53 protein-coding genes are annotated in these 55,433 nt (G+C 67.3%); 38 read left to right on the top strand and 15 right to left on the bottom strand.

What is annotated here, in order from left to right:
* Window positions 1-240: 240 nt before the first annotated feature.
* From FFS62_RS19640 to FFS62_RS19610, 7 genes are all read left to right on the top strand, one after another.
* Entirely contained in the window at window positions 241-1,152 is a 912-nt protein-coding gene (locus FFS62_RS19640) for a glutamate/aspartate ABC transporter substrate-binding protein (protein ID WP_137974547.1), read from the top strand.
* Window positions 1,153-1,343: 191 nt separating this feature from the next.
* Window positions 1,344-2,090, top strand: a complete 747-nt coding sequence (locus tag FFS62_RS19635; protein WP_137974546.1) for an amino acid ABC transporter permease — start codon at window positions 1,344-1,346, stop codon at window positions 2,088-2,090.
* Entirely contained in the window at window positions 2,087-2,755 is a 669-nt protein-coding gene (locus tag FFS62_RS19630) for an amino acid ABC transporter permease (RefSeq protein WP_171016377.1), read from the top strand. Before FFS62_RS19635 ends, FFS62_RS19630 begins: the two co-directional genes overlap by 4 nt.
* Window positions 2,752-3,486: an amino acid ABC transporter ATP-binding protein gene (locus FFS62_RS19625; RefSeq protein ID WP_137974544.1), complete on the top strand. Its 735-nt coding sequence runs from the start codon at window positions 2,752-2,754 to the stop codon at window positions 3,484-3,486. Before FFS62_RS19630 ends, FFS62_RS19625 begins: the two co-directional genes overlap by 4 nt.
* 91 nt (window positions 3,487-3,577) lie before the next feature.
* A complete protein-coding gene (locus FFS62_RS19620) occupies window positions 3,578-5,446 on the top strand; it encodes an ATP-binding protein (protein WP_137974543.1) in 1,869 nt (622 codons plus the stop codon).
* Window positions 5,439-6,761 (top strand): sigma-54 dependent transcriptional regulator, encoded by a 1,323-nt coding sequence (locus tag FFS62_RS19615; protein WP_137974542.1) that lies wholly within the window; start codon window positions 5,439-5,441, stop codon window positions 6,759-6,761. The genes FFS62_RS19620 and FFS62_RS19615 overlap by 8 nt, the downstream gene beginning before the upstream one ends.
* Before the next feature lie 72 nt (window positions 6,762-6,833).
* Window positions 6,834-7,631: an ABC transporter substrate-binding protein gene (locus FFS62_RS19610; RefSeq protein WP_171016376.1), complete on the top strand. Its 798-nt coding sequence runs from the start codon at window positions 6,834-6,836 to the stop codon at window positions 7,629-7,631.
* Between the two features lie 4 nt (window positions 7,632-7,635).
* Here the strand turns inward: FFS62_RS19610 and FFS62_RS19605 are convergent, their stop codons facing one another.
* The gene (locus FFS62_RS19605; protein WP_137974540.1) at window positions 7,636-8,550 is read right to left on the bottom strand and encodes a LysR substrate-binding domain-containing protein; all 915 of its coding nucleotides are present in this window, start codon (window positions 8,548-8,550) and stop codon (window positions 7,636-7,638) included.
* Between the two features lie 182 nt (window positions 8,551-8,732).
* Here FFS62_RS19605 and FFS62_RS19600 point away from each other — a divergent pair, with 182 nt between their 5' ends.
* On the top strand, window positions 8,733-10,157 hold the full coding sequence (locus tag FFS62_RS19600) for an aspartate ammonia-lyase (protein WP_137974539.1): 1,425 nt from the start codon (window positions 8,733-8,735) through the stop codon (window positions 10,155-10,157).
* A 69-nt stretch (window positions 10,158-10,226) separates the two neighbouring features.
* On the opposite strand, the gene FFS62_RS19595 is transcribed toward FFS62_RS19600, so the two are convergent.
* Window positions 10,227-11,705, bottom strand: a complete 1,479-nt coding sequence (locus tag FFS62_RS19595) for a PLP-dependent aminotransferase family protein (RefSeq protein WP_137974538.1) — start codon at window positions 11,703-11,705, stop codon at window positions 10,227-10,229.
* A gap of 90 nt (window positions 11,706-11,795) precedes the next feature.
* Here FFS62_RS19595 and FFS62_RS19590 point away from each other — a divergent pair, with 90 nt between their 5' ends.
* The 3 genes from FFS62_RS19590 to FFS62_RS19580 are packed head-to-tail and all read left to right on the top strand — an operon-like array spanning window position 11,796 to window position 13,572.
* On the top strand, window positions 11,796-12,428 hold the full coding sequence (locus FFS62_RS19590) for an FMN-binding negative transcriptional regulator (protein ID WP_137974537.1): 633 nt from the start codon (window positions 11,796-11,798) through the stop codon (window positions 12,426-12,428).
* Between the two features lie 20 nt (window positions 12,429-12,448).
* Window positions 12,449-12,904: a GNAT family N-acetyltransferase gene (locus tag FFS62_RS19585; protein ID WP_137974536.1), complete on the top strand. Its 456-nt coding sequence runs from the start codon at window positions 12,449-12,451 to the stop codon at window positions 12,902-12,904.
* Window positions 12,901-13,572, top strand: a complete 672-nt coding sequence (locus tag FFS62_RS19580) for a GNAT family N-acetyltransferase (RefSeq protein WP_137974535.1) — start codon at window positions 12,901-12,903, stop codon at window positions 13,570-13,572. The genes FFS62_RS19585 and FFS62_RS19580 overlap by 4 nt, the downstream gene beginning before the upstream one ends.
* 141 nt (window positions 13,573-13,713) lie before the next feature.
* Here the strand turns inward: FFS62_RS19580 and FFS62_RS19575 are convergent, their stop codons facing one another.
* Together FFS62_RS19575 and FFS62_RS19570 are read right to left on the bottom strand one after the other, a co-directional pair.
* Window positions 13,714-14,274, bottom strand: a complete 561-nt coding sequence (locus tag FFS62_RS19575; protein ID WP_137974534.1) for a hypothetical protein — start codon at window positions 14,272-14,274, stop codon at window positions 13,714-13,716.
* A 75-nt stretch (window positions 14,275-14,349) separates the two neighbouring features.
* Window positions 14,350-15,168, bottom strand: coding sequence for a helix-turn-helix domain-containing protein (locus FFS62_RS19570; RefSeq protein ID WP_137974533.1), 819 nt, complete (start codon window positions 15,166-15,168; stop codon window positions 14,350-14,352).
* A 165-nt stretch (window positions 15,169-15,333) separates the two neighbouring features.
* Here FFS62_RS19570 and FFS62_RS19565 point away from each other — a divergent pair, with 165 nt between their 5' ends.
* Together FFS62_RS19565 and FFS62_RS19560 are read left to right on the top strand one after the other, a co-directional pair.
* Entirely contained in the window at window positions 15,334-16,782 is a 1,449-nt protein-coding gene (locus tag FFS62_RS19565; protein WP_137974532.1) for a sodium:alanine symporter family protein, read from the top strand.
* A 117-nt stretch (window positions 16,783-16,899) separates the two neighbouring features.
* Window positions 16,900-17,892: an asparaginase gene (locus FFS62_RS19560; protein WP_137974531.1), complete on the top strand. Its 993-nt coding sequence runs from the start codon at window positions 16,900-16,902 to the stop codon at window positions 17,890-17,892.
* Between the two features lie 21 nt (window positions 17,893-17,913).
* Here FFS62_RS19560 and glsB read toward each other — a convergent pair whose 3' ends face one another.
* On the bottom strand, window positions 17,914-18,834 hold the full coding sequence (glsB, locus tag FFS62_RS19555) for a glutaminase B (protein ID WP_137974530.1): 921 nt from the start codon (window positions 18,832-18,834) through the stop codon (window positions 17,914-17,916).
* A 204-nt stretch (window positions 18,835-19,038) separates the two neighbouring features.
* On the opposite strand from glsB, the gene FFS62_RS19550 reads away from it, so the two are divergent.
* Window positions 19,039-20,064 carry a histone deacetylase family protein gene (locus FFS62_RS19550; protein WP_137974529.1) on the top strand — a complete coding sequence of 342 codons (1,026 nt, stop codon included), beginning with the start codon at window positions 19,039-19,041 and terminating at the stop codon, window positions 20,062-20,064.
* A gap of 23 nt (window positions 20,065-20,087) precedes the next feature.
* Window positions 20,088-21,176 (top strand): polyamine ABC transporter substrate-binding protein, encoded by a 1,089-nt coding sequence (locus FFS62_RS19545; RefSeq protein ID WP_137974528.1) that lies wholly within the window; start codon window positions 20,088-20,090, stop codon window positions 21,174-21,176.
* 57 nt (window positions 21,177-21,233) lie between these two features.
* Here FFS62_RS19545 and FFS62_RS19540 read toward each other — a convergent pair whose 3' ends face one another.
* Both FFS62_RS19540 and FFS62_RS19535 read right to left on the bottom strand, forming a co-directional pair.
* Window positions 21,234-21,647: a hypothetical protein gene (locus FFS62_RS19540; RefSeq protein WP_137974527.1), complete on the bottom strand. Its 414-nt coding sequence runs from the start codon at window positions 21,645-21,647 to the stop codon at window positions 21,234-21,236.
* Window positions 21,648-21,710: 63 nt separating this feature from the next.
* Window positions 21,711-22,772 carry a hypothetical protein gene (locus tag FFS62_RS19535; RefSeq protein WP_137974526.1) on the bottom strand — a complete coding sequence of 354 codons (1,062 nt, stop codon included), beginning with the start codon at window positions 22,770-22,772 and terminating at the stop codon, window positions 21,711-21,713.
* Between the two features lie 239 nt (window positions 22,773-23,011).
* Between FFS62_RS19535 and FFS62_RS19530 the strand changes: the two genes are divergently transcribed.
* Window positions 23,012-23,548: a response regulator transcription factor gene (locus FFS62_RS19530; protein WP_137974525.1), complete on the top strand. Its 537-nt coding sequence runs from the start codon at window positions 23,012-23,014 to the stop codon at window positions 23,546-23,548.
* Between the two features lie 53 nt (window positions 23,549-23,601).
* Complete coding sequence (locus tag FFS62_RS19525) at window positions 23,602-23,940, top strand: hypothetical protein (protein WP_137974524.1); 339 nt, start codon at window positions 23,602-23,604, stop codon at window positions 23,938-23,940.
* A gap of 46 nt (window positions 23,941-23,986) precedes the next feature.
* Here the strand turns inward: FFS62_RS19525 and FFS62_RS19520 are convergent, their stop codons facing one another.
* Window positions 23,987-24,811: an HDOD domain-containing protein gene (locus FFS62_RS19520; protein WP_137974523.1), complete on the bottom strand. Its 825-nt coding sequence runs from the start codon at window positions 24,809-24,811 to the stop codon at window positions 23,987-23,989.
* Between the two features lie 93 nt (window positions 24,812-24,904).
* Complete coding sequence (locus tag FFS62_RS19515; RefSeq protein WP_137974522.1) at window positions 24,905-25,942, bottom strand: low specificity L-threonine aldolase; 1,038 nt, start codon at window positions 25,940-25,942, stop codon at window positions 24,905-24,907.
* 390 nt (window positions 25,943-26,332) lie between these two features.
* On the opposite strand from FFS62_RS19515, the gene FFS62_RS19510 reads away from it, so the two are divergent.
* Both FFS62_RS19510 and FFS62_RS19505 read left to right on the top strand, forming a co-directional pair.
* Complete coding sequence (locus FFS62_RS19510; protein WP_137974521.1) at window positions 26,333-26,548, top strand: DUF1127 domain-containing protein; 216 nt, start codon at window positions 26,333-26,335, stop codon at window positions 26,546-26,548.
* Window positions 26,549-26,697: 149 nt separating this feature from the next.
* Window positions 26,698-27,093, top strand: a complete 396-nt coding sequence (locus FFS62_RS19505; protein WP_137974520.1) for a hypothetical protein — start codon at window positions 26,698-26,700, stop codon at window positions 27,091-27,093.
* A gap of 58 nt (window positions 27,094-27,151) precedes the next feature.
* Here the strand turns inward: FFS62_RS19505 and oadA are convergent, their stop codons facing one another.
* Together oadA and FFS62_RS19495 are read right to left on the bottom strand one after the other, a co-directional pair.
* Window positions 27,152-28,975, bottom strand: coding sequence for a sodium-extruding oxaloacetate decarboxylase subunit alpha (gene oadA, locus FFS62_RS19500; protein WP_137974519.1), 1,824 nt, complete (start codon window positions 28,973-28,975; stop codon window positions 27,152-27,154).
* 10 nt (window positions 28,976-28,985) lie between these two features.
* Complete coding sequence (locus FFS62_RS19495) at window positions 28,986-30,401, bottom strand: acetyl-CoA carboxylase biotin carboxylase subunit (protein WP_137974518.1); 1,416 nt, start codon at window positions 30,399-30,401, stop codon at window positions 28,986-28,988.
* 190 nt (window positions 30,402-30,591) lie between these two features.
* Between FFS62_RS19495 and FFS62_RS19490 the strand changes: the two genes are divergently transcribed.
* From FFS62_RS19490 to FFS62_RS19460, 6 genes are all read left to right on the top strand, one after another.
* Window positions 30,592-31,533, top strand: a complete 942-nt coding sequence (locus FFS62_RS19490; RefSeq protein WP_171016375.1) for a LysR family transcriptional regulator — start codon at window positions 30,592-30,594, stop codon at window positions 31,531-31,533.
* 62 nt (window positions 31,534-31,595) lie between these two features.
* Window positions 31,596-32,267 (top strand): GntR family transcriptional regulator, encoded by a 672-nt coding sequence (locus FFS62_RS19485; RefSeq protein WP_137974516.1) that lies wholly within the window; start codon window positions 31,596-31,598, stop codon window positions 32,265-32,267.
* A gap of 100 nt (window positions 32,268-32,367) precedes the next feature.
* Entirely contained in the window at window positions 32,368-33,444 is a 1,077-nt protein-coding gene (locus FFS62_RS23475; protein ID WP_256662309.1) for a proline racemase family protein, read from the top strand.
* Window positions 33,441-34,550 carry an FAD-binding oxidoreductase gene (locus FFS62_RS19470; RefSeq protein WP_137974515.1) on the top strand — a complete coding sequence of 370 codons (1,110 nt, stop codon included), beginning with the start codon at window positions 33,441-33,443 and terminating at the stop codon, window positions 34,548-34,550. The genes FFS62_RS23475 and FFS62_RS19470 overlap by 4 nt, the downstream gene beginning before the upstream one ends.
* Window positions 34,543-34,779: a (2Fe-2S)-binding protein gene (locus tag FFS62_RS19465; protein WP_137974514.1), complete on the top strand. Its 237-nt coding sequence runs from the start codon at window positions 34,543-34,545 to the stop codon at window positions 34,777-34,779. Before FFS62_RS19470 ends, FFS62_RS19465 begins: the two co-directional genes overlap by 8 nt.
* Entirely contained in the window at window positions 34,776-36,032 is a 1,257-nt protein-coding gene (locus FFS62_RS19460) for an FAD/NAD(P)-binding oxidoreductase (protein ID WP_137974513.1), read from the top strand. Before FFS62_RS19465 ends, FFS62_RS19460 begins: the two co-directional genes overlap by 4 nt.
* Here FFS62_RS19460 and FFS62_RS19455 read toward each other — a convergent pair.
* Window positions 36,017-36,463 carry a hypothetical protein gene (locus tag FFS62_RS19455; protein WP_137974512.1) on the bottom strand — a complete coding sequence of 149 codons (447 nt, stop codon included), beginning with the start codon at window positions 36,461-36,463 and terminating at the stop codon, window positions 36,017-36,019. The genes FFS62_RS19460 and FFS62_RS19455 overlap by 16 nt on opposite strands.
* Window positions 36,464-36,737: 274 nt before the next feature.
* On the opposite strand from FFS62_RS19455, the gene FFS62_RS19450 reads away from it, so the two are divergent.
* The 10 genes from FFS62_RS19450 (at window position 36,738) to FFS62_RS19405 (ending at window position 48,525) form a co-directional block, all read left to right on the top strand.
* Complete coding sequence (locus tag FFS62_RS19450) at window positions 36,738-38,924, top strand: M14 family zinc carboxypeptidase (protein WP_218569302.1); 2,187 nt, start codon at window positions 36,738-36,740, stop codon at window positions 38,922-38,924.
* Between the two features lie 91 nt (window positions 38,925-39,015).
* Window positions 39,016-39,768 carry an AraC family transcriptional regulator gene (locus FFS62_RS19445; RefSeq protein WP_178084356.1) on the top strand — a complete coding sequence of 251 codons (753 nt, stop codon included), beginning with the start codon at window positions 39,016-39,018 and terminating at the stop codon, window positions 39,766-39,768.
* Window positions 39,769-40,067: 299 nt separating this feature from the next.
* The gene (locus tag FFS62_RS19440) at window positions 40,068-40,886 is read left to right on the top strand and encodes a transporter substrate-binding domain-containing protein (RefSeq protein ID WP_137974511.1); all 819 of its coding nucleotides are present in this window, start codon (window positions 40,068-40,070) and stop codon (window positions 40,884-40,886) included.
* Between the two features lie 19 nt (window positions 40,887-40,905).
* Complete coding sequence (locus FFS62_RS19435) at window positions 40,906-42,678, top strand: aconitase X (protein ID WP_371920163.1); 1,773 nt, start codon at window positions 40,906-40,908, stop codon at window positions 42,676-42,678.
* 3 nt (window positions 42,679-42,681) lie between these two features.
* The gene (locus FFS62_RS19430) at window positions 42,682-43,347 is read left to right on the top strand and encodes an amino acid ABC transporter permease (protein ID WP_137974509.1); all 666 of its coding nucleotides are present in this window, start codon (window positions 42,682-42,684) and stop codon (window positions 43,345-43,347) included.
* Between the two features lie 13 nt (window positions 43,348-43,360).
* Window positions 43,361-44,011, top strand: a complete 651-nt coding sequence (locus tag FFS62_RS19425) for an amino acid ABC transporter permease (protein WP_137974508.1) — start codon at window positions 43,361-43,363, stop codon at window positions 44,009-44,011.
* Window positions 44,004-44,726, top strand: coding sequence for an amino acid ABC transporter ATP-binding protein (locus FFS62_RS19420; protein ID WP_137974507.1), 723 nt, complete (start codon window positions 44,004-44,006; stop codon window positions 44,724-44,726). Before FFS62_RS19425 ends, FFS62_RS19420 begins: the two co-directional genes overlap by 8 nt.
* Before the next feature lie 9 nt (window positions 44,727-44,735).
* The gene (locus FFS62_RS19415; RefSeq protein WP_137974506.1) at window positions 44,736-45,773 is read left to right on the top strand and encodes a proline racemase family protein; all 1,038 of its coding nucleotides are present in this window, start codon (window positions 44,736-44,738) and stop codon (window positions 45,771-45,773) included.
* A gap of 144 nt (window positions 45,774-45,917) precedes the next feature.
* Complete coding sequence (locus FFS62_RS19410) at window positions 45,918-46,853, top strand: dihydrodipicolinate synthase family protein (protein ID WP_137974505.1); 936 nt, start codon at window positions 45,918-45,920, stop codon at window positions 46,851-46,853.
* Window positions 46,854-46,941: 88 nt separating this feature from the next.
* Entirely contained in the window at window positions 46,942-48,525 is a 1,584-nt protein-coding gene (locus FFS62_RS19405; protein WP_137974504.1) for an aldehyde dehydrogenase (NADP(+)), read from the top strand.
* 201 nt (window positions 48,526-48,726) lie between these two features.
* Here the strand turns inward: FFS62_RS19405 and FFS62_RS19400 are convergent, their stop codons facing one another.
* The 3 genes from FFS62_RS19400 to hexR all read right to left on the bottom strand — a co-directional run bounded on the left by FFS62_RS19400 (window position 48,727) and on the right by hexR (window position 50,996).
* Window positions 48,727-49,734 carry an Ldh family oxidoreductase gene (locus tag FFS62_RS19400; protein ID WP_137974503.1) on the bottom strand — a complete coding sequence of 336 codons (1,008 nt, stop codon included), beginning with the start codon at window positions 49,732-49,734 and terminating at the stop codon, window positions 48,727-48,729.
* Window positions 49,735-49,839: 105 nt separating this feature from the next.
* Window positions 49,840-50,040, bottom strand: a complete 201-nt coding sequence (locus tag FFS62_RS19395; protein ID WP_137974502.1) for a PA3496 family putative envelope integrity protein — start codon at window positions 50,038-50,040, stop codon at window positions 49,840-49,842.
* Window positions 50,041-50,129: 89 nt separating this feature from the next.
* A complete protein-coding gene (hexR, locus tag FFS62_RS19390) occupies window positions 50,130-50,996 on the bottom strand; it encodes a transcriptional regulator HexR (RefSeq protein WP_137974501.1) in 867 nt (288 codons plus the stop codon).
* Window positions 50,997-51,175: 179 nt separating this feature from the next.
* Here hexR and zwf point away from each other — a divergent pair, with 179 nt between their 5' ends.
* The 3 genes from zwf to FFS62_RS19375 form a co-directional block, all read left to right on the top strand.
* Window positions 51,176-52,603, top strand: a complete 1,428-nt coding sequence (zwf, locus tag FFS62_RS19385) for a glucose-6-phosphate dehydrogenase (RefSeq protein ID WP_218569304.1) — start codon at window positions 51,176-51,178, stop codon at window positions 52,601-52,603.
* A gap of 425 nt (window positions 52,604-53,028) precedes the next feature.
* The gene (locus FFS62_RS19380) at window positions 53,029-53,547 is read left to right on the top strand and encodes an Hcp family type VI secretion system effector (RefSeq protein WP_137974499.1); all 519 of its coding nucleotides are present in this window, start codon (window positions 53,029-53,031) and stop codon (window positions 53,545-53,547) included.
* 150 nt (window positions 53,548-53,697) lie between these two features.
* Window positions 53,698-55,433 (top strand): type VI secretion system tip protein VgrG (locus tag FFS62_RS19375; RefSeq protein ID WP_137974498.1); only part of this gene is annotated, 1,736 nt, incomplete at its 3' end.

The raw sequence follows: 55,433 nt of genomic DNA, 5'->3' as shown, positions 1-55,433 counted from the left end.
GCGCATTCGGTTTTCCGAACGCCGAGTCTGCCGCCATTCGCCAGGCCGAACGCCAGCGACCTTCCCGCACCTTTAAAAACCAATAATTAATCTTTTAATTTCAATTACTTATCATCGAATAAACCACCTGGCACAGTACCTGCTCTAGATCCTCGCAGGGACGGCTCGATCGTCCACTCCACAGGGGCCCGCATCGCCATGCAGCGACAGCCCCGGATAACAACAACAGCGAGGATCAGCATGAACAGCACTCTCTCCCGCGCCATCGGCGTCGCCCTGGCCGCCACCCTGTGCAGCGCACCGGCCCTGGCCGAAGAACTGACCGGCACCCTGAAGAAGATCAAGGACAGCGGCACCATCGTCCTCGGCCACCGCGACTCGTCCATCCCCTTCTCCTACTTCGGCAGCGACCCGCAGCAGCCCGAGGGTTACTCCCATGACCTGCAGCTGAAGGCGGTCGAGGCGATCAAGCAGAAGCTGGGCATGCCGGACCTCAAGGTGCGCTACAACCTGGTGACCTCGCAGACCCGCATCCCGCTGGTACAGAACGGCACCGTGGACCTGGAGTGCGGCTCCACCACCAACAACGTCGAGCGCCAGCAGCAGGTGGACTTCTCCGTCGGCATCTTCGAGGTGGGCACCCGCCTGCTGACCAAGACCACTTCCGGCATCGCAGACTTCCCCGACCTCAAGGGCAAGAACGTGGTGACCACCGCCGGCACCACCTCCGAGCGCCTGCTCAAGGCGATGAACGCCGAGAAGCAGATGGGCATGAACATTATCTCGGCCAAGGACCACGGCGAGTCCTTCCTGATGCTGGAATCCGGTCGCGCCGTGGCCTTCATGATGGACGACGCCCTGCTCGCCGGCGAAATGGCCAAGGCCAAGAAGCCGGCCGACTGGCACGTGGTCGGCACCCCGCAGTCCTACGAGATCTACGGCTGCATGGTGCGCAAGGGTGACCCGGCCTTCAAGGCGGTGGTCGACGAGGCCCTGGTTGCCACCTACAAGTCCGGCGAAGTCAGCGCCATCTATGACAAGTGGTTCCTCAACCCGGTCCCGCCCAAGGGTCTGAACCTGAACTTCCCGATGAGCGACGAGCTGAAGAAGCTGGTCGCCAACCCGACCGACAAGGCCGCCGAGCAACTCTAAGCGCGCCCGGCCGGGGCTCCCCTCTCCCACTCGCGGAGAGGGAGTGGAAGCCCCGGCCTGTCGGTACGGCACCGCTTCACGAGAGCGGCGCCGCCTCACCTCTGCAAATTAGGACAGGAGCACCGTCGCCAACCGCGACGGGGGACCGTGTCGGCCCCGGCTCCTGTCCGCCCTGATCGTGAGTAGTCAAGATGAATTACAACTGGGACTGGGGCGTGTTCTTCAAGTCCACCGGCATCGGCAGCGAGATCTACCTGGACTGGTTCGTCACCGGCCTGGGCTGGACCATCGCCATCGCCCTCACCGCCTGGCTGATCGCCCTGGCGCTGGGCGCCCTGCTCGGCGTGATGCGCACCGTGCCGAACCGCTGGATCAGCGGCTTCGCCACCTGCTACGTGGAAGTTTTCCGCAACGTACCGCTGCTGGTGCAGCTGTTCCTCTGGTACTTCCTGGTACCGGACCTGCTGCCCGAGCCGCTGGAGATGTGGTTCAAGCAGGACCTGTCGCCGGCCACCTCGGCCTTCCTCAGCGTCGTCGTGTGCCTCGGCCTGTTCACCGCCGCCCGCGTCTGCGAGCAGGTGCGCACCGGCATCCAGGCGCTGCCCAAGGGCCAGCTGGCCGCCGGCTACGCGCTGGGCTTCCGCCTGCCGCAGGTGTACGCCAACGTCCTGCTGCCACAGGCCTTCCGCATCATCATTCCGCCGCTGACCAGCGAGTTCCTCAATATCTTCAAGAACTCCTCGGTGGCCTCGCTGATCGGCCTGATGGAGCTGCTGGCGCAGACCAAGCAGACCGCCGAATTCAGCGCCAACCTGTTCGAGGCCTTCACCCTGGCCACGCTGATCTACTTCACCCTGAACATGAGCCTGATGCTGCTGATGCGCCTGATCGAGAAGAAGGTCGCGGTACCGGGCCTGATCTCCGCGGGAGGTAAATGATGGATTTCAGCGCTATCGTCCCGGCCCTGCCGGGCCTGTGGAACGGCATGCTGATGACCCTGCAGCTGATGGTGCTGGGCGTGATCGGCGGCGTGGTGCTGGGCACCCTGCTGGCCATCATGCGCCTGTCGCACAATCGCCTGCTGTCGGGCTTCGCCGCCACCTACGTCAACTACTTCCGCTCCATCCCGCTGCTGCTGGTGATCACCTGGTTCTACTTCGCGGTGCCGTTCCTGCTGCGCTGGATCACTGGCGAGGACACCCCGGTGGGCGCCTTCACCTCGTGTCTGGTGGCCTTCGTGATGTTCGAGGCGGCCTACTTCAGCGAGATCGTCCGCGCCGGCATCCAGGCCATTCCGAAAGGCCAGATGGGCGCCGCCTCGGCCCTGGGCATGACTCACGCGCAGTGCATGCGCCTGATCATCCTGCCCCAGGCCTTCCGCAAGATGACGCCGCTGCTGCTGCAGCAGAGCATCATCCTGTTCCAGGACACCTCGCTGGTCTACACCGTGGGCCTGATGGACTTCCTCAACGCCGCCCGCTCGCGCGGCGACATCCTCGGCCAGCCCCATGAGTTCCTGATCTTCGCCGGCCTCGTGTACTTCACCATCAGCTTCGCCGCCTCGCAGCTGGTCAAGCTCCTGCAGAAAAGGTTAGCCGTATGATTACCATCCAGAACGTCAACAAGTGGTACGGGGACTTCCAGGTGCTGACCGATTGCAGCACCGCGGTGAAGAAGGGCGAAGTGGTCGTGGTGTGCGGCCCGTCCGGCTCCGGCAAGTCGACCCTGATCAAGTGCGTCAACGCCCTGGAGCCCTTCCAGAAGGGCGACATCGTGGTCGACGGCACCTCCATCGCCGACAAGAAGACCAACCTGCCGCAGCTGCGCTCGCGGGTCGGCATGGTGTTCCAGCACTTCGAGCTGTTCCCGCACCTGACCATCGCCGAGAACCTGACCATCGCCCAGATCAAGGTGCTTGGCCGCAGCAAGGCCGAGGCCACCGAGAAGGGCCTCAAGCTGCTCGAGCGGGTCGGCCTCTCCGCCCATGCGCACAAGCATCCCGGCCAGCTCTCCGGCGGCCAGCAGCAACGCGTGGCCATCGCCCGTGCCCTGGCCATGGACCCGGTGGTGATGCTGTTCGACGAACCGACCTCGGCCCTCGACCCGGAGATGGTCAACGAGGTGCTCGACGTCATGGTGCAGCTGGCCAACGAGGGCATGACCATGATGTGCGTGACCCACGAGATGGGCTTCGCGCGCAAGGTCGCCGACCGGGTGATCTTCATGGACCGCGGGCAGATCGTCGAAGACTGCGCCAAGGAGGAATTCTTCGGCGACATCAACGCCCGCTCCGAGCGGGCCCAGCAGTTCCTCAACAAGATCCTCCAGCACTGATGGAGACTCCCCTCTCCCTCTGGGAGAGGGGCGGGGGTGAGGGAGTCCAGCGGCACCTCTCGCCCAACCTACCCAGCCCGGGCCTACTGTGATGCAATGCCTGTCCCCCAGCGTCCCGCCCGCCCTCGCCGTGAAGCCACACCTGCTCCGCCAACTGCTGCTGACTCTGCTGGGCATCGCCCTGGTACTCGGCTGCGGCTACGCCGGCTATCGGCTCAGCGAGGCGATCGGCATCCGTGAACTGGCCGCCGGTGGCGAGCGCCAGTTGGAGCTCAATGCCCGCGCGGTGGAGAGCGAGATCGGCAAGTACACCTACCTGCCCAGCCTGCTGGAGCTGGAGAGTGGCGTCAGCCGCCTGCTGCTGACCCCCGGCAGCTACCGCCGGCAGCGCCTCAACGATCACCTCGAAGGCCTCAACCAGCGCGCCGGCAGCCTCGCCGTGTACGTGCTCGACCTCGACGGCCGGGTGGTCGCCACCAGCAACTGGAACCAGCCGAGCAGTTTCCTCGGCGAAGACCTGTCGTTCCGCGACTACTACAAGCAGGCCGTGCGCGGCGAGCCGGGGCGCTTCTACGGCGTCGGCAGCACCACCGGCGAGCCCGGCTACTACCTGGCCCACGGCCTGCGCGCCAATGGCCGGGTGATCGGCGTGGCGGTGGTCAAGGTGCGCCTGGATGCCCTGGAAAAACGCTGGGCCGACGCCCGCGTCGAGGCCTACGTCAGCGACGAGAACGGCATCATCATCCTCTCCAGCGACCCGGCGCGCCGGCTCAAGGCCGTGCGGCCGCTGGACGATGCCGACCGCGAGCGCCTGGCGCGCAGCCTGCAATACCACTGGGCGACCCTGCAGGAGCTGCAACCGCTGGCCAGCCGCGAGCTCGGCGCCGGCCTGCAGGAAGTCCGTCTGGACGGCCCCGCCGGCCAGCCGCTGGACTACCTGCAGCAGACCCGCGCCCTCAACGACACCGCCTGGCACCTGACCCTGCTCACGCCGCTGGCCGAACAACGGCGCACGGCCGCCAGCCACGGCCTGCTCGCTGGCGTGGTCTGCGCCCTGCTGATCTTCGGCGGCCTGGCGCTGAACCAGCGGCGCAAGGTGATCGCCACCCGCCTGGCCGCCCGCGAGGCGCTGCAGCGCGCCAACGGCGAGCTGGAGCGCAAGATCGCCGAGCGCACCCTCGACCTCTCCGCCAGCAACCTGCTGCTGCAGGCCGAGGTGCGCGAGCGCCAGCAGACCGAGGCCAACCTGCGTCAGGCCCAGGACGGCCTGGTCCAGGCCGGCAAGCTGGCGGTGATCGGGCAGATGTCCACCAGCATTGCCCACGAGCTGAACCAGCCGCTGGCGGCCCTGCGTACCCTGTCGGCAAATGCCGCACGCTTCCTCGAACGCGGCGCGCTGGACACCGCCGGCAGCAACCTGCAGGCCATCGGCGAGCTGGTCGACCGCATGGGCCGCATCACCGGCAGCCTGCGCGCCTTCGCCCGGCGCGGTGGCGACCACGGCCAGGCCAGCCTGGAACAGGCGGTGGAGGCGGCGCTGTTCCTGCTGCACAGCCGCGTCGAGCAGGAACGCCCGACCCTGCACCGCGAGTTCGCCGAGGCGCGCCTGGCCATCGACCAGACCCGCCTGGAGCAGATCCTGGTCAACCTGCTGAGCAACGCCCTCGACGCCCTGCGCGAGCAGCCACGCCGCGAGCTGTGGCTGAGCGGCGCGCAATACGGCGCCAGCTACCGTCTGGAAGTGCGCGACAGCGGCGCCGGCATCCCGCCGGACGTGCGCGTGCACCTGTTCGAGCCGTTCTTCACTACCAAGCCGGGCGAGAAGGGCCTGGGCCTCGGCCTGACCCTGTCCGCCAGCCTGGCCGCGGCCGCCGGCGGCAGCCTGGTGGTGCGCCATCCTGAGGAAGGCGGCAGCGCCTTCATCCTCGATCTGCCCCTGCAGGAGCCCCGCGATGACTGAAGCGCTGACCGTACTGATAGTCGAGGACGACCCCCACGTGTTGCTCGGCTGCCAGCAGGCGCTGCAGCTGGAGGACATCGACAGCACCGGCGTCGGCAGCGCCGAGGAGGCCCTGGCGCGCATCGACGGCGACTTCGCCGGCATAGTCGTCAGCGACATCCGCCTGCCGGGCATCGACGGCCTGCAGCTGCTGGCCGAACTCAAGCGCCGCGACCCGAGCCTGCCGGTGGTGCTGATCACCGGCCACGGCGACATCGGCATGGCGGTGGGCGCCATGCGCGACGGCGCTTATGACTTCATCGAGAAACCCTTCTCCCCCGAGCGCCTGGTCGAGGTGGTACGCCGCGCCCTCGAGCAACGCGGCCTGGCCCGCGAGGTCAGCGCCCTGCGCCGCCAGCTGGCCGGACGCCAGGCCCTGGAGCAGCGCATCATCGGCCGCTCGCCGGCCATGCAGCAGCTGCGCGAACTGATCGCCAACGTCGCCGACACCGGCGCCAATGTGCTGATCGAGGGCGAGACCGGCACCGGCAAGGAACTGGTCGCCCGCTGCCTGCACGACTTCAGCCGGCGCCAGGGCAAGGAGTTCGTCGCGCTGAACTGCGGCGGCCTGCCGGAGAGCCTGTTCGAGAGCGAGATCTTCGGCCACGAGGCCAACGCCTTCACCGGCGCCGGCAAACGCCGCATCGGCAAGATCGAGCACGCCGACGGCGGCTCGCTGTTCCTCGACGAGATCGAGAGCATGCCGCTGGCCCTGCAGATCAAGCTGCTGCGCGTGCTGCAGGAACACAGCCTGGAGCGCCTCGGCTCGAACCAGCCGATCGCCGTGGACTGCCGGGTGATCGCCGCGACCAAGGCCGACCTGGCCGAGCTGGGCCAGCGCGGCGAGTTCCGCAGCGACCTGTACTACCGGCTCAACGTGGTGACCCTGGAGCTGCCGCCGCTGCGTGATCGCCGCGAGGACATCCTGCTGCTGTTCGAGCACTTCCTGCAGCTCGCCGCCCTGCGCTTCGACCGCGCCCTGCCGGAGCTGGACCGACGCACCGCCGCCACCCTGCAGGCCCACGACTGGCCCGGCAACGTGCGCGAGCTGCGCAACGTGGCGGAACGCTTCGCCCTCGGCCTGCCAGTATTCAAGAAGAGCGACGCCGCCCCGGACGGTAGCGGCCCCGGCTTCGCCGAGGCGGTGGAGGCCTTCGAGCGCAACCTGCTCGGCGCCGCCCTGGAACGCCACGCCGGCAACCTCAGCCAGGCCGCCCTGGACCTGGGCATGGCCAAGACCACCCTGTTCGACAAGGTGAAGAAGTACGGCCTGTGAGGCAGGGGCCAGCGCTGGCGCGTCGGCCATGGCATGCCACACTGCAGACTGACCCCACGCCCGAGCACCACCATGACCCCAAGGCTATTCCGCCGAGCCCTCTGCCTGATCCTCAGCACAGCGCTCTCGACGGGGTTGCCGGCCGCTACCGATACACCACCTGACAAGGTCTACAGCCTGGCCTTCTACCAGGCAGGCCTGCTGTATTCGCAGGGCCAGGGGCTCGACCGCGATGTGATCGATGAGCTGATGAAACGCGGCGGCTACCGCTTCGCCACCCTGGAGCAGCCGAGGGCGCGGATCTGGAAAGAGCTGCAGGAGGGCACCCTGTCCATGACGGTGTCCGCCATGCGCGTCGCGGAGCGCGACGCCTTCGCCTATTTCATCCCGTATCACGCGCAGAAGAACATGGCGCTGACCATGCGCGCCGACCTGCGAGGTCCGGCGGATCTGCTGGCCGACCCGCGCGCGCGCATCGCCGTGGTGCGCAGCTTCCGCCACGGACCGGTCTACGATGAGCTGATCGCCCAGCTGGCCGGGCAGGACCGGGTCATCAGGGTGCCGAGCATCCACAACCTGTTTCTCATGCTGGGCGCGGGCAACCGCATCGACACCGTGTTTTCCCTGCCGCTGTTCTACCGCAAGGAGCTGGTCGAGCTGGGGCTGGAGGATCGCGTGAGAATCATGGACTGGTCGCCGCAGACCGCTCCCATTCCCCATCACCTGGCCTTGAGCAAGGCGCACTTCTCCTATCAGGACTACCAGCGCATGGCCGCGATCATGCAGGGCATGCGCGACGATGGCACCTTGCGCAGACTGCTGTCTGCCTACCTGTCGGGTGATGAGCTGGAAAGCGCACTGCAGTTCTGACCCGCTAGCGGCTCGCCTCGCTGCCCACCCCCGCCTCCAGCTTGCGCCACAGCAGGCGCACCGTCGCCTTGCGCGACAGCACGCAGCGGTACAGACGGATCTCCAGCGGCACCTGCCACTGCTCGCCGCCGCACACCGCCAGCTCACCGCGGGCCAGCTCCATGGTCACCGACAGGCGCGGCACCCAGGCCACGCCGAGGCCCTGCAGGGCCATGGTCTTGAGGCTGTCGGCCATGGCCGTCTCGTACACCTTGGTCGAACGCAGCGCGCGCTGGCGCAACAACTGGTTCACCGAACGACCGAGGAAGGCGCCGGCGCTGTAGGCCAGCAGCGGCACGCTGAGGCCGGCATCGAGATCGAACAGCGGCGCGCCGTCTTCGCCCACCGCGCACACCGGCAGCATCGAGGTGGTGCCCAGGTGCAGCGAGGGGAAGATGTCCGGCGCCAGCTGCATGGCCGCATCCGGATCGTAGTAGGCGAGGATCAGGTCGCAGCTGCCCTCGCGCAGCGAGTGCACGGCCTCGCCGACGTTGGTCGCCACCAGCCGGGTGGACAGCGGCAGGCCCTCGCGGCGCAGGCGGCCGATCCATTCCGGGAAGAAGCCCAGGGTCAGCGAGTGCGCTGCGGCGATCTGCAGCACCTCGCCCTGCTGGCCCTCGACATGGTGCAGATGACGCACCACCTCGCCGAGCTGCTCGACCATGCTGCGGGCCGTGACCAGGAACAGCTGGCCGGACTCGGTCAGCTCCACCGGCGTGCGCGAGCGGTTGACCAGGGTCAGGCCCAGCGCGCCTTCCAGGCTGCGGATGCGTCGGCTGAAGGCCGGCTGGGTGACGAAGCGCTTCTCCGCCGCCTGGGAAAAGCTGCGGGTGGCGGCCAGGGCGACGAAGTCCTCCAGCCATTTGGTTTCCAGATTCATCGCTGATTGGCCGCCAATATTCGTTTGAAATTATGCACGCGCGACATTCAACCCGGGTCACGGCGACATTATGCCGTTTGTGCATACCATAGCCGCTAACAGCATTGGCCGACAAACGGCAGGAAGCCTAGATTATTGGGCATCGCGGCGCAAAGCCGTATTCCCCAGAGATAGAAGACATCATGTCCGCTGCTGCATCCACCCGCATCGAAAAAGACCTGCTCGGCAAGCTCGAAGTCCCCGCCGAGGCCTACTACGGCATCCAGACCCTGCGCGCCGTGCAGAATTTTCGACTGTCCGGTGTACCGCTGTCGCACTACCCGAAACTGGTGATCGCCCTGGCCATGGTCAAGCAGGCCGCCGCCGACGCCAACCGCGAGCTGGGCCACCTGTCCGCCGCCAAGCACACCGCGATCAGCACCGCCTGCGCCCGCATCATCCAGGGCGAGTTCCACGAGCAGTTCGTGGTCGACATGATCCAGGGCGGCGCCGGCACCTCGACCAATATGAACGCGAATGAAGTCATCGCGAACATTGCGCTCGAAGCCATGGGCTTTGAGAAAGGCCAGTACGAACACCTGCACCCGAACAACGACGTGAACATGGCGCAGTCGACCAACGACGCCTACCCGACCGCCATCCGCGTCGGCCTGCTGCTCGGCCACGACAGCCTGCTCAACGCCCTCGACAAGCTGATCCAGTCCCTGGCCGCCAAGGGCCTGGAGTTCGGCCACGTACTGAAGATGGGCCGCACCCAGCTGCAGGACGCCGTGCCCATGACCCTCGGCCAGGAATTCCGCGCCTTCGCCACCACCCTCGGCGAAGACCTGCAGCACCTGAAGATGCTCGCCCCGGCCCTGCTCACCGAAGTGAACCTGGGCGGCACCGCCATCGGCACCGGGATCAACGCCGACCCGGCCTACCAGCTGCTGGCCGTGCAGCGCCTGGCGATCATCAGCGGCCACCCGGTCAAGCCGGCCGCCGACCTGATCGAAGCCACCTCGGACATGGGCGCCTTCGTGCTGTTCTCCGGCATGCTCAAGCGCACCGCGGTCAAGCTGTCGAAGATCTGCAACGACCTGCGCCTGCTCTCCAGCGGCCCGCGCACCGGCATCAACGAGATCAACCTGCCGGCACGCCAGCCGGGCAGTTCGATCATGCCGGGCAAGGTCAATCCGGTGATCCCGGAAGCGGTCAACCAGGTGGCCTTCGAAGTGATCGGCAACGACCTGGCGCTGACCATGGCGGCCGAGGGCGGCCAGCTGCAGCTGAACGTGATGGAGCCGCTGATCGCCTACAAGATCCTCGACTCGATCCGCCTGCTGACCCGCGCCATGGATATGTTGCGCGAGCTGTGCATCGACGGCATCAGCGCTAACGAGCAGCGCTGCCGCGAACTGATGGAGAACTCCATCGGCCTGGTCACTGCCCTCAACCCCTACATCGGCTACGAGAACGCCACCCGCATCGCCAAGGTGGCGCTGGAAAGCGGCCGCGGCGTGCTGGAACTGGTTCGCGAGGAGAAGCTGCTGGACGACGCCACCCTGGCCGACATCCTCCGCCCGGAAAACATGATCGCCCCGCGCCTGGTGCCACTGCAGGGCTGACCTGCTTCATCGACCGAGGGGCAGCCCCACGCCCCTTGCCCTCCAGGGATGGCTTCGGCCATCCCTTTTTTATTCTGCCGCCGGCAGCCCCCAGGCCACGCGCAGGGCGCGGATCGCCTCGGCGATCTGGGCCTCGGGCACCGCGGCGAAGCCCAGCACCAGCCCGGCACGGGCATCCTCCGGCTCGCGGCTGTGTGGCAGCCAGTAGTCGCTGAGGCCTTTCATCTCCACCCCGGCGGCACTGGCGGCGGCCAGCAGCTCGCGCTCGCGGGCGCTGCTGGCGACTCGCACGCACAGGTGCAGGCCGGCCTCCACCTTCGGCAACGCCGCACAGCCGGGAATCGCGGTGGGCCAGTCGCGCTGCAGCGCCTCCAGGCGTGCCCGCGCCGCCTGGCGCATGCGCCGTACATGGCGCTGGAAGTGCCCGGCGGCGATGAACTCGGCCATCACCGCCTGGGTGCCGATCTCCGAGTGGCGCATGTCCACCGCGCGGCGGCGGGCGAAGGCCTGGGCCAGCGTCGGCGGCAACACCAGGTAGCCGAGACGCAGGGCCGGGAAGGCGATCTTGCAGAAGGTGCCGACGTACAGCACCCGCCCCTGCCGATCCAGCGCCGCCAACGGCGCTAACGGCACACCGCTGTAGCGGTACTCGCCGTCGTAGTCGTCCTCGATGATCCAGCCGCCCTGACGCTCGGCCCACTCCAGCAACTCCAGGCGCCGCGCCAGCGACAGGGTGACGCCGGTGGGGTACTGGTGCGAGGGCGTGACATACACCAGCCGGCAATCCTCGATGGCGGCCAGCGCGGCGGTATGCAGGCCATCGTCATCCACCGGCACGCCGCACAGCTCGGCACCGGCCACGGCAAAGGCATGGCCGGCGGCGCGATAGCCGGGGTTCTCGATGGCCACCCGCTCCCCGGGCTGCACCAGCAGCTGGGCGCACAGGCTGATGGCCTGCTGCGCGCCACAGGTGATGACGATCTGCGCCGGGTCGCAGTTGAGCCCGCGGCTGCTGCGCAGGTAGGCGGCCACCAGCTCGCGCAGAGTTGCATCGCCGGCCGGGTCGCCATAGCCCAGGCGCGCCGCCGAGGGCTTGCGCCAGAAGCGCGCCTGCAGGCGCGCCCAGATCTCGAAGGGGAACAGGTCGAAGGCCGGTACGCCGATGCGAAAGGCTTTCGGGGCACCGCTCAGCGGCGCTGGCAAATGGTGCTCCTGCAGGCGCTGCAGCGCCGCGCTGGGCGCCGGCCCGCTACCCAAGGGCTGCGCTACCGGGCGCTCGCCGGCCAGGTCGGCCACGTAGGTGCCGTCGCCCACGCGCCCCGCCACATAGCCCTCGGCATACAGCTGGTCGAAGGCGCGGGTCACGGTATTGCGCGACACCCCGAGCAAGGCCGCCAGATCGCGGCTGGCCGGTAGCCGGGTACTTCCGCCCAGGCGCCCATCGAGGATGCGCTCGCGCAACGCCTGGTACAGCTGGCGCGCCAGACCCTGGTCGGGGTCGAGGTGGATGCCGGAGAGATCGACCGGTAGCGGCGGCGTGGCGGGCATGGATTGGCTCCATCGAACTGACGGGAAATGGCTCTTACAACAGACCAATATCCTGCCTAGCATGGAGCCATTCCGCCAGGAGCCGCCACCATGTACATGCCCGCCTCTTTCCGCCAGGACGACCTCGCCGCGCTGCATGCGCAGATGCAGGCCAGCCCCTTCGCTCTGCTCGCCAGCGTCGGAGTCGAAGGCGTACAGGCCAGCCATCTGCCGTTGCTGCTGGAGCCTGGCGAGGGCGAGTTCGGCACCCTCTACGGCCACTTCGCCAAGGCCAACCCGCACTGGCGCGAGCTGCAGGGCGGCACCGAGGCGCTGGCCGTGTTCTCCGGCCCGGATGCCTACATCAGCCCCAGCTGGTACGCGGCGAAGGCCGAGCACGGCAAGGTGGTGCCGACCTGGAACTACATCGCCGTGCACGCCCGCGGCCCGATCGAGCTGATCGAGGATCCCGAGCGCCTGCTGCAGATCGTCAGCCGCCTCAGCGACCAGCACGAGAATGGCCGCGCCCGACCCTGGGCGGTCGGCGATGCGCCGCGGGACTACATCGACACCATGCTGCGCGCCATCGTCGGCTTCGCCCTGCCGATCCGCCGCCTGGACGGCAAATGGAAGCTCGGCCAGAACCGCTCGACCGTGGACCAGGCCGGCGTGCGCGACGGCCTGGCCGCCTCGACCGAACCGCGCGAGCAGGCCCTGGCCACGCGCATGACCATCAGCAACTGAACACGACAGAAGGGAACTCCATGTCCAACTCGCCGCTTGCCATCCGCCCGCTCAGCGCCGCCGACCACGCCGTGTGGCTGCCGCTGTGGCAGGGCTACCAGCGCTTCTACAACGCCACGATTGCCGACGAGACCAGCGCCCTCACCTGGCAGCGCTTCCTCGACCCGGCCGAACCGATGCACGCAGCCCTGGCCTGGCGCGATGGCGAGGCCGTGGGCCTGGTGCACTACATCTATCACCGCAGCTGCTGGACCACGGGTGACTACTGCTACCTGCAGGACCTCTATGTGGCCGAGCACATCCGCTGCGGTGGCATCGGCCGCGCGCTGATCGAACATGTCTACGCCGAGGCGGCTGCCGCCGGCGCCAGTCGCGTGCACTGGCTGACCCAGGAAACCAACTATCAGGGGCGCATGCTCTACGACCGTATCGCCGACCGCTCCGGCTTTATCCAGTACCGGAAGATCTTGCCATGAGCACCGACCTGAGCCAGTGGCAGCCCCGCCCCTTCCGGCCCCATGACCTGCTGCAGGGCCGCTTCATCCGTCTGGAGCCACTGGATGCCGCGCGCCATGGCGACGCTCTCTGGCAGGAACTGCAGGGCCCGGACCCGGCACTGTGGGACTACCTGCCCTACGGCCCCTTCACCGAGCGCTCCACCTTCGACGCCTGGCTGGCCGGCAATGCCGATAGCCGCGACCCGCAGTTCTATGCCGTGGTCGAGCAGGCCGGCGGCCGCGCCCTGGGCCTGCTCGCCTACCTGCGCATCACGCCCAAGGACGGCTGCATCGAGGTTGGCCATGTCGCTTTCGGCGGCGCCATGCAGCGCACGCCGGGCGCCACCGAGGCGGTGTTCCTGCTGGCGCAGCATGCCTTCGACACCCTCGGTTACCGCCGCTTCGAGTGGAAGTGCAACGCCAGGAACGCCCGCTCCCGGCGCGCCGCCGAACGCTTCGGCTTCAGCTACGAGGGGCTGTTCCGCCAGCATATGGTGGTCAAGGGCCAGAGCCGCGATACCACCTGGTACTCGCTGATCGACAGCGAATGGCCGCAGTGCCGCGCGGCCTTCCAGCGCTGGCTGGCGGCGGACAACTTCGACGGTGAGGGTCAGCAGATACGCCGGCTGGAGGAGCTGCGTGGATGAGGCTCAGTACACCTGGCACTGACCCTCGCTGAGGGTCTCCAGCAGGCGCTGGCGATAGCGACTCTCGCCGTCGAACTCGGCCACCGGCGGTCGATCGGTGAAAGGCTCGCGGAATTCCAGGCCGACCAGCAGCTTGTAGACCTAGTAGCGCTTGCGTACCTGACGGTGACCGGGACAAGCCTCGGAATAGGCCCGCTCGACCGCCGACTCTTGCTCACAGCTGTCGTCGTCCTCGTGCTTCTCGTAGCGCTCCGTGCCTTCGCGGTAGGTCTTCCTGCCGCAATCCAGGCGGCGCACCGTCTGGCTGCAGTAGCCGGGTGCGGTGCATTGCTCGGACTCGTCGCGCTCGGCGGTTTCCGTGCGGACCTCCTGCCAGCGCGCCTGGATGTCGTAGGCCAGGCCGCTGTCCTGGCTGTCGATGAAAAAGGAATTGCCGGCATAGTCACCGGAAGACACCCAGGCCTTGAAGTCGGATCGCCCATCATGCAGGCGCAGACGCCCCAGCAGCCAGGGATCGGGATTGAATTCCAGGCGCATATGGCCCTGTCTGAGCGCCACATCCTCGGCCAATTGCAGCGGCTGGCTGTCCTGGGTGAACAGGTAGCCCTGGCCAGACAGACTGCTGCAGCCGAGGGCCAGCAGACACAGCGACACAACCACAAGACGGCGCAGCAGCGCCCTCAAACCGCAGATTGCGAACACGCTCGATCACTCCTTGATGGGCAGTTGCCGCCCTGGCATCCGTTCGACCTTGCCGCTGCGCTTTGATTCGCCGTCCTACTCGATCTCGAACAACCCATTCTTCAGCGGCGCCACGGCCAGGCGCTGGCGTACGTCGTCGTCGATGCGCGGGTCGTCCGGGCGGTACAGGCGCACCTGGCGATAGGCGCTGATGCGGTTGATCTCGCTGCCCAGGTATTCCCACACCACGCGGGTACAGGCCGGGTTGCGTCGGTCGCCGCTGGAGACGCCGGTCTTCAGGCCGTTGAGGCGGGTGATGCGGCTCTTGTAGCTGGGGATGAGGATGGTCTGGCTCATCTCGTTGACGGTCAGCGACTCGTAGTCCATCAGGAACAGCCGGTCCTGCAGCTGGAAGGCGGCGCCCAGGTAGCGGCAGCGCACCCAGTCCTCGGCTTGCACATCGGCGCTGGCGGAACGCTCCTGGCGCTCCTGGCGCTCGAACAGGAAGTCGCCGTCCTCCTCCCGCAGGTGCACCAGCGACAGCAGCACCATGCCCGGCACCGACATGCAATTGGAGTATTCGAAGTAGTAGCCGCAGTAACGCGACAGGTTGGCGGTCTGCTCGCGCAGCGGCTTGAGCAGCTCGATCAGCGCATCCGCGCGCTTGGCGGCCACCTGGCCCGGCTTGCGCGCGCCGAGCAGGCGGCTGAACTGCTCCGGCGGCAGCAGCAGCTCGTAGTCCTCGACGCCGAAGAAGTCGCAGATGCGCTTGAGGTTGTACGGCGTCGGGCGGCTCTGGCCGCTGAGGTACTTGTTGAACTGGGCGCGATTGATCGCCAGCTTGCGGCAAACCTCGGCGATCGAACGGTAATGGCTGCAGAGCAGCTTGAGGTTGTCGCCGAGCGCGTCCGACATAAAGACTTTCCTGGTGATGCTAGCGGCGCGATTCTAGCATCAACTCGCGTCAGATAGCCGCGACCCGCGAAATTGCCCGCGCCCCCGAGCACGCCGACCATGCGCCTCCACGGCTTTCGCTGTGCCGCTTCTTCCACTCGAACAATAAGAATCGAGGTCCTCGCCATGCTGGAAATGCTCAACGATTTCCTGTCCGGAAAACTGCTGATCGTGCTGATCGTCGGTTTGGGCAGCTACTTCACCATCCGCTCGCGCTTCGTGCAGTTCCGCCATTTCGGCCACATGTTCAGCGTGTTCAAGGACTCGATCCGCGGCAGCGCCGGCCAGCTGAGTTCCTTCCAGGCCCTGATGCTGAGCCTCGCCGGCCGCGTCGGTGCCGGTAACATCGCCGGTGTCGGCGTTGCCGTGACCCTCGGCGGCCCGGGCGCGGTGTTCTGGATGTGGGTGACCGCCCTGGTCGGCATGTCCAGCAGCTTCTTCGAGTGCACCCTGGCCCAGGCCTACAAGCGCGCCGACGGCGACGGCCTGTACCGCGGCGGCCCGGCCTACTACATCCAGCACGGCCTGAAACTGCGCTGGATGGCGCTGACCTTCGCCGTCCTGCTGCTGGTCACCTACGGCTTCGCATTCAACGGCCTGCAGTCGTTCACCGTGACTCACTCGCTGCAGAACGCCTTCGGCTTCCCGGTGCACTATACCGGCCTGGCCCTGGCCGTGCTGCTGGGCCTGGTGTTCCTCGGCGGGATCAAGCGCATCGCCGCCGTGTCCGACCTGCTGGTACCGGTCAAGACCCTGGCCTACATCGCCGTGACCCTGTACGTGATCGCCAGTCAGATCGAGCTGGTACCGGACATGCTGGTGACCATCGTGAAGAGCGCCTTCGGCCTCGAGCCGGCCTTCGCCGGCCTGCTCGGCAGCGCCATCGTGATGGGCGTGAAGCGCGGCGTGTTCGCCAACGAAGCCGGCCTGGGCAGCGCACCGAACGTGGCCGCCGTGGCCGCCGTGAAGCACCCGGTGGCCCAGGGCGTGGTCCAGGCGTTCAGCGTGTTCCTCGACACCTTCGTCATCTGCACCTGCACCGCCCTGCTGATCCTGCTGTCCGGCTTCTACACCCCGGGCTTCGAGGGCGACGGCATCATCCTCACGCAGAACTCGCTGGCCGCCGTGGTCGGTGACTGGGGCCGGATCTTCGTCAGCGTCGCCCTGTCGCTCTTCGTCTTCACCTGCATCCTCTACAACTACTACCTCGGCGAGAACGCCCTGCAGTTCCTCGTCGGCCGTGGCCGCGGCCCGCTGATGATCTACCGCGGCCTGGTGCTGGCGCTGATCTTCTGGGGCTCGATGCAGAACCTGGGCACCGTGTTCGCCTTCGCCGACATCACCATGACCCTGCTGGCACTGGTCAACCTGGCCGCCCTGGCCATGCTGATCAAGGTCGGCCTGCGCCTGATGCGCGACTACGACCGCCAGCGCGCCGCCGGCGTGGAGACTCCGGTGTTCGATCCGAAGGAGTTCGGCGACCTGGACCTCGACCCCGTCGCCTGGCCGGCCAACCCGCAGCCCGCCGCTACCGGCGAGCACGTCGCCATGGCCCACAGCCTGCATCAGCGCTGAGTCATCCGCTGCAATAAAAAGGGGGCACACAGCCCCCTTTTTCTTGGTCCTACCTCTGCCCGTTCGCCGTTACACTCGGGCGAAAACACGCGCCCGCCACCTGATCGGATCGACCGCATGAATCCTTCGCAGAACCTGCTGGTGCTCTACACCGGCGGCACCATCGGCATGCAGATGAGCGAAGCCGGGCTGGCCCCGGCTTCCGGCTTCGAGGACCGCCTCAAGGCCGAACAGGCCCTGCATCCGGAGCGCCCGGCACCGGCCTGGCGCTTCCGCGAACTGAGCCCGCCGATCGACAGCGCCAACATGCGCCAGGCCAACTGGCTGGCCATGCGCGACGCCATCGTCCAGGCCGTGGATGAGGAAGGCTGCGATGCCGTGTTGCTGCTGCATGGCACCGATACCCTGGCCTACAGCGCCGCGGCGCTGAGCTTCCTGCTGCTGGGCATCGAGGTGCCGGTACTGCTGACCGGCTCGATGCTGCCGGTGGGCAGCCCGGGCAGCGATGCCTGGCCCAACCTGTTCGGCGCCCTGGCGGCGCTGAGCGAGGGCTGCCTGCCCGGCGTGCACCTGTTCTTCGACGGCCAGCTGCTGCATGGCGCCCGCGCCAGCAAGCTGAAGAGCGAGGCCTTCGATGCCTTCGCCAACATGCATCGCCCACGCCACGCCGCGCGCCTCGACGAGCTGCCCGCGGCGCTGCACTACCGCCAGCCGCGCCGCCCGGTGACCCTGGCCGTGCAGCCGCTGTTCCCCGGCCTGAGCGCCGCTCAGCTGCGCGCCGTGCTGGCCGATGACGTGCAAGGCGTGCTGCTGGAATGCTACGGCAGCGGCACCGGGCCGTCGGACGATGCCGAGTTCCTCGCCGTGCTACGCGAGGCGCATCAGCGCGGCGTGGTGCTGGCCGCCATCAGCCAGTGCCCGCAGGGCCATGTCGACTTCGAGGTCTACGCCGCCGGCAGCGCCCTGGCCGAGGCAGGCCTGGTGAGCGGCACCGGCATGACCCGCGAGGCCGCCCTGGCCAAGCTGTTCAGCCTGCTCGGCGCCGGCCTGTCCCAGGCCGAGGTGGAGCGCCTGTTCGTGTTCGACCTGTGCGGCGAGTGCGCCGACTGAGCCACCCCTCCGCGCCGCGGCTCAACCCAGCGGCGCGAACACCGACCAGCCGATGCGCTCGCTGAGCGATTCCAGGGCCGCCATGCCGGCCAGGGAGTTGCCGGCGGCGTTCAGCTCCGGCGACCACACGCAGACACTGAAGCGCCCCGGCACCACCGCGACTATGCCGCCGCCGACGCCGCTCTTGCCCGGCAGGCCGACGCGGTAGGCGAAGTTGCCGGCCTCGTCGTACAGGCCGCTGGTGGCCATGATGGCGTTGACCTGCTGGGTCTGGCGTGGCGTGAGGATCGCCTCGCCGCTGCGCGGGCAGAAGCCCTGATTGGCCAGGAAGCCGAAGGCGCGCGCCAGGTCGACGCAGCTCATGGCCAGGGCGCAATGGTGGAAGTAGCTGCGCAGCACCGTCTCCACCTCGTTGTGGAAGTTGCCGAAGGCCTGCATCAGGTAGGCCGCGGCGGCGTTGCGCGCGCGGTGCTGGTATTCCGACTCGGCGACCTTGGCGTCCGACACCAGCAACGGGTTGCCGGACAGGCGCCGGGCCAGGTCGCGCATGGACAGCGCCGGGGCGGCGAAGCGCGACTGGTTGATGTCGCAGATCACCAGGGCGCCGGCATTGATGAACGGGTTGCGCGGGCGGCCGCGCTCGAACTCCAGCTGCACCAGCGAGTTGAACGGCTGGCCGGACGGCTCGTGGCCCAGGCGCTGCCAGATGTCCTCGCCGGAATGCTGGATCGCCTGCACCAGGCTGAACACCTTGGAAATGCTCTGGATCGAGAACGGCTCGGCGGCGTCGCCGGCGGTGTGCAGGCTGCCGTCCACGCCCAGCACGGCGATGCCCAGGCGGTTGGCCGGCACCTCGGCCAGGGCCGGGATGTAGTCGGCCACCTTGCCCTGGCCCAGCAGCGGGCGGACCTGGTCCAGAATCTCGTTCAACAGCGCCTGCATGCTCGACCTCTCCATGTACGGGTGCCGAAATAGACGCCCGCGGCAGGCTCGCCATCACAGCGGCGGCCGAGCGCAATGGCCCGGCGGCGGCGATGCCGGCCGGCCACAATGGCCGGAATTATCCCTTTGTTGGCCGGCGTTATCGTTCTCCCGGCTCGCTCGCGGCGCCAACAATGCGCGCAGCCCATCGAGGAGAACAACAAGATGCTGACCTTCTACAGCGACGACCACCGCCTGCACCACGCCCAGGGCGAGATGGTCGGCGGTGAATTCAAACCCTGCTTCGAGATGCCGGCGCGCGCCGACCATGTGCTGGCCCGGGTGCGCGAGCGCAACCTCGGCGAGGTGCTGCCGCCGCGCGACTTCGGCCTGGCGCCGATCGCCCGCATCCATACCGGCGACTACCTGGACTTCCTGCAGAAGGCCTGGGCCGGCTGGGCCGCCCAGGGCAACACGGCGGACTTCCTGCCTGGCGTGTTCCCAGCGCGGCATATGCGCGCCAAGCGGCCCAACGATCTCTACGGCCAGTATGGCTTCCACAGCTTCGACTGCTTCGCACCGATCACCGCCGGCACCTGGCAGGCCGTGTACAGCTCCGCGCAGATCGCCCTGAGCGGCCAGGCCGAGATCGCCGCCGGCGCCCACAGCGCCTTCGCCCTGTGCCGCCCGCCGGGCCACCATGCCAGCGCCGACGTGATGGGCGGCTACTGCTACCTGAACAACGTGGCCATCGCCGCCCAGGCCTGCCTCGACCAGGGCGCCGCGCGGGTGGCCATCCTCGACGTCGACTACCACCACGGCAACGGCACCCAGTCGATCTTCTACGACCGCGACGACGTGTTCGTCGCCAACATCCACGGCAGCCCGAGCTTCGAGTACCCGCACTTCCTCGGCTATGCCGACGAGACCGGCGCCGGCCGCGGCGAGGGCTGCAACCTCAACCTGCCGCTGGCCGCCGGCAGCGCCTGGGATGTGTGGGGCGCGGCCCTGGAAACCGCCTGCCAGCGCATCGCCGAATACGCGCCGGATGTGCTGCTGGTGTCGCTTGGCGTCGACACCTACCAGAACGACCCGATCTCCAGTTTCAAGCTGGACAGCCCGGACTACCTGCGCATGGGTGAACGCATCGCCGCGCTGGGCAGGCCCACGCTGTTCGTCATGGAAGGCGGCTATGCGGTCGCCGAAATCGGCATCAACGCCGTCAACGTGCTCGAAGGTTTCCAGGGCTGAGCCCTGCACAGGAGAACAACAAGATGAAGAAACTGCTCGCCGCCGCCCTCTGCGGCCTGACCCTGGCCGGCACCGCCCAGGCCGCCGACCGCGAACTCAAGGTCTACAACTGGTTCGACTACATCACCCCGGAGACCCTGACCCAGTTCAAGCAGAACAGCGGCATCAAGCTGACCTACGACATCTTCGACACCAACGAAGCGCTGGAAGCCAAGCTGCTCACCGGCAACTCCGGCTATGACCTGGTGGTGCCGTCCAACGTGTTCCTGGCCAAGCAGGTCGAGGCCGGCGTGTTCCAGAAGCTCGACCGCAGCAAGCTGCCCAACTGGCAGCACCTCGACCCGCAGCTGATGAAGCTGATCGAGGCGAACGACCCGGGCAACCAGTACGCCGTGCCCTACATGTACGGCACCGTGCTGATCGGCTTCAACCCGGACAAGGTCAAGGCCGCCCTCGGCGCCGACGCCCCGGTGGACAGCTGGGACCTGATCTTCAAGGAAGAGAACATCGCCAAGCTGCAACAGTGCGGCGTGGCCCTGCTCGATTCGCCGTCGGAAATCCTGCCGCTGGCCCTGCACTACCTGGGCCTGCCGCCGAACAGCAAGGAGCCGGCCGACTACGCCAAGGCCGAGCAGCTGCTGAGCAAGATCCGCCCGCACGTGCGCTACTTCCACAGCTCCAAGTACATGAGCGACATCGCCAACGGCGAGATCTGCGTGGCCGTGGGCTACTCGGGCAGCTTCTCGCAGGCCGCCAACAACGCCAAGCAGGCGAAGAACGGCGTGACCGTGGACATGCGCCTGCCGAAAGAAGGCGCGCCGATCTGGTTCGACATGATGGCGATTCCGAAGGACGCGAAGAACATCGACGAGGCCCACGCCTTCATCAACTACCTGCTGCAGCCGCAGGTAATTGCGCCGATCTCCGACTTCGTCGGTTACCCCAACCCGAACAAGGACGCCACCGCGCTGGTCGCCGAGTCGATCCGCAACAACCCCAACCTCTACCCGACCGCCGAGGCCATGCAGAAGCTCTACACCCTCGAGCCGCTACCGCGTGCCGCCGAGCGCGCACGCACCCGCGCCTGGAGCAAGATCAAGACCGGTAGCTGAGCCGCCCGCATAGAAAAAGACCGGCCGCCTGGCCGGTCTTTTCTTTGGCGCGGGAGCTCAGTGCCAGATGCCTTTGATCTGGCCCAGCGTCAGGCCATTGATCAGGCAGTGATTGGGATTGCCCGGCTGCGCATTCTTCACCACCTTGCCGCCAAGATTGATCACGGTGGTGGTACTGCTGCTCATGTAGCCACCCCAGGTACGGGTGGTGTCCGTGAGGACTAGGGCCGCGGCGGTCTGGTTGCCCTTGCTGGCACACAGCACGGACACCCCTTCCAGAAGATTGTCGTTGACCGTCTCGTTCTTGTAATTGTCCTTCTCGTTGGGACTGGCGCCGTGGGCATCGCCACGTACGATCAGCACGCCCTTGGCGACATCCTCCGCATGCGCCGAAGACACGCTGCCGGCGCACAGCGCGGCGAACAGGATGGCGGCGGCCAGGTACTTGTGGGTCTCGATAAATGCATTCATGGGTTCATCCTCCATTGCTTGGTGTGCACGGAAGCGCCCGACCGCGGGCCTTCCGCGCCCGGCTCACAGCGCGATATCGCGCGCGTGGGTCTGCCCCGGCCAGACGCCGGTCATCTCGATCTCGCGCTGGCCGGTCAGCCACTGGCCCAGCGGGCTCGGCCACTTGAAGCTGTACTTGTCGCTGTTGATCACGCCCTTGAAGCTGACGTCGGCGACGATGTTGGTGGCGCTCAGCGGGATGTTGGCGACGGTCTTGGACAGGCCACCGCTCAGCGAGAAGGACTCGTTCTTCTTGCCCTGCGGGGTGTCGTAGCTGAGGTTGATATTGGTGATGTAGGTGCAGCCCGGCTTGTTGTTGAACAGGATCTGCAGCGAGCCCAGGCGGTTGATCCAGTTGGGGATCAGCAGGGTGCCGTCGTACGAGGCGAAGGTGTACGCGATCGGGATCGCGCCGCCGGCTTCCTTGTTCGGCGTGGACGGCCACAGGTGCTGGTCGACCTGCTTGCTCTCCTTGGTGGAGCTGTACGAGCCCTTGGCATTGGCGCCGGCCACCATGTCCTGCACCGCGCTGGCTTCACCGGTGATGGAGAAGGACGAGCTGTTGTCCTGGGAGCCGAGGTTGAGGCCGCTGTTGGCGTAGATGACGCTGGTGACCACGCCGAAGCCCTGGGCGATGTTGCCGGCGCTGCCCATGCTCACCGAGGCGGCCTGCTGGGCCAGCCAGCTCAGGGTGTCGGCCTTGGACAGGGCGGTGAGATCGCTGATGAAGCTCTCGTTGGCGATGCCGAACTCCGAGGCGATGGAACCGACGGTGGCGAAGTCCCAAGTGATCTCGGTGCCGACGCTACCCTTGGTGCCCGATTCCGGATCGGTGCCCGAGCCGTCCAGCTGGACCGCGGCCTGGCTGCGCTTGACGTTGCTCGAGGCCAGCTTCCACTGGTTGGGAATGCCGCGCTCGCTGATGGCCAGGCCGGGGGTGGACTCCTGCACCAGGGTGAAGTCGCCGGTATCCGGCGAGACGATGCCAACGGCGCCGACCTTGATCTTCGGATCGAGGGTCCAGTTGCCCCAGTAGGCCGCGCGCCCGGCGCGGATCAGATCGGTAAACGTACGGTTCCAATTCATGACTGTGTCCTTGCAGTGATTTATATGGAGGCGCCGCTATAACTCGCGGCGCGTACGTCGAACTGCGCAACTCAAGTTCCATTTGGCGGCCATGAGTCAATCGACGCTCCCATGCTGTCGATGCACCGGTTAATCAGGTATTGGGCAAATTCGGTATCACGTGGGAAGTACTTCCGTATCGGATATTCGCCGCCCGAAAACTAAGGTCGATCCCTCTCCTTCTCTGACAGGACAGGGATGTGCTGACGACTCGCGAAATACAGGCACTAGAGCTGATCGCCAGGGGCGCGACCGACCGCGACATCGCCGCGGCGCTGGCAATATCGCTGAGTACCGCGCATAAACACCGGGAGAACTTGCAGCGCAAACTCGGCCTGCATAAGTCGGCGCAGCTGGTTATTTATTACTTCGAACGATTCGGCGAACTTACTGCCAGGCGAAACTTGCCCCCGGTATTAAGCGAGCGCGAACTGGAGATCATTCATTTATTCGCCGAAGGACTCAGCGATAAACAGGTGGCCCGGGAACTGGGCATCAGCGACCTGACCGTGCGCAAACATCGCGGCAATATGCAAAGCAAGTTACGGGCGAGCAATGTCTGCGCCTTGTTGTTCGCCGCCCTGGCCGCCGGCGAACTGGCGCTGCCCCTGGTGCGACCACCACAGCGGCGGCCTATCGAGTTACCGCCGCACCTGCTGCGCTGGCTACTGCCTGCAGCCCATCGGCAAGCGCCGCGCGGGTTGGACAAGCCAGCCGGCGGCTTCTTAGCTCACTGATCAGGAGAACGCAGGCGCCCCATCGAACGCCTATCCCTGCCAGGAGCACCCTCATGAACAAACTGCTGATCACCACTGCCCTGCTCGCCGCCACCGGTGCGGCCAACGCCGCCAGCCTGCCGAAGTTCGACGTCACCTGCCCCGGCGAACTCAACGTGCGCGCCGAGGCCGGCGGCCCGGTGCATATCAACGACAAGCCGGCCACCCTGAGCAAGTTCAGCGAGCAGTACTACGAGGCCAGGGGCGAAGGCGTGACCATCGCCATCAGCCTCAAGGCCGACGGCTCGTCCGCGGTGTCCTCCACCGGCAAGGAAGGCGCCACGGGCGCCTGCCAGGAGGCTGCGGAAGAGGACAAGGTCGAGGAAGCGGAAACCGCGGAACAGGAAGGGTAAACGCTCGACATGGCCGCCAGTGCCAGCGCACCGGCGGCCAGGCGCGTCAGTCGAGCAGCTGGCTGAAGCCCTTGTCGGCCTCCAGTACCTCGGGCAGCTTGTCGAACAGCGCGTCCAGGTCGATGCCTTCGCACAGCGGGCTGTCCAGCTCCTCGCGGGTCTTGCCCAGATCACCGTTATGCAGGCGCAGCGCCTCGGCGATCAGCACGGCCTGAGCCACCAGCCGCGGCAGCGGCATGTCCGCCGGCGCCTGGTGCGGGCGGGTCTGCAGGGCGATGGCCTGCTGGATTACCTCCGGCAGCTGCCAGCGCCGCGCCAACTCGGCGCCCACCTCGGGGAAACCGAAGCCCAGCTGCAGGGTCTCCAGCGCCACGCGCCCAGCGGCGTCGGTCTTGCCGCTGCGGTTGAGCCGGGCGGCCAGTTCCGGCGCGCCGGTCTGGATCAGCAGCTCGCCGATGTTGTGCATCATGCCGCAGGTGAAGGCCGTCTCCATCGCCACGCCACGGGTCTTGGCCAGCAGCCGGCAAATGCTCGCCACCTGGAAGCTGTGCAGCCAGAAGGCCTTGAGGTCGAAACCGGAGTCGGTCTTGAAGGCGCCGGTCACCGCCGAGGCCAGCACCAGCGTGCGCAGGGTGTTGAAGCCCAGGCGCGAGGCGGCGTCCTCGACGCTGTGCGCCTCGCGGGCGCCACGAAAGCGTGCCGAATTGGCCAGGCGCAGCACCTTGGCGGCGATCACCGGATCGAGGTTGATGTTGCGCGCAACGGCGTCGAGGTTGGTGTTGGGGTTGTCGAACTGCTGGATCAGGTCCTGGGCGACCTTGGGGATGCTGGGCAGGCTATGTAGCTGCTCGAAGAGGTTGTTGATGTCCATGAGGGTGGTTCTCCGGCGAAGCGGAAAGTTGGGGCAGTGGGACTGAAAACCTTAGTCAGCCCCACCTCGCCATACCCTGCCTTTCGTCGGTGTTCAGGCCATGGCCCGACGAATGTCCGCCGCCAGCTCGCGCACCCGCGCCTCTTCGGTATCCCAGGAACACATGAATCGCGCGCCGCCGGCGCCGATAAAGGTGTAGAAGCGCCAGCCCCAGCCGGTCAGGCGCTGGATAGCCGGCTCGGAGAGCTGCAGGAACACGCCGTTGGCCTCCACCGGGAACATCAGGCTGACGCCGGGCACGTCGGCCACCAGCTCGGCCAGCAGGCGCGCGCAGCGGTTGGCGTGGTTGGCGTAGCGCAGCCAGGCGTCGTCCTGCAGCAGGCCGACCCAGGGCGCCGAGAGGAAGCGCATCTTCGAGGCCAGCTGGCCGGCCTGCTTGCAGCGGTAGTCGAAGTCTTCGGCCAGAGCCTTGTTGAAGAACAGGATGGCCTCGCCCACCGCCATGCCGTTCTTGGTGCCGCCGAAGCACAGCACGTCGACGCCGGCCTTCCAGGTCAGCTCGGCCGGGCTGCAGCCGAGCGAGGCACAGGCGTTGGAGAAACGCGCGCCGTCCATGTGCAGGTTGAGCTTGAGTTCCTTGCACACCTGGCTGATCGCCCGCACTTCCTCGGGGCGGTAGACGGTGCCGACCTCGGTGGCCTGGGTCAGGGTCACCACGCGCGGTTTCGGGTAGTGGATGTCCTGGCGCTTGAGCGCCACCTCGCGGATCGAGGCCGGAGTCAGCTTGCCCTGCTCGGTGCGCGCGGTGAGCAGTTTGGAGCCGTTGGAGAAGAACTCCGGGGCGCCGCACTCGTCGGTCTCGACGTGGGCGGTCTCCGAGCAGATCACGCTGTGGTAGCTCTGGCACAGCGATGACAGGGCCAGGGAGTTGGCCGCCGTGCCGTTGAAGGCGAAGAACACCTCGCAGTCGGTCTCGAACAGCTGGCGGAACTGGTCGGAGGCGCGAGCCGTCCATTCGTCCTCGCCGTAGGCGCGCTGGTGCCCGCGATTGGCCTCGGCCATGGCGGCCCAGGCTTCCGGGCAGATGCCGGAATAGTTGTCGCTGGCGAATTGCTGGGTCTGGTCGGTCATGAAGATTTCCTTGTGGGATCACCGATTATTCTAGGTCGCGCGACGGCGCCAGAAGCGGAGGATGAGGCCGGAAAAACGGGCTTCGTGGGCTTGTCTTCCGGCAATAACAGATTGGTCGGCTACCGGGATTCTAAAATAACTGTACCTGTAGAAAGGTGCCGTTCTGAAAGACGTTGTCAGGGATTAATCACGCGAATCTTGTTTCTCCGCGATCTTCCACGGATGACCAGTACAGTTGCTGTCACAGGAGCAGAACAGTTACCAAGCCGCCTAACTAATAGCCCTGCAATTTAGCCCAGCTGTGCCTACAAAATCGACTGTGCAGTCAGGAAAATGTGCTTCCAGTAGGACACCATCTAACCCCGCTCGACAGCGGAAGGAAGCACCACCATGGAACGCACACTCAGTTCCGACCTCATGTTCCAACAACAATCCCCGGCCAGCGGCGGTCACCTGCCCCTGCGCGTACTGGGCACCCTGCTGCTGTGGCAGCGTCGCATCACCAGCCGTCGCGAGCTGGCCCGCCTGGACGAGCGCCTGCTCACCGACGCCGGCATCAGCACCTACGACCGCGCGGTTGAAGTGAGCAAGCCGTTCTGGCGCTGAGTCGTACCAGCACGCCGTATCGAAGGGAAGCCGAGCGCTTCCCTTTTTTGTGCCCGTCGTTCTGACATCGCCAAGCCGCAGGCAAGCCGATATAGTGCGCGCCGCCGCGGTAGCGGCAATCTGCCATCCAGAAGTACAAGGAAGTAGAGATGTCTCCACTCAAGTCCGCCGCCCTGCTCGCGGCCGCTCTCGCCATGGCCGGCTGCTCTGCGAAAGCCTGGTTCAAACTGCCGCAAAACAGCACCCTGGTCATCAACGAGCGCCAGATCGAGAACAACTACGGCCTGGTGAAGACCCGCCCGTTCTCCTGGGGCGCCGCAGGTGGCGTGCCGTATCGCCTGCAGGACGAGCAGGCCAACACCCTCCAGAACGGCAAGCTGCGCACGCGCTTCCGGGTGGCCTCGATCTTCTGGCCGCCGGTCGCCATCGCCTACTGGCCGATGGGCTTCCGCTACCGCTGCTACGACCTGACCGGCGCCGAACCCCAGGCCTGCACCAAGCAGGACCTGATCACCCTGCGCCGCGCCTACCGCATGCACAACTGAGCACCCCATAAAAAAGGGGAGCACATGGCTCCCCCAGTGGGACTTACTCGTTACGCCGTCAGGCGATTTCCACCAGCACTTCGCCCGGGTTGACCCGGTCGCCCTTGGCCACGTGGATGGCCTTGACGGTACCGGCGATCGGCGCCTGCACTTCGGTTTCCATCTTCATCGCTTCGGTGATCAGCACAGCCTGGCCGGCCTTGACCTGATCGCCCTCTTTCACCAGCACGTCGACGATGTTGCCCGGCATGGTGGTGGACACGTCGCCCGGGGCACTGGCGCTCTTGCGCTTGCTGCCGGAGCCACCGGCGACGAAGTCGTTGAGCGGCTCGAACACCACTTCTTCCGGCATGCCGTCGATGGACAGGTAGAAGTGGCGCTTGCCGTCACCCTTGACGCCCACGCCGGTGATGTCCACGCGGTAGCTCTCGCCATGCACATCGACCACGAACTCGGTCGGCACGCCGCCACCACCGACAGGCGCCACGCCGCCAGCCTCGGGAATCGGCAGCAGCACTTCCGGAGTCAGGGTGCCGGCGGCGCGCTCCTCGAGGAACTTGCGGCCGATGTCGGGGAACATGGCGTAGGTCAGCACGTCCTCTTCGGACTTGGCCAGGGTGCCGATTTCTTCGCGCAGCTTGGCCATCTCCGGCTTGAGCAGGTCGGCCGGGCGTACGTCGATCACTTCCTCGCTGCCGATGGCCTGCTTGCGCAGCGCCTCGTTGACCTTGCCCGGCGCTTTGCCGTAGCGGCCCTGCAGGTACAGCTTCACCTCGTTGGTGATGGTCTTGTAGCGCTCGCCGGCCAGCACGTTGAACACCGCCTGGGTGCCGACGATCTGCGAGGTCGGCGTCACCAGCGGCGGGAAGCCGAGGTCTTCGCGCACCCGCGGGATCTCGGCGAACACTTCGTTGATGCGGTTGAGCGCGCCCTGCTCCTTCAGCTGGTTGGCCAGGTTGGACATCATGCCGCCCGGCACCTGGTTGACCTGCACGCGAGTGTCGACGGCGGTGAATTCGCTCTCGAACTGGTGGTACTTCTTGCGCACGGCGTGGAAGTACATGCCGATCTCCTGGATCAGCGCCAGGTCCAGGCCGGTGTCGTACTCGCTGCCGCGCAGGGCGGCGACCATCGACTCGGTGCCCGGGTGGCTAGTACCCCAGGCGAAGCTGGAGATGGCGGTGTCGATATGGTCGGCGCCGGCCTCGATGGCCTTGAGCTGGCACATCGAGCCCATGCCAGCGGTGTCGTGGCTGTGCACGAACACCGGCAGGTCGACCTCGGCCTTCAGCGCCTTGACCAGCTCGGCGGTGGCGAACGGGGTGAGCAGGCCGGCCATGTCCTTGATCGCGATGGAGTCGATGCCCATGGCCTGCATGGCCTTGGCCTGGGTGACGTAGGCCTCGACCGTGTGCACCGGGCTGGTGGTGTAGCTCAGGGTGCCCTGGGCGTGCTTGCCGGCGGCCTTCACCGCCTCGATGGAGACGCGCAGGTTACGTACGTCGTTCATCGCGTCGAAGATGCGGAACACATCGATGCCGTTGACCGCGGCCTTGGCCACGAAGGCACGCACCACGTCGTCGCTGTAGTGGCGATAGCCGAGCAGGTTCTGCCCGCGCAGGAGCATCTGCAGGCGGGTGTTGGGCAGCGCGGCCTTGAACTTGCGCAGGCGCTCCCAGGGGTCTTCCTTGAGGAAGCGCACGCAGGCGTCGAAGGTGGCGCCGCCCCATACTTCCAGGGACCAGTAGCCGACCTTGTCCAGCTTGTCGCAGATCGGCAGCATGTCTTCGGTGCGCATGCGCGTGGCGATCAGCGACTGGTGGGCATCGCGCAGGATGGTATCGGTGACGGTGATTCTTTTCTGGTTAAGAGGCTTGGTCATGTTCTGATCCCTACAGGCCGGCGTGGGCGGCAATGGCGGTGGCGATGGCGATGGCCAGGTGCGACGGGTTGCGCTTGATCGAGTACTGGGTCAGCTCCGGATGGGCCTCGACGAAGCTGGTGTTGAACTGGCCGCTGCGGAACTCGGGGTTGCGCAGGATTTCCTGGTAGTAGGCCGCGGTGGTGCGCACGCCCTGCACTCGCATGTCGTCCAGAGCGCGCAGGCCGCGGTCCATCGCCTCTTCCCAGGTCAGCGCCCAAACGATCAGCTTCAGGCACATGGAGTCGTAGTAGGGCGGAATGGTGTAGCCGGTGTAGATCGCCGTGTCGGTGCGCACGCCGGGGCCGCCGGGGGCGTAGTAGCGGGTGATCTTGCCGAACGAGGGCAGGAAGTTGTTCTTCGGGTCCTCGGCGTTGATACGGAACTGCAGGGCGAAGCCGCGGTACTGGATGTCTTCCTGCTTGACCGACAGCTCCAGTCCCGAGGCGATGCGGATCTGCTCGCGGACGATGTCGATGCCGGTGATTTCCTCGGTGATGGTGTGCTCCACCTGCACCCGGGTGTTCATCTCCATGAAGTACACCTCGCCCTCGGCGAGCAGGAACTCCACGGTGCCGGCGTTCTCGTAGCCCACCGCCTGGGCGGCGCGCACCGCCAGGTCGCCGATATAGGCGCGCTGCTCGGGAGTGAGCTGCGGGCTGGGGGCGATCTCGATCAGCTTCTGGTTGCGGCGCTGGATCGAGCAGTCGCGCTCGAACAGGTGCACGGTGTTGCCGAAGCTGTCGGCGAGGATCTGCGCCTCGATGTGCTTCGGATTGACGATGCATTTTTCCAGGAACACTTCGGCGCGGCCGAAGGCCTTGGTGGCCTCGGAGATCACTCGCGGGTAGGCCTGCTCCAGCTCCTCGCGGCTGTTGCAGCGACGGATGCCACGGCCGCCACCACCGTTGGTGGCCTTGAGCATCACCGGATAGCCGATGCGGTCGCCCTCGCGCAGGGCTTCGTGGATATCGGCCACGTTGCCCTCGGTGCCCGGGGTACAGGGCACGCCGGCGGCGATCATGCTGCGCCGTGCCTCGGTCTTGTCGCCCATGCGGCGAATGACCTCGGCGCTGGGGCCGATAAACTTGATCCCGCGCTCGGCGCAGATATCCGCCAGCTCGGCGTTCTCCGAGAGGAAGCCATAGCCGGGATGGAGGGCGTCGCAGCCGGTTTCCACGGCCAGGTTCACCAGCTTGCGCGGGTTGAGGTAGCCGGCCAGCGGGTCGTCGCCGATGCTGTGCGCCTCGTCGGCGCGCTTGACGTGCAGCGCCTGGCGGTCCGCCTCGGAATACACGGCCACCGAGCGGATGCCCATCTCGGCGCAAGCACGCACGATGCGGACGGCGATCTCGCCACGGTTGGCGATGAGGATCTTCTTGATCACGAGCCTGGTTCCTCGATCACGTGAACAAACGACCGTTGCAAGGCGGTCGACGGGTGACCGCACAGCCCGCGGCGGTCTTGCTTCATAAGCTAGCTCTGCCGATGAATTACCCAAAATCAATAATTGTTGGGATGACCATTAGCAAAGACTTATAGTTTGATCAAAGAAGGCCTTCCGCGAGCTCTTATAAATGCGCAAGTCATTGATGCGAATGACTTTTCGCCAGCTGCAGATTTTTCGCGCAGTGTGCGAAAGCCGTTCCTACAGCCGCGCCGCCGAGGAAATGGCGCTGACCCAGCCGGCCGTCAGCCTGCAGATTCGCCAGCTGGAAGAGCTGCTCGGCCAGCCGCTGTTCGATTACATCGCCAAGAAGCTCTACCTGACGCCCGCCGCCGAGGCGCTGCTGCGCGCCAGCGAAGATGTGTTCGGCCGCCTGGAGGCGCTGGACATGCAGCTCTCCGACCTGCAGGGCTCGCTGCAGGGCCAGCTCAACCTGGCCGTGGAATCCAGCGCCAAGTACCTGGTGCCGCACCTGTTCGCCGCCTTCCGCGAGCAGCATCCGGAGGTCAGCCTGCAACTGGCGGTGGTCAACCACGCCCAGGCGGTGCGCCGCCTCTCGGTGAGCCGCGACGACCTGCTGATCATGTCGCAGCCACCCGGCGACCAGGCGCTGGATTTCTTCCCCTTCCTCAACAATCCGATAGTCGCGGTGGCACCGCCGAGCCATCCGCTGTGCTCCCTGGAAAAGCTGCGCCTGGGCGACCTCACCGCCTTTCCGCTACTGGTCCGCGAGATCGGCTCGGGCACCCGCCGCGCCTGCGAGGAGTACTGTCACCAGAAGCGTGCCCACTTCGCCCAGACCCTCGAAGTGGGCTCCAGCGAGACCCAGGCGGAAGCGGTGATCGCCGGCCTCGGCCTGGCCCTGTTGCCACGCCACGCCGTGCGCCTGGAACTGGCCCAGGGTTTGCTGCGTGAACTGCCGGTGGAAGAGTTGCCGTTGCAACGCAGCTGGTGCGTGGTGCACGTGCGCGGCAAACGCCTGTCGCCGGTGGCCCAGGCGTTCCGCGACTTCATCCGCAACGAGCGCGCGCAGATCGCGGCGCTGGAGCAGCGCTTCAGCCAAGCAGGCTGAACTGGCAAGCCAGGGATTTCGTATATGATATTCGCATCAACCAGCCGACTCGGTGACGTGCCGTGCCCCTACCTCGCTTCAATGCCCCCAACCTGGGAATAGCGCCCGCCGCATCCGAGGTCATCGCCAAGCACCTGCGCGACGCGATCATCTCCGGGCATTTCGCCGAGGACGAGCCAATCCGCCAGGACGACATCGCCCAGCTGTTCAATGTCAGCAAGATCCCCGTGCGCGAGGCGCTCAAGCGCCTGGAGGCCGAGGGCCTGGTGCTATTCCAGCGCAACAAGGGCGCGGTGGTCACGCGCATCTCCGAGCCGGAGATGGCGCAGATGTTCGAGGTACGTGTGCTGCTGGAGATGCGCGCGATCCGCCTGGCGGTGCCGAACATGAGCGAGGCCACCTTCGCCGCCGCCGAGCGCATCTGCGAGGCCTTCCTCGGCGAGGAAGACGTCGGCCGCTGGGCCGAACTCAACTGGCAGCTGCACGCCTGCCTCTACGAGCCGGCGCAACGGCCGTTCCTGGTCAACCTGATCCGCTCGATCCACGACAAGCTGGAGCGCTACCTGCGCATGCAGATGAGCCTGTCCGAGGGCAAGGACCGCGCCGACCACGAGCACCGCGAAATCATCGCCGCGTGCCGCGCCGGCGACGCCGAGACCGCCGCCCGGCTGATCGAGGAACACATCAACGGCGTGTGCCAGACGCTCTACGAGCACCTGCCCAATCGCGTCTGAGGCTGTGCCGATTTCGTCATAGCACCGGCTGAAATGGCTCAAGCCGCCGACCTCGTTCCGGCGGCACCCTTGCCGAAACCATTCAGCGGCAGGGGCCTTCATGCAACGTATCCGTGTACTCGACTCGCACACCGGCGGCGAACCAACTCGCCTGGTTCTCGAAGGCTTCCCCGATCTAGGACGCGGCAGCATGGCCGAGCGCCGCCAGCTGTTGGCCGAGCGCTTCGACCAGTGGCGCGCCGCCAGCGTGCTGGAGCCGCGCGGCAGCGACGTGCTGGTCGGCGCCCTGCTGTGCGAACCGGTCGACCCGACTGCCTGTGCCGGAGTGATCTTCTTCAACAACACCGGCTACCTCGGCATGTGCGGCCACGGCACCATCGGCCTGGTAGTCTCCCTGGCCCACCTGGGCCGCATCGGCCCGGGCGTGCACAAGATCGAGACGCCGGTCGGCACCGTCGAGGCGACCCTGCACGACGACCGCTCGGTGAGCGTGCGCAACGTACCGGCCTACCGCTACCGCAAGGCGGTAACCCTGGATGTACCGGGCCATGGCCAGGTGACCGGCGATGTCGCCTGGGGCGGCAACTGGTTCTTCCTGATCAGCGATCACCGCCTGCGCGTGGCCGGCGACAATCTGGACGCCCTCACCGCCTATTCGGTGGCCGTGCAGCAGGCCCTGGAAGACCAGGGCATCCGTGGCGAAGACGGAGGCCTGATCGACCATATCGAGCTGTTCGCCGACCCTGAGCTGCCGGAAGGCTCGCAGCCAAGCGTCGCGAGCGAAGAGGGGGCTAGGCAAGAGCAGGCGAAGAAGCGCAGTTTACAAGCCGTAAATGAGCATTCTGAGCCTGCTCTTAACGACGCCCCATCGAGCGCAGCAGCTTGGCTGCGAGCCGACAGCCGCAACTTCGTGCTCTGCCCTGGCAAGGCCTACGACCGCTCGCCCTGCGGCACCGGCACCAGCGCCAAGCTGGCCTGCCTGGCCGCCGACGGCAAGCTGCAGCCAGGCCAGCTGTGGCGCCAGGCCAGCGTGATCGGCAGCCAGTTCGAGGGCAGCTACGAGAACGCCGACGGCGGCCGCATCATCCCCACCATTCGCGGCCGCGCGCATATCAGCGCCGAGGCCACCCTGCTGATCGAGGCGGACGATCCGTTCGCCTGGGGCATTCGCCTGTGAGCGACGGCGCCGACGTCATCGTCATCGGCGCCGGCATAGTCGGCGCCGCCTGCGCCCGTGAGCTGGCCAAGCGCGGCCAGCGCGTGCTGGTGCTGGATGCCGGCCTGCGCGCCGCCACCGCCGCCGGCATGGGCCACCTGATCGTGCTCGACGACAATCCGGCCGAGTTGGCGCTCAGCCAATACTCGGTGCAGCGCTGGCGCGACTGGGCCCATCACCTGCCGGACGACTGCGCCTACCGGCAGAACGGCACCCTGTGGCTGGCCGCCAATGCCGAGGAGATGGCGGTGGCCGAGGCCAAGTACCAAGTGCTGCGCGAGCACGGCCTGGACTGCCAGTTGCTCGGCGCAGGCGCTCTGCGCGATGCCGAACCGGAACTGCGCGACGGCCTGCACGGCGGCCTGCGGGTGATCGGCGACGGCATTCTCTACGCGCCCAACGCGGCGCGCTGGCTGCTCGAGCATCCGCTGATCGAACAGCGCCAGGCCCGGGTGATCGAGATCGACGGCGCCCGCGTGCGCCTAGAGAACGGCAGCTGGCTCGGCGCCCAGGCGGCGATCCTGGCGGGAGGCACCCATGGCACCGAGCTGTGCCCGGAGCTGCCGATCGAGCCGAAGAAGGGCCACCTGCTGATCACCGACCGCTACCCCGGGCGCATCAGCCATACCCTGGTGGAGCTCGGCTACGTGACCAGCGCGCACAACGCCAGCGGCCCGTCGACCGCCGCCAATATCCAGCCGCGACCGACCGGCCAGCTGTTTATCGGCGCCTCGCGCCAGTTCAACACCACCGACCCCGAAGTCGAGCCATGGATGCTGGCGAAGATGCTGCAGCGCGCCGTCGACTACATGCCGGGCCTGGCCCGGCTCAACGGTATCCGCGCCTGGACCGGCTTCCGCGCCGCCAGCCCGGACGGTCTGCCGCTGCTCGGCGAGCATCCACAGCGCCCCGGCCTGTGGCTGGCGGTCGGTCACGAGGGCCTGGGCGTCACCACAGCGCCGGGCAGCGCCGACCTGCTGGTCGCCCAGTTGCTCGGCGAGACCGCGCCACTGCCGCTGGAACCCTATCTGCCGCAGCGCTTCCCCGGAGTACGCGCGCATGCCTGAACTGATTCTCGACGGCCGCCCGCTGCAGGTGGCCCCCGGTACCACGGTGGCGGCCGCGCTGATGCTCGGCGGTGACGGCACCAGCCGCACCTCGGTCAGCGGCCAACGCCGCGCGCCGGTATGCGGCATGGGCATCTGCCAGGAATGCCGGGTGACCATCGACGGCCAGCGCCGCCTGGCCTGCCAGACCCTGTGCCGCGACGGCATGCGGGTGGAGAGCCGGCCATGAAGGTGGACATCCTGATCATCGGCGCCGGCCCCGCTGGCATGGCTGCGGCCCTGGCCGCCGCACCGAGCGGTGCGCGCATCGTCATGCTCGATGACAACCCCGCCGCCGGCGGGCAGATCTGGCGCGACGGCCCGCAGGCGCACCTGCCGCCGCTGGCCCGCAAGCATCGGCAGCGCCTGGAGGCGCAAGCCAATATCGAATTGCTGCCGGCCACCCGCGTGGTCGCCCTGGCCGGGCCCAAGGCGCTGCTGGTGGAAGACCCCGAGCAGGGCCGGGTGATCGAGTACGACAGGCTGATCCTCTGCACCGGCGCCCGCGAGCTGCTGCTGCCCTTCCCCGGCTGGACCCTGCCCGGCGTCACCGGCGCCGGCGGCCTGCAGGCGCTGATCAAAGGCGGCATGCCGGTGGCCGGCGAGCGCATCGTCATCGCCGGCAGCGGCCCACTGCTGCTGGCCAGCGCCGCCACGGCGCAGGATAACGGCGCCCAGGTGCTGCATATCGCCGAGCAGGCGCCGTGGCGCGCGGTGGCCGGCTTTGCCGCCCAGCTGCCGCGTTGGCCGCATAAGCTGCTGCAGTCGTTCGGCCTGTTCCATCGCGGCTACCGGGCGAACAGTCACGTGGTCGAAGCGCTGGGCGAGGGCCGCCTGGAAGCGGTGCGCCTGAGCATCGGAGGACAGATCAAGGAAGTCACCTGCGAGCGCCTGGCCTGCGGCTTCGGCCTGATCCCCAATCTTCAACTCGGCCAGGCCCTGGGCTGCCGTATCGACAACGGCGCCATCGCCATCGATGCCTGGCAGGCCACCAGCCTGGCCGATCACTATGCCGCCGGCGAGAGCACCGGCTTCGGCGGCAGCGAGAAGGCGCTGGTGGAAGGCGCCATCGCAGGCCATGCGGCGGTGGGCGAGCGCGACGCGGCGCAGCGCCTGTGGTCGCAGCGCCGGCGCTGGAATGGGTTCGCTACTGCGTTGAACGCCGGCTTCGCCCTGGGCGACCAGGTCAAGCACCTGGCCAGGCCGGACACCCTGATCTGCCGCTGTGAGGACGTGCCGCTAGCGGCCGTGGCCGATCACCAGGGCTGGAGCCAGGCCAAGATGGCCAGCCGCTGCGGCATGGGCGCCTGCCAGGGCCGGGTCTGCGGCGGCGCTGCCCAGGCACTGTTCGGCTGGCAGCCGCCGGCGCCGCGCCCGCCGTTCAGCCCGGCGCGCATCGACACCCTGCTGCAGCTGGGTGCGGACGCTCACTCCCAGGCGTAGAGCCAGCCGACGGCGCTGACCCGCTCGCCGCTGAAGGCCACCAGCAGCTGGTCGTGGTTGCCGCGCCACTGGTAGCTCCACATCTTCTCGCCCGGCTCGCCGCGCCACTCGGTGCGGCGCAGCCAGTCGGCGTACTCGGCACCGTCGGCCGCCACCTGCACATCGGGCTCGCCCATCAATGCGCGCACCCCGGCCTCGTCCGGCTTCTCCGCCAGCAGGCGTTCGGCCAGGCCCTGCAGCAGCTGGTGCTTGCGCCCCTGCCAGGCATCCAGGTCCTTGTTCCAGGCCGCGCCATCGAAATGTCCGCGCTGCTGGCGCAGCTGCGCCCATTCCTTGGCCTCGGAATTCTCCCCGGTCGGCGCCGGCCCGGCGCTGCAACCCAGGCCTGCGAGCAACGGCAGGGCCACAAACAGTGCACTGAATTGCCTCATGAAATCGCTCCTTTAGTGGCCATTTGCCGCGAAACTGCGCGCATCACGCGGCCATCATCCGACAAATTGACAGACCCGCAAGTGACTTCTAGGTTTCTTTGCACTCTTGCTGCCAGACCGGCCACCTCCCGACGCCTCGCCAGGAAAGGATCCCAGCCCGTGCAGTCGGCATCCAGAGCGTTCGCCGTATCCGCTGCGGTCCACAAGACCGACATCGGAGCCGTGCCCGCTTTATCGAGCGGGCGCCCTTACTACATGGACAGGAACAGCAAGAATGATAAAGCGGAACCTCACGCTCGCCATCGGCGCGGGCATCGCCACCCTCTGCATGCTGCAAAACGCTCAGGCCAACAACGAGGCCCAGGTCCAGGAAGACTTCCTCCTGCTGGAACAGGAGAAGGCCGCCAACCAGGTGTACAAGGCGTTCTTCCCCAACCTGGATATCGCCCGCAAGGCCGCCATCAGCTTCCACGGCCAGTTGCTCGAATCGCACTATGAGCAGGGCTACCTGATCATGGAGCTGACCGCCGAAGAACAGGAGAAGCTGGCCGTGTTCGGCTTCACCTTCCAGGTGGCCGACGACTTCATCGCCAAGCGCAACCAGATCCTCGGCAATATCCAGCAACGCCTGCAGCAGCGCAGCCTGAGCACCAGCGCGGCGGCCAGCGACGCGGGCATCGCCAGCGTGCCCGGCTACGCTTGCTACGAGACGGTGGAAGAGACCTACGCGGCCGCCGCCGGCATGGCCAGCACGCACCCGCAACTGGCCCAGTGGCTGACCGTCGGCCAGTCCTGGGAGAAGACCCAGGGTCTGGGTGGCTACGACATCGGCGTGCTCAAGCTGACCAACCAGAACAAGCCCGGCGACAAGCCCAAGCTGCTGATCAACAGCGCCATCCACGCCCGCGAGTACACCACCGCGCCGCTGGTGCTGGCCTTCGCCCGCTGGCTGGTGGACGGCTACGGGGTGGACCCGGACGCCACCTGGATCCTCGATCACCACGAAGTGCATCTGCTGCTGCAGACCAACCCGGACGGGCGCAAGAAGGCCGAGACCGGGCTGTCCTGGCGCAAGAACACCAACCAGAACTATTGCGGGCCGAACAGCAACAGCCGTGGCGCCGACCTCAACCGCAACTTCACCTTCGGCTGGAACAGCACCAACGGCCAGGGCTCCAGTGGCGACCAGTGCAACGACACCTACCGCGGCCCCAGCGCCGGCTCCGAGCCGGAAGTGCAGGCCCTGGAGGCCTATGCGCGCAGCATCTGGCCGGATCGCCGCGGGCCCAACCGCGGCGACGCGGCGCCGAGCAGCACCAGCGGCATCCACCTGGACATCCACAGCTACAGCGAGCTGGTGCTCTGGCCCTGGGGCGACACCAGCCAGGCCGCGCCCAACGGCACGGCGCTGCAGACTCTGGGCCGCAAGTTCGCCTTCTTCAACGGTTACACCCCGCAGCAGTCGGTCGGCCTGTATCCCACCGACGGCACCAGCGACGGCATCAGCTATGGCGAGCTGGGCGTGGCCGCCTTTACCTTCGAGCTGGGCACCCAGTTCTTCCAGAGCTGCGCCGTGTACCAGAACACGGTGAAGCCGAAGAACCTGCCGGCGCTGATCTACGCCGCCAAGGTGGTGCGTACGCCGTACGTCACCCCGGCCGGGCCGGACGTGGCCAGCGTCGTCCTCAGCGGTGGCGCCGCCAGCACGGGAGTACCGGCCGGCACGCCGGTGACCCTGTCGGCCAGCGCCAGCGACCTGCGCTTCAGTACGGCCAACGGCACCGAGGCGACGCAGAACATCGCGGCCGCCGAGTACTACATCGACAAGGCGCCCTGGGAATCCGGCGCCACGCCGGTCGTCCTGCAGCCGCTGGACGGCGCCTTCAACGCCAAGACCGAGAACCTGACCGGCACCCTGGACACCACCGGCCTGGCCACCGGCAAGCACCTGGTCTACGTGCGCGCCCGTGACGCCGGCGGCAGCTGGGGTGCGGTCAGTTCCAGCTTCCTGGTGATCGGCGAAGGTACGCCGCAGCCGTCCTACTGCAGCGCCGCCAGTGGCAACTCCGCTTCCGAGTGGATCGGCCAGGTCCAGGTCGGCACCTTCAGCCGCAGCTCCGGTGCCAGCACCTACAGCGACTTCACCGCCCAGGTGATCGACCTGCAGCGTGGCGCCAACAGCCTGCGCCTGACCCCGCAATTCTCCGGCCGCGCCTACGCCGAGTACTGGAAGGCCTGGGTCGACCTGAACAAGGACGGCGATTTCCTCGACGCCGGCGAAGAAGTGTACAGCTCCGGCCGTGCCCTCAGCACGGTGGCCACCGGCAACCTGACCATCCCGGCCAACGCCCCGGCCGGCAAAACGCGCCTGCGCATCGCCATGCGCTACAACGCGGCACCCGTGCCCTGCGGCACCTTCAACTACGGCGAAGTGGAGGACTACAGCGTGCGTCTGCCGTAACGCATCAGCGGCCCGCCTGCGGGCGGGCCGCTTGTCCCCACCGCACTGCGCTGCGCAGAATGGGCGCCTTCCAGGCCAGTGCCCGATCCCCATGCTCGACCTGCTGCCGCAACCCGCCCCCGCCGATCTACCCACCCTGCTCGTCAGCCTCGGCGCCGTCGCCCCGCTGCTCGACGCCATGCCCGGCGTGGTGTTCTTCATCAAGGATCCGCAGGCGCGCTACGTGCTGGTCAACCAGACCCTGGCCACCCGCTGCGGCTTCGCCAGCAAGGACGAACTGCTCGGGCGCACCGCCGAGGAAGTCTTTCCCTCGCGCTTCGGCCTGCTGTACACCGCCCAGGACCTGCAGGTGCTGGATACCGGCAACGGCCTCGAAGACCAGCTGGAGCTGCACCTCTACCCCGGCCGCCAGCCCGGCTGGTGCCTGACCCACAAGCTGGCCCTGCGCAACGCCGAGGGCCGCATCATTGGCATGGCCGGCATCTCCTGCGACCTGCCGGCGGCCCAGGCCGCGCATCCGGCCTACCAGAAGCTGGCGGCGGTGGACGAACACATCCGCCGCCACTACGCCCAGCCCCTCAGCCTGGCCGAGCTGACCACCATCGCCGGGCTCTCGGTGGCGCAGCTGGAGCGCCACTGCAAGCGCATCTTCCAGCTCACCCCGCGACAGATGATCCACAAGGCGCGCCTGGGTGCGGCCTCGCAGCTGCTGCTCGGCGAGCTGCCTATCACCGAGATCGCCCTGCGCTGCGGCTACACCGACCACAGTGCCTTCAGCCGCCAGTTCAAGGCCCTCACAGGCCTCTCCCCCAGCCAGTACCGCGACTCCCATCGCAACCCCTGATACCCGTTTCCCACCCCTCCGGTAGCAATAGGTGCAACCCAGTCGCTACCCAGCGTGTTCCGTTTGGGGGCATGCCTGGGTGCCCATGCTTCCTTATGTAACACCGAGCGGTCACGAAAACGCCCGACTAGTCTTTCCGCCACCGCTGCGTTGGTCCGCCCGGGCCGATGCGGCGCGGGCTGAGCGGTTTTCGCGTCTGCCACGGGCGATCCGGCACAGCCCTTGCTAATCAAATATCGTATACGAAATTCAAGATACCCAGATCCAACTGCCAATCCTTCAGACACACGAGGCTGCACATGAACCGTAAGACTCTCGCTCTTGCCCTCAGCACCGTACTGACCTCCTCCCTGGCCGTGACCGCCCAGGCCGACAAGCTCGACGACATCATCGAGTCCGGCAAACTGCGCTGCGCCGTGACCCTGGACTTCCCGCCCATGGGCTTCCGCGACGCCGACAACAACCCGGCCGGCTTCGACGTGGACTACTGCGCCGACCTGGCCAAGGTCCTCGGCGTGGAACCGGAAGTGGTCGAAACGCCGTTCCCCGACCGCATCCCGGCGCTTGTCTCCGGCCGCGCCGACATCATCGTCGCCTCCACCTCCGACACCCTGGAGCGCGCCAAGACCGTGGGCATGACCATCCCCTACTTCGCCTTCCAGATGGTCGTGCTGACCCGCGAAGACGCCGGGGTGAACAGCTACGCCGACCTCAAGGGCAAGAAGCTGGGCAACACCAGCGGCACCTACGAGGCCATCGCCCTGGAGAAAGACCAGAAGGCCTGGGGTGAAGGCAGCTTCCGCGCCTACCAGTCGCAGAACGACACCATCCTCGCCGTGGCCCAGGGCCATATCGACGCCACCGTGGTGACCAACACCGTGGCCGCCGCCACCCTCAAGTCCGGCAAATACAAGGGCCTCAAGGTCGCCGGCGACGCACCCTATGTCGTCGACTACGTGTCCCTGGCCGCCAAGCGCAGCGAGTACGGCTTGCTCAACTACCTCAACCTGTTCGTCAACCAGCAGGTGCGTAACGGCCGCTACGACGAGCTGTGGAAGAAGTGGGTCGGCGACGAGATCAAGCCGGCCAACCTGACCGTGCCTGGCGTGTACTACTGATCGCGCGCGCCCGGGAGAGATGACGATGTCCGCAGTCCGCATCGACGGCCGCAGTCTGGTGCACGGCAGGGGCCAGGGGCCTCTGCTGTATGCCGACCTGGGCCTGAGCTTCTGGGGCGGCGTCGACCCGTTCAGCGGCGAGGTGATCGACCGACACCATCCGCTGAGCGGGCAATCCCTGGCCGGGCGCGTGCTGGCCATTCCCAGCGGACGCGGCTCCTGCACCGGCAGCAGCGTCCTGCTGGAACTGATCCTCAACGGTCCGGCACCGGCAGCCCTGGTGCTGGCCGAGCCCGACGAGATTCTCAGCCTCGGCGCCCTGGTCGCCGAGCATGTCTTCGACGTCCAGCTGCCGGTGCTGTGCATCGGCCACGCGGCCTTCGCCGAGCTGGCAGCTCACCCCGGCGCCATCGCCCGCATCGACGGCGAGCGCCTGCAGCTGTTCGGCAGCGCGCCGGCTGATGACTGGCGTGCCGAGCCTATTGCCCATGACGATGCGCAGCCAAGCAGCATCGCCCTGAGCGAACGCGACCAGGCCATTCTTGCCGGCGAACACGGCAAGGCAGCCCAGGTGGCGATGCAGCTGGTGCTACGCATGGCCGAACTGCAGGGCGCCCGCGAACTGCTCGACGTGACCCAGGCGCACATCGACGGCTGCATCTACACCGGCCCGGCCTGCCTGCGCTTCGCCCAGCAGCTGCTGGACTGGGACGCCAGGGTCTGCGTGCCGACCACGCTCAACTCGATCTCGGTGGACCAGCGCCAGTGGCGCGCCCTCGGCATCGACCCGGCGTTCGGCGAGCCGGCCAGCGCCCTCGGCGACGTGTACATGGCCATGGGCGCGGCGCTCAGCTACACCTGCGCGCCCTACCTGCTGGACAGCGCGCCCAAGGCCGGCGAGCAGATCGTCTGGGCCGAGTCCAATGCCGTGGTCTACGCCAACAGCGTGCTCGGAGCCCGTACCCTCAAGTACCCGGACTACCTGGACATCTGCATCGCCCTCACCGGGCGCGCGCCGCGTAGCGGCAGCCACCTGGACGAGGGCCGCCACGCCAGCCTGCTGATCGAGGTGGAAACGCCGCAGCAGCCGGACGACAGCTTCTGGCCGCTGCTCGGCTACCACGTCGGCCTGCTGGCCGGCAGCGACATCCCGCTGCTCTGCGGGCTGGAGCGCAGCGCCGCCGACAGCGACGCGCTCAAGGCCTTCGGTGCCGCCTTCGCTACCACTTCGGCGGCGCCCATGTTCCATATCGCCGGCATCACCCCGGAGGCCCCGGACGTGGCCAGCGCCCTCGGCGGCAAGGCTCCGGCCAAGCACCTGCGGGTCACCATCGCCGAGCTGCTGGACAGCTGGTGGGAACTCAACAGCGCCGAGTCGCCCCGCGTCGAGCTGGTGGCCCTGGGCAACCCGCACTTCTCCAGCAGCGAGCTGGCCGCCCTGGCCGACCTCTGTGCCGGTCGTAGCAAGCACCCGGACACCGCCCTGGTGGTGACCTGCGGCCGCGCCGTGCACGAGCGGGCGGTGCAGGCCGGGCATGTGGCTACGCTGGAAAGATTCGGTGCGCGCCTGGTGACCGACACCTGCTGGTGCATGCTCGGCGAGCCGGTCGTGCCGCCGGGTAGCCGCACCCTGATGACCAACTCGGGCAAGTACGCCCACTACGCCCCCGGCCTGGTCAGCCGGCAGGTGCACTTCGGCAACCTCGCCGCCTGCGTCGAGGCCGCCTGCACCGGGCACAACCAAGGACAGCTCCCGGCCTGGCTGGGCCATCACCCACAAGGAAATCGCTGATCGATGTTCGATTACACCTTCCACTGGCGCTCGGCGTTCAAGGCCTTGCCGGACATGCTGGCAGGCGCCTGGGTCACCCTGGAGACGGCAGCCCTGTCGATGCTCCTCGGCACCCTGATCGCCCTGCTGCTGACGGTCATGCGGCAGATGCAGCACCCGGTGCCCCGGCATTTCGCCAACACCTGGGTGTCCATCGCCCGCAACACTCCGTCGCTGTTCCAGATCTACATCCTCTACTTCGGCCTCGGCAGCTTCGGCCTGCACGTCAGCTCGTGGGTCGCCCTGCTCGCCGGGATCACCTTCAACAACGCCGGCTACCTGGCGGAGAACTTCCGCGGCGGTCTCAAGGCGGTGCCCGACACGCAGATGCGTGCGGCGCGCTCGCTGGGCATGAGCGCCTTCCAGGCCTACCGGATGATCATCATTCCGCAGCTGCTGCGCATCGTCTTCTACCCACTGTCCAACCAGATGGTCTGGGCCGTGCTGATGACGTCGCTGGGCGTGATAGTCGGGTTGAACAACGACCTGACCGGCGTGACCCAGGACTTCAACGTGAAGACCTTCCGCACCTTCGAGTACTTCGCCCTGGCGGCGGTGCTCTATTACCTGATCGCCAAGACCATCGTGCTCGTCGCACGCCTGATGGCCTGGCGCCTGTTCCGCTACTGAGGAAGGACTGAGCATGTTCGAAACCAGTCTCACCTCCAACGACCTGCTGTTCCTGCTCAAGGGCGCCTGGGTCACCCTGGAACTGACCGTCGGCGCCATGCTGATCGGCACCCTCGCCGGCGTGCTGTTCGGCCTGCTGCGCGCCACCCTACCCCGCGCCACCCTGCCGCTGGCCTGGGTGCTGGACGTGTTCCGCAGCGTGCCGCTGCTGATCCAGTTCGTCCTGTTCAACGCACTGAAGAGCATCGCCGGCCTCGACATCAGCGCCTTCGCCGTCGGCTGCATCGTGCTCGGCGTGTATGCCGCCTCGTTCTGCACCGAGATCGTCCGCAGCGGCGTGCTCGCCGTGCCGGCCAACCTGCGCCGCGCCTCGCGCTCGCTGGGCATGAGCTACTGGCAGGACCTGCGCCACATCGTGCTGCCGATCGCCACCCGCGTGGCCTTTCCCGGCTGGCTCAACCTGGTGCTGTCGGTGATGAAGGACACCGCCCTGGTCATGTGGATCGGCATCGTCGAGTTGCTGCGCGCCTCGCAGACCATCGTTACGCGAATTCAGGAGCCGCTGCTGGTGCTGTGCATCGCCGGCCTCATCTACTACGTCATGAGCCTGGTGGTGGCCCGTCTGGGCGCCCGGCTGGAAAAAAGGTGGCAGGAAAATGATTGAGATCGACAACGTCTACAAATCCTTCGCCGACCTCGAGGTCATCAAGGGCGTCAGCCTGACGGTGAACAAGGGCGAGGTGGTGTCGATCATCGGCGGCTCCGGCTCCGGCAAGTCGACCCTGCTGATGTGCATCAACGGCCTGGAGCCGATCCAGAAGGGCAGCATCCGCGTCGACGGCACCGAGGTGCACGCCCCGGGCACCGACCTGAACAAACTGCGGCAGAAGATCGGCATCGTGTTCCAGCAGTGGAACGCCTTCCCGCACCTGACCGTGCTGGAGAACGTGATGCTGGCGCCGCGCAAGGTGCTCGGCAAGAGCAAGGAAGAGGCCGAGGCCCTGGCGGTGAAACAACTGACCCACGTCGGCCTGGGCGACAAGCTCAAGGTGTTCCCCAGCAAGCTCTCCGGCGGCCAGCAGCAGCGCATGGCGATTGCCCGCGCCCTGGCCATGAGCCCGGACTACATGCTGTTCGACGAGGCCACCAGCGCCCTCGACCCGCAGCTGGTGGGCGAGGTGCTGGACACCATGCGCCTGCTCGCCGAGGAGGGCATGACCATGATCCTGGTCACCCACGAGATTCGCTTCGCCCGCGACGTGTCCGACCGCGTGGCGTTCTTCCGCAACGGTCTGGTGCACGAGATCGGCTCGCCCGACCAGGTCATCGGCAACCCGCAGAAGCCGGAGACCGCGGACTTCCTGAAGTCGGTCCTGTAGGGGGAAGCAATGCGTTCGAGCAAGGTCATCCATGTGGTCAGCTGCCACGCCGAGGGCGAGGTCGGTGACGTCATCGTCGGCGGCGTCGCGCCGCCACCGGGCGCCACCCTCTGGGAACAGTCGCGCTGGATCGCCCGCGACGAGGAGCTGCGCAACTTCGTGCTGAACGAGCCGCGCGGCGGCGTGTTCCGCCACGTCAACCTGCTGGTGCCGGCCAAGGACCCGCGGGCGCAGATGGCCTGGATCATCATGGAGCCGGCCGACACGCCGCCCATGTCCGGCTCCAACTCACTGTGCGTGTCCACCGTGCTGCTCGACAGCGGCATCCTGCCGATGACCGAGCCGGAGACCCGCCTGGTACTGGAAGCGCCGGGTGGCCTGATCGAGGCCGTGGCCCAGTGCGAGGGCGGCAAGGTGCAGCGGGTGGAGGTGAAGAACGTGCCGTCCTTCGCCGACAGGCTGGACGCCATGATCGAGGTCGAAGGCCTCGGCAGCCTCAAGGTCGACACCGCCTATGGCGGCGACAGCTTCGTCATCGCCGACGCGCGCGCCCTGGGCTTCTCGCTGACTGCCGACGAGGCCGCCGACCTGGTCGCCACCGGCCTGAAGATCACCCGCGCGGCCAACGAGCAGCTCGGCTTCGTCCATCCGCTGAACAAGGACTGGGCGCACATCTCGTTCTGCCAGATCGCCGCACCGGTGGAGCGCATCGACGGCGTGCTGACCGCCGCCAACGCGGTGGTGATCCGCCCCGGCAAGATCGACCGTTCGCCCTGCGGCACCGGCTGCTCGGCGCGCATGGCGGTGCTGCACGCCAAGGGCCAGATGCAGGCCGGCGAACGCTTCGTCGGCCGCTCGATCATCGGTTCCGAGTTTCACTGCCGCATCGATTCGCTGACCGAAGTCGCCGGGCGTCCGGCCATCTATCCCTGCCTGTCCGGCCGGGCCTGGATCACCGGCACCCACCAGCACCTGCTCGACCCGAGCGACCCCTGGCCGGGCGGTTACCGCCTCTCGGATACCTGGCCGGTCGAGCCGAAGCTGTAACACCCGTTTTTTGCAGATCTGAAAACCGCCGCCTCGCCGGCGCACTGAACCGGGCCCAGGCCCAACCCCATGGAAACAAGGGTGTAGAACGACCCTTTGATTTCGTATACGAAATACTTTGACTCTGCCGAGGAGGCAAACAGCATGAGTAGCAACATCTTCACCGGCACCATCCCCGCCCTGATGACGCCCTGCACCGCCGAGCGCAAGCCGGACTTCGACGCCCTGGTGCGCAAGGGCCGCGAGCTGATCCAGGCCGGCATGAGCGCCGTGGTCTACTGCGGCTCCATGGGCGACTGGCCGTTGCTCACCGAGGCCGAACGCCAGGAAGGGGTGGCGCGCCTGGTCGCTGCCGGCATCCCGACCATCGTCGGCACCGGTGCGGTGAACAGCCGCGAAGCCGTGTCCCATGCGGCCCATGCCGCCAAGGTCGGCGCCCATGGCCTGATGGTCATCCCCCGCGTGCTGTCCCGTGGCGCGTCGCCAGCCGCCCAGGAGGCGCATTTCGCCGCCATTCTCGAGGCGGCGCCGAAGCTGCCGGCGGTGATCTACAACAGCCCGTACTACGGCTTCGCCACCCGCGCCGAGCTGTTCTTCAAGCTGCGCCGCCAGTACCCCAACCTGATCGGCTTCAAGGAGTTCGGCGGCGCCGCCGACATGCGCTACGCCGCCGAGCACATCACCTCGCAGGATGACCAGGTGATCCTCATGGCCGGCGTCGATACCCAGGTGGTGCATGGCTTCGTCAATTGCGGCGCGACCGGCGCCATCACCGGTATCGGCAACGCCCTGCCGCGCGAAGTGCTGCAGCTGGTAGAGCTGAGCAAGCAGGCCGCCAAGGGCGATGCCGTGGCCCGCCGCCGCGCCGTGGAACTGTCCGACGCGCTGAACGTGCTGTCGTCCTTCGACGAGGGCTGCGACCTGGTCCTCTACTACAAGCATCTGATGGTGCTGAACGGCGATAAGGAATACGCCCTGCACTTCAACGAGACCGACGTGCTGAGCGACGCCCAGCGCAACTACGCCGAGACCCAGTACAAGCTGTTCCGCCAGTGGTACGCCAACTGGTCGGCCGCCTGATCGCCGTGCTGCGGCCAGGTGCGTTCAGCGCGCCCGGCCGACCCGCAATGGCAACGCTGATCTCATAGGCCCCCGACAGGAGCTAACAATGCCCGCCACCATCGGCCACAACTTCATCGCCGGCGGCCGCAGTGCCGCCGGTGAGGTCATCCTGCACAGCCTCGACGCCACTACCGGCGAGGCGCTGCCCTACCGCTTCCACCAGGCCACCGAGGCCGAGGTGGATGCCGCCGCCCGCGCCGCCGAGGCCGCCTACCCGGCCTACCGCGCCCTGAGCCCGGAGCGCCGCGCCCAGTTCCTCGACGCCATCGCCGAGCAGATCGACGCCCTCGGCGACGACTTCGTCCAGCTGGTGTGTCGCGAGACCGCCCTGCCGACCGCACGTATCCAGGGCGAGCGCGGCCGTACCAGCGGGCAGATGCGCCTGTTCGCCAAGGTGTTGCGCCGCGGCGACTTCCTCGGCGCACGCATCGACCGCGCCCTGCCCGAGCGCCAGCCGCTGCCGCGCCCGGACCTGCGCCAGTACCGCACCGGCGTCGGCCCGGTGGCGGTGTTCGGCGCCAGCAACTTCCCGCTGGCCTTCTCCACCGCCGGTGGCGATACGGCGGCGGCGCTGGCCGCCGGTTGCCCGGTGGTGTTCAAGGCCCACAGCGGTCACATGGCCACCGCCGAGCTGGTGGCTCAGGCGATCATCCGCGCCGCCGAGGCCACCGGCATGCCGGCCGGCGTGTTCAACATGGTCTATGGCGGCGGGGTCGGCGAGTGGCTGGTCAAGCACCCGGCGATCCAGGCGGTCGGCTTCACCGGCTCGCTGAAGGGCGGCCGCGCCCTGTGCGACATGGCCGCCGCGCGCGCGCATCCCATCCCGGTGTTCGCCGAGATGAGCTCGATCAATCCGGTGCTGATGCTGCCCGCCGCCCTCGCCGTCCGTGGCGAGAAGATCGCCCGCGAACTGGCCGACTCGGTGGTGCAGGGTTGTGGCCAGTTCTGCACCAACCCCGGCCTGGTCATCGGCATCGCCTCGCCGGCCTTCAGCCTGTTCACCGCCAGCCTGATCGCCGAGATCGGCCAACGCCCGCCACAGACCATGCTCAACGCCGGCACCCTGAGCAGCTACGAGCACGGCCTGGCCGCGCTACGCGCTCACCCGGGCGTGAAGCACCTGGCCGGCCAGCCGCAGGAAGGCCGCCAGGCCAAGCCGCAGTTGTTCCAGGCCGATGTCTCCTTGCTGCTGGGCGGCGACGAACTGCTGCAGGAAGAAGTGTTCGGTCCGGTGACCGTGGTCGTGGAAGTGGCCGACAAGGCCGAGCTGATCCGCGCCCTGCATGGCCTGCGCGGCCAGCTGACCGCCACCCTGACCGCCGAGCCGGCCGATCTGGAGGCCCACGGCGACCTGTTGCCGTTGCTGGAGCAGAAGGTTGGCCGGGTGCTGTTCAACGGCTACCCGACCGGCGTGGAAGTGTGCGACGCAATGGTCCACGGCGGCCCCTACCCGGCCACCTCGGATGCGCGCGGCACCTCGGTCGGCAGCCTGGCCATCGAGCGCTTCCTGCGCCCGGTGTGCTACCAGAACTGCCCCGACTCCCTGCTGCCGGACGCCCTGAAAAATGCCAACCCGCTGGGCCTGGCCCGGCTGGTCGACGGCATTACCACGCGGGAATCGCTGGCCTGAAACACAGTGTGTCGGCTCAGACACCAGCGCTTCTCTCCCTCAGCCCCGGTTCGCCGGGGCTTTTTTTGCCTATGCGTAGGGCGGGTGAAACCCGCGAGCGGCGCCTACGCCGGTTTCACCCGCCCTACGCAGGCTTGTAGCCCGGATGTAATCCGGGATCGGAGTCGCCTACCTCCCGGATTGCATCCGGGCTACTGTCCGCTACGCCAATAGCGCCTGCAGATCGCGATACAGGCCGTCGTTGATCTCCACGCCCTCCACCAGGCTCTTCGCCCGCGCCTCGTAGCGGCGCTGGGACGGCAGCCGCGCGCCCTGGCCCTGGATCGCCTCGAACAGCCCTTCGGCGCGGGCCAGGTGCTGGTCGGCCTGCTCGCCGAGGAAACGTTGCGGGTCGAGGGCGATGATCAGTTCGCCATGGTATGGCAGGGCATTCACGCCGCCATCGAAGGCGCCGGATTCGAGGCTGGTCAGGTCGCCGATCAGCGGCCCGGCGATCAGCTCGATCATCGCCGACAGGGCCGATCCCTTGTGCCCGCCGAAGGTCAGCATGGCGCCGTGGTCGAGCACCTCGGCGGCCTCGCTGCTCGGCTGGCCGCTGCGGTCCACGCCCCAACCGGCCGGCAGCGGCGCGCCGGAGCGGCGGTGCAGTTCGATCTCGCCACGCGCCACCGCGCTGGTGGCGAAGTCGAAGACGAAGGGATGGCCGCCGGCACGCGGCCAGCCGAAGGCAATGGGATTGGTGCCGAACAGTGGGCGGCTGCCACCGGCCGGCGCCACGTAGGCCTGAGTCGGGTTGCAGGCCAGCGCCACCAGGCCCAGTTCGGTGATCGCCTCCATCTCCGCCCATAGCGCGGAGAAGTGCACGCAGCGATTGATCGCCATGGCGGCGATGCCGTTGCGCCGGGCCTTGTCGGCCAGCAGCGGCAGGCCGGCAGCGAAGGCCAGCTGGGAGAAGCCGCCATGGGCGTCGACCCGCACCAACGACGGCGCCTGGTCGATCACCTCGGGCTCGGCGTCGGCCACCGCCTTGCCGGACTTGAGCGTGCGCACGATGCCGAGCAGGCGCCACAGGCCGTGGGAGGTGCAGCCATCGCGCTCGCCGGCCGTCACGGTGGCGGCGATGGCCTGCACGAAGGCCTCGCTGAAACCGGCGTGGCGCAGGATGTCGGCGGCCAGCTCATGGGCCTCGGTCAGGGTCAATCGGGTCATAACGGGCTCCTGGCAGTCTGCCCGTTACAGTGGCCTGTCGCCGACGCCGAGGCTTGATCGCTTTGCACGCGCGGCATGCCGAATTCGGCACACCGCACAATTGGCTCAAGCCGCGTGGCGTTGCGGGCTGCGTGCGATCGGCAGGAAATCGGCGGGGAGCAGATCGGGATAGCCGCCGAGCTCCTGCTGCAGGCGGCGCTGCTCGGCGTATTCCTCGATGGCGCGGCGGAAGGCCATGCGGCGCTGGTCTTCCAGCTTGCGGCGGGTCTTACTGTCGTGGACGGGTTCTTCGAGATGCAGGTTCATCGCGGCGCTCCTGGTCCGTTTACCGGGAGCTCAGCATGCCCGCATGGGCGTGACGCTTTGAGGGCGCGGCGATGAAGCTTGCGTGAAGGTCAGTCCTCGGCGCTGCGCACCGATTTCGGCGACAGGCGCAGACTGCGCAGGCTGCGCTTGACGCTCTTGAGGTGGTTGACCAGGTCCGGGCCGCGGGCCATGGCCACGCCCATGGCCAGCACGTCGATCACCACCAGGTGGGCGATGCGCGAGGTCAGCGGAGTGTAGATCTCGGTGTCTTCCTGCACGTCGATGGCCAGGTTGACAGTGGCCAGGTCGGCCAGCGGGGTCTGGCTCGGGCACAGGGTGATCAGGGTGGCGCCGGACTCGCGCACCAGGTTGGCGGTGATCAGCAGGTCCTTGGAGCGGCCGGACTGGGAGATGCAGATGGCCACGTCGTGGGGCTTCAGCGTCACCGCGCTCATCGCCTGCATATGCGGGTCGGAGTAGGCGGCGGCGGTCAGCAGCAGGCGGAAGAACTTGTGCTGGGCATCGGCGGCCACCGCACCGGAGGCGCCGAACCCGTAGAACTCGATGCGCTGGGCATTAGCGATGGCGTTGACGGCCCGCTCCAGCTCGCGCGGGTCGAGGCGCTCGCGCACCTCCATCAGGGTGTGCAGGGTGGTGTCGAAGATCTTCATGCTGAAATCGGCCACCGAGTCGTTCTCGCTGATCGAGAACTGGCCGAAGCTGGCCCCCGCCGCCAGGCTCTGCGCCAGCTTCAGCTTGAGGTCCTGGAAGCCGCTGCAGCCGATGGCGCGACAGAAGCGCACGATGGTCGGCTCGCTGATGCCGACCTCGTGGGCCAGGTCGGCCATGGAGCTGTGCATCACCGCGGAAGGGTCCTGCAGGACGTGATCGGCGACCTTCAGTTCGGACTTGCGGAGCAGGTGACGGGACTGGGCGATATGCTGCAGAAGATTCACGGGCAGGGCTCTGTTGTCGGCTCGATGGAAACCGCGTCGGCGGGCAACTCTCCGACTCGCTGCGGTTTCACCCAGGCTGTTATGATCGGGGCTGTAGTGATCTTGTAGTTATACTACATGAACGCCCAACCCGCACAGGCAAACCGGCCGGAGGCCTCTCGTTGAACAGCCCTTGTGACATGCTGGTGTTTGGCGGTACCGGCGACCTGGCCCTGCACAAGCTGCTGCCGGCGCTCTACCACCTGCATCGCGACGGCCGCCTGAGCCCGGACATGCGCATCCTGGCGGTGGCGCGCAACGTGCTGAACCGCGCCGAGTACCAGGCCCTGGCCGAGCGCCGGGTGCGCGCCCAGGTGGCGCGCAGCGACTTCGACAACGACAGCTGGGCGGCCTTCGCCGCGCGCCTCGACTACTTCACCATGGACCTGACGCATACCGCCGAATTCGGCCGTCTCGGCAAGTTCCTCGGCGCCAGCGCCTGTAACCGCGGGCGCATCTACTACCTGGCCACCGCCCCCGACCTGTTCGAGGCCATCGCCGAGAACCTGGCCATCGCCGGGCTGGCCGGCAGCGATACACGCATCGTGCTGGAGAAGCCGATCGGCCGCTCGCTGGAATCCGCCCGCGAGATCAACGCCGCCATCGGCGCAGTGTTCAGCGAGGCCCAGGTATTTCGCATCGACCACTACCTGGGCAAGGAGACGGTGCAGAACCTGATGGCGCTGCGCTTCGCCAACGCGCTGTTCGAGCCGATCTGGCGCGCCGGGCACATCGACCACGTGCAGATCAGCGTCAACGAGACCCTCGGCGTGGAGAACCGCGGCGCCTACTACGACCACGCCGGCGCCATGCGCGACATGGTGCAGAACCACCTGCTGCAGTTGCTCTGCCTGGTGGCGATGGAGGCGCCGGTGCGCTTCGACGCCGAGTCGGTACGCAACGAGAAGGTGAAGATTCTCGAGGCGCTCAAGCCCATCGCCGGCCTCGACGTGCACGACAAGACCGTGCGCGGCCAGTATGTGGCCGGCAAGATCGGCGGCCAGGAAGTGCCGGCCTACTACTTCGAGAAACACGTCGACAACGACAGCGACACCGAGACCTTCGTCGCCCTGCAGGCGGAGATCGACAACTGGCGCTGGGCCGGCGTGCCCTTCTACCTGCGCACCGGCAAGCGCATGGCGAAGAAGCGCTCGGAGATCGTCATCCAGTTCAAGCCGGTGCCGCACCGCCTGTTCGACGGCAGCCAGGCCAACCGACTGGTCATCAGCCTGCAGCCAGAGGAGCGCATCACCCTGCAGCTGATGGGCAAGAGCCCGGGCAAGGGCATGCGCCTGACGCCGATGGAGCTGGACCTGAATCTGGCCCGGGTGTTCCCGCAGAAGCGCCGCTGGGATGCCTACGAGCGCCTGCTGCTGGACGTGATCGAGGGCGACTCGACGCTATTTATGCGCCGGGACGAAGTCGAGGCGGCCTGGGCCTGGGTCGACCCGATCCTCAAGGGCTGGCAGGACAACTACCAGGACCCGCGTCCCTACCCCGCCGGCAGCAACGGCCCGGAACAGGCCAATACCCTGCTGGAACTGGCCGGGCGCGAGTGGGAAGACTGAGCAACATCGACCTTCCACCTGACGCAAGCTCCCGCACTCTACGCCCCCTCTCCCTCCGGGAGAGGGCCGGGGTGAGGGTCGCGTAACCTCTCAGATGCAACCTGGCCACTTCACGTAGGGTGTACTCGCCGCAGGCAGTACACCATGCTGCTGCGCAACTCCTTGCACACCCGCCTCGCCGCGCCCTTCTCAGCCACGCCCCAGCGCCCGATTCACGGGCCTCTGACTCCCTGCGCAAGCCCCTGCACAGCCCTGCGCCAGATATTGCACAACCTTCCGTGACGCCCCGCACAAGGCGCCTCCCGGATTTCTTCTAGCCGCGCCGCAACCCCCGCCACACCTGGCCCGCAGCCCCCTGGCACGCCCCTTGTACTTCTCCGAGCTCCCGGACCTTACCGGTCTCGTCTCATAGCAAGGAGAGCACCATGCCAACACCCGCGTACATGACCCTCGAAGGCACCAAGCAAGGCCTGATCACCGCTGGCACCTTCACCGAGGACTCGGTCGGCAACATCTTCCAGGAAGGTCACGAGGACCAGATCCTGGTCCAGGGCTTCAACCACCAGGTCATCATCCCGCGCGACCCGCAGTCCGGCCAGCCGACCGGCCAGCGCGTGCACAAGCCGCTGATGATCACCAAGGTGTTCGACAAGGCTTCGCCGCTGATCTTCAACTCCCTGACCTCCGGTGAGCGTCTGTCCAAGTGCCGTCTGGAGTGGTTCCGCACCTCCTCCACCGGTACCCAGGAGCACTACTTCACCATCGAGCTGGAAGACGCCGTGATCGTCGACGTGCAGTCGCGCATGCCGAACTGCCAGGACCCGGCCATGGCCCACTTCACTCACCTGGAAGACGTCTACTTCACCTACCGCAAGATCGTCTGGACCCACGAAGTGTCCGGCACTTCCGGCTCCGACGACTGGCGTTCGCCGATCTCGGCCTAAGGCCGCAGGCGACCGGCGGCACGCGGTTTTGCGCCACGCATCACCGCACCCCGCCGCCGTCTCGCCGACAATGCCCGGGCTCGCAGGTAAGCGAGCCGCCCCATCGGCCAGCACTCCTGGCCGATGCCCTTTCGGCAGAAGGAACAACGGATGTTCGCCCCCGCCAACCAGACGCATTTCAGCCTGAGCCTGCCCGGTATCGAGCACGACCTGCAGGTCCTCGAGTTCACCGGCCACGAGGCGCTCAGCCAGCCCTTCGTGTTCGAGGTCACGCTGGTCAGCCAGCGCCCGGATCTTGCGCTGGACACGCTGCTCGGCCAGCCGGCCTTTCTCACCCTGGATGCGCAGGGCAACGGCATCCATGCCCAGGTACACGCCTGCGCCCAGGGCGATTCCGGCCAGCGCCTGACCCGCTACCACCTGACCCTGCGCCCGCAGCTGGCCTGGCTCGGTCACCGCATCAACCAGCGCATCTTCCAGCACCTGACGGTGCCGCAGATCGTCGCCCAGGTGCTGAGCGACCACGGCATCCTCGAAGGCAGCGGCCAGCGCTTCCAGCTCGGTGGTACTTATCCTGCTCGCGACTACTGCGTGCAGTACGACGAATCCGACCTGCACTTCATCCAGCGCCTGTGCGAGGAAGAAGGCATCCATTACCACTTCCAGCACAGGCCCGACGGCCATGTGCTGGTGTTTGGCGACGACCAGACCGGTTTCCCCAAGCTCGCCACCACCGCCTATCAGCAGGACTCCGGCCTGGTGGCGGACGACCCGGTGATCAAGCGCTTCGCCCTGCGCCTGGCCACCCGCACCAGCCGCGTCACCCGCCGCGACTACGACTTCGAGAAACCACGCCTGCAGCTCGAAGCCGCGCACAAGGGCGACGCTAAGCCGGACCTGGAAGACTACGACTACCCCGGCCGCTTCACCGAGCGCGGCCGCGGCAAGCACCTGTCCCAGCGCGCGCTGGAGCGCCATCGCAGCGACCACCAGCTGGCCGAGGGCGAGAGCGATCAGCCGCTGCTGCGCAGCGGTCACTTCCTCAACCTGAGCGCCCATCCGCGCACGGACTGGAACCAGCTGTGGCTGCTCAACGAGATCCACCACGAGGGCAAGCAGCCCCAGGTGCTGGAAGAGTCCATCACCAGCTTTATCGGCGGGCGCAAGGAAGACGGACAAGCCGACGACGGCTTCAACCAAGGCTACCGCAACCGCTTCAGCGCCACGCCTTGGGACACCCCCTGGCGCCCGCCGCTGGATCACCCCAAGCCACGCATCCTCGGCAGCCAGAGCGCCGTGGTCACCGGGCCCAAGGGCGAAGAGATCCACTGCGACCAGTACGGTCGGGTCAAGGTGCAGTTCCACTGGGACCGCGAAGGCCAGGCCGATGACACCACCAGCTGCTGGCTGCGTGTGTCCTCCAGCTGGGCCGGCGACCGCTACGGCGGCATCGCCATCCCGCGCATCGGCATGGAGGTGCTGGTCACTTTCCTGGAAGGCGATCCCGACCAGCCCTTGGTCACCGGCTGCCTGTACCACAAGGAACACGTGGTTCCCTACGACCTGCCGGCCAACAAGACCCGGACCGTCTTCAAGACCCTCAGCAGCCCCGGCGGCGGTGGCTACAACGAGCTGCGCATCGAGGACCGCAAGGGCCAGGAGCAGATCTACATTCATGCCCAGAAGGACTGGGACGAGAACGTCGAGCACGACCAGAAGATCCGCATCGGCCACGAGCGACACGATACCGTCGAGGCCAACAGCTACACCGAGCTCAAGGCCGAGGAGCACCGCACCACCCACAAGGACCGCAAGACCGAGATCCGTGCTAACGACCACCTCACCGTGGCCACCACCCAGCACGTGAAGCTGGGCACGGGGCAGTT

It is taken from the genome of Pseudomonas sp. F(2018) (assembly GCF_005508865.1).
GTDB lineage: Bacteria > Pseudomonadota > Gammaproteobacteria > Pseudomonadales > Pseudomonadaceae > Aquipseudomonas.
Note: the sequence above shows the minus strand (reverse complement) of the source record. Positions and strands in the feature narration are given on the sequence as shown.

What these genes read in the sequence shown, in the direction of transcription:
- FFS62_RS19440 (WP_137974511.1), top strand. Translation starts at nt 40,068, where the DNA reads ATGAACCGTAAGACTCTCGCTCTTGCCCTCAGCACCGTACTGACCTCC.
- FFS62_RS19570 (WP_137974533.1), bottom strand. Translation starts at nt 15,168, where the DNA reads ATGTCGGACGCGCTCGGCGACAACCTCAAGCTGCTCTGCAGCCATTAC.
- FFS62_RS23475 (WP_256662309.1), top strand. Translation starts at nt 32,368, where the DNA reads ATGCAACGTATCCGTGTACTCGACTCGCACACCGGCGGCGAACCAACT.
- FFS62_RS19585 (WP_137974536.1), top strand. Translation starts at nt 12,449, where the DNA reads ATGTCCAACTCGCCGCTTGCCATCCGCCCGCTCAGCGCCGCCGACCAC.
- FFS62_RS19380 (WP_137974499.1), top strand. Translation starts at nt 53,029, where the DNA reads ATGCCAACACCCGCGTACATGACCCTCGAAGGCACCAAGCAAGGCCTG.
- FFS62_RS19430 (WP_137974509.1), top strand. Translation starts at nt 42,682, where the DNA reads ATGTTCGATTACACCTTCCACTGGCGCTCGGCGTTCAAGGCCTTGCCG.
- FFS62_RS19620 (WP_137974543.1), top strand. Translation starts at nt 3,578, where the DNA reads ATGCAATGCCTGTCCCCCAGCGTCCCGCCCGCCCTCGCCGTGAAGCCA.
- FFS62_RS19455 (WP_137974512.1), bottom strand. Translation starts at nt 36,463, where the DNA reads ATGAGGCAATTCAGTGCACTGTTTGTGGCCCTGCCGTTGCTCGCAGGC.
- FFS62_RS19550 (WP_137974529.1), top strand. Translation starts at nt 19,039, where the DNA reads ATGCTGACCTTCTACAGCGACGACCACCGCCTGCACCACGCCCAGGGC.
- FFS62_RS19425 (WP_137974508.1), top strand. Translation starts at nt 43,361, where the DNA reads ATGTTCGAAACCAGTCTCACCTCCAACGACCTGCTGTTCCTGCTCAAG.
- FFS62_RS19400 (WP_137974503.1), bottom strand. Translation starts at nt 49,734, where the DNA reads ATGACCCGATTGACCCTGACCGAGGCCCATGAGCTGGCCGCCGACATC.
- FFS62_RS19395 (WP_137974502.1), bottom strand. Translation starts at nt 50,040, where the DNA reads ATGAACCTGCATCTCGAAGAACCCGTCCACGACAGTAAGACCCGCCGC.
- FFS62_RS19490 (WP_171016375.1), top strand. Translation starts at nt 30,592, where the DNA reads ATGCGCAAGTCATTGATGCGAATGACTTTTCGCCAGCTGCAGATTTTT.
- FFS62_RS19540 (WP_137974527.1), bottom strand. Translation starts at nt 21,647, where the DNA reads ATGAATGCATTTATCGAGACCCACAAGTACCTGGCCGCCGCCATCCTG.
- FFS62_RS19525 (WP_137974524.1), top strand. Translation starts at nt 23,602, where the DNA reads ATGAACAAACTGCTGATCACCACTGCCCTGCTCGCCGCCACCGGTGCG.
- FFS62_RS19600 (WP_137974539.1), top strand. Translation starts at nt 8,733, where the DNA reads ATGTCCGCTGCTGCATCCACCCGCATCGAAAAAGACCTGCTCGGCAAG.
- FFS62_RS19510 (WP_137974521.1), top strand. Translation starts at nt 26,333, where the DNA reads ATGGAACGCACACTCAGTTCCGACCTCATGTTCCAACAACAATCCCCG.
- FFS62_RS19435 (WP_371920163.1), top strand. Translation starts at nt 40,906, where the DNA reads ATGACGATGTCCGCAGTCCGCATCGACGGCCGCAGTCTGGTGCACGGC.
- FFS62_RS19545 (WP_137974528.1), top strand. Translation starts at nt 20,088, where the DNA reads ATGAAGAAACTGCTCGCCGCCGCCCTCTGCGGCCTGACCCTGGCCGGC.
- FFS62_RS19465 (WP_137974514.1), top strand. Translation starts at nt 34,543, where the DNA reads ATGCCTGAACTGATTCTCGACGGCCGCCCGCTGCAGGTGGCCCCCGGT.
- FFS62_RS19630 (WP_171016377.1), top strand. Translation starts at nt 2,087, where the DNA reads ATGATGGATTTCAGCGCTATCGTCCCGGCCCTGCCGGGCCTGTGGAAC.
- FFS62_RS19450 (WP_218569302.1), top strand. Translation starts at nt 36,738, where the DNA reads ATGATAAAGCGGAACCTCACGCTCGCCATCGGCGCGGGCATCGCCACC.
- FFS62_RS19520 (WP_137974523.1), bottom strand. Translation starts at nt 24,811, where the DNA reads ATGGACATCAACAACCTCTTCGAGCAGCTACATAGCCTGCCCAGCATC.
- FFS62_RS19505 (WP_137974520.1), top strand. Translation starts at nt 26,698, where the DNA reads ATGTCTCCACTCAAGTCCGCCGCCCTGCTCGCGGCCGCTCTCGCCATG.
- zwf (WP_218569304.1), top strand. Translation starts at nt 51,176, where the DNA reads ATGCTGGTGTTTGGCGGTACCGGCGACCTGGCCCTGCACAAGCTGCTG.
- FFS62_RS19610 (WP_171016376.1), top strand. Translation starts at nt 6,834, where the DNA reads ATGACCCCAAGGCTATTCCGCCGAGCCCTCTGCCTGATCCTCAGCACA.
- FFS62_RS19605 (WP_137974540.1), bottom strand. Translation starts at nt 8,550, where the DNA reads ATGAATCTGGAAACCAAATGGCTGGAGGACTTCGTCGCCCTGGCCGCC.
- FFS62_RS19535 (WP_137974526.1), bottom strand. Translation starts at nt 22,772, where the DNA reads ATGAATTGGAACCGTACGTTTACCGATCTGATCCGCGCCGGGCGCGCG.
- FFS62_RS19445 (WP_178084356.1), top strand. Translation starts at nt 39,016, where the DNA reads ATGCTCGACCTGCTGCCGCAACCCGCCCCCGCCGATCTACCCACCCTG.
- FFS62_RS19625 (WP_137974544.1), top strand. Translation starts at nt 2,752, where the DNA reads ATGATTACCATCCAGAACGTCAACAAGTGGTACGGGGACTTCCAGGTG.
- FFS62_RS19615 (WP_137974542.1), top strand. Translation starts at nt 5,439, where the DNA reads ATGACTGAAGCGCTGACCGTACTGATAGTCGAGGACGACCCCCACGTG.
- glsB (WP_137974530.1), bottom strand. Translation starts at nt 18,834, where the DNA reads ATGCAGGCGCTGTTGAACGAGATTCTGGACCAGGTCCGCCCGCTGCTG.
- FFS62_RS19565 (WP_137974532.1), top strand. Translation starts at nt 15,334, where the DNA reads ATGCTGGAAATGCTCAACGATTTCCTGTCCGGAAAACTGCTGATCGTG.
- FFS62_RS19405 (WP_137974504.1), top strand. Translation starts at nt 46,942, where the DNA reads ATGCCCGCCACCATCGGCCACAACTTCATCGCCGGCGGCCGCAGTGCC.
- FFS62_RS19595 (WP_137974538.1), bottom strand. Translation starts at nt 11,705, where the DNA reads ATGCCCGCCACGCCGCCGCTACCGGTCGATCTCTCCGGCATCCACCTC.
- FFS62_RS19640 (WP_137974547.1), top strand. Translation starts at nt 241, where the DNA reads ATGAACAGCACTCTCTCCCGCGCCATCGGCGTCGCCCTGGCCGCCACC.
- FFS62_RS19415 (WP_137974506.1), top strand. Translation starts at nt 44,736, where the DNA reads ATGCGTTCGAGCAAGGTCATCCATGTGGTCAGCTGCCACGCCGAGGGC.
- FFS62_RS19460 (WP_137974513.1), top strand. Translation starts at nt 34,776, where the DNA reads ATGAAGGTGGACATCCTGATCATCGGCGCCGGCCCCGCTGGCATGGCT.
- FFS62_RS19515 (WP_137974522.1), bottom strand. Translation starts at nt 25,942, where the DNA reads ATGACCGACCAGACCCAGCAATTCGCCAGCGACAACTATTCCGGCATC.
- FFS62_RS19420 (WP_137974507.1), top strand. Translation starts at nt 44,004, where the DNA reads ATGATTGAGATCGACAACGTCTACAAATCCTTCGCCGACCTCGAGGTC.
- FFS62_RS19410 (WP_137974505.1), top strand. Translation starts at nt 45,918, where the DNA reads ATGAGTAGCAACATCTTCACCGGCACCATCCCCGCCCTGATGACGCCC.
- FFS62_RS19590 (WP_137974537.1), top strand. Translation starts at nt 11,796, where the DNA reads ATGTACATGCCCGCCTCTTTCCGCCAGGACGACCTCGCCGCGCTGCAT.
- oadA (WP_137974519.1), bottom strand. Translation starts at nt 28,975, where the DNA reads ATGACCAAGCCTCTTAACCAGAAAAGAATCACCGTCACCGATACCATC.
- FFS62_RS19635 (WP_137974546.1), top strand. Translation starts at nt 1,344, where the DNA reads ATGAATTACAACTGGGACTGGGGCGTGTTCTTCAAGTCCACCGGCATC.
- FFS62_RS19580 (WP_137974535.1), top strand. Translation starts at nt 12,901, where the DNA reads ATGAGCACCGACCTGAGCCAGTGGCAGCCCCGCCCCTTCCGGCCCCAT.
- FFS62_RS19560 (WP_137974531.1), top strand. Translation starts at nt 16,900, where the DNA reads ATGAATCCTTCGCAGAACCTGCTGGTGCTCTACACCGGCGGCACCATC.